Source organism: Streptomyces sp. NPDC037389, from assembly GCF_040636475.1.
Classification (GTDB): domain Bacteria; phylum Actinomycetota; class Actinomycetes; order Streptomycetales; family Streptomycetaceae; genus Streptomyces; species Streptomyces hesseae.
On the sequence record NZ_JBEZUS010000022.1, the window covers coordinates 1 to 48033 of the forward strand.

General features: G+C 70.4%; 55 protein-coding genes and 1 pseudogene. 22 read left to right on the forward strand and 34 right to left on the reverse strand.

Translation table 11 applies throughout. From position 1 onward, the window contains the following. From AB0E98_RS31305 to AB0E98_RS31335, 7 genes and pseudogenes are all read right to left on the reverse strand, one after another. Positions 1-295: pseudogene (locus AB0E98_RS31305) on the reverse strand (hypothetical protein); the annotation flags it as partial. Then, positions 259-624 carry a DUF3846 domain-containing protein gene (locus tag AB0E98_RS31310; RefSeq protein ID WP_361709246.1) on the reverse strand — a complete coding sequence of 122 codons (366 nt, stop codon included), beginning with the start codon at positions 622-624 and terminating at the stop codon, positions 259-261. The pseudogene AB0E98_RS31305 and the gene AB0E98_RS31310, both read right to left, overlap by 37 nt. A 328-nt stretch (positions 625-952) precedes the next feature. Beyond that, positions 953-1327 (reverse strand): hypothetical protein, encoded by a 375-nt coding sequence (locus AB0E98_RS31315; RefSeq protein ID WP_361709248.1) that lies wholly within the window; start codon positions 1325-1327, stop codon positions 953-955. A gap of 91 nt (positions 1328-1418) precedes the next feature. Then, entirely contained in the window at positions 1419-1799 is a 381-nt protein-coding gene (locus AB0E98_RS31320; RefSeq protein ID WP_361709250.1) for a hypothetical protein, read from the reverse strand. 482 nt (positions 1800-2281) lie between these two features. Next, positions 2282-2590: a hypothetical protein gene (locus tag AB0E98_RS31325; RefSeq protein WP_361709253.1), complete on the reverse strand. Its 309-nt coding sequence runs from the start codon at positions 2588-2590 to the stop codon at positions 2282-2284. Positions 2591-2594: 4 nt separating this feature from the next. Next, entirely contained in the window at positions 2595-3671 is a 1077-nt protein-coding gene (locus tag AB0E98_RS31330) for a hypothetical protein (RefSeq protein ID WP_361709254.1), read from the reverse strand. A gap of 20 nt (positions 3672-3691) precedes the next feature. Beyond that, the gene (locus AB0E98_RS31335; RefSeq protein WP_361709257.1) at positions 3692-3907 is read right to left on the reverse strand and encodes a hypothetical protein; all 216 of its coding nucleotides are present in this window, start codon (positions 3905-3907) and stop codon (positions 3692-3694) included. 238 nt (positions 3908-4145) lie between these two features. On the opposite strand from AB0E98_RS31335, the gene AB0E98_RS31340 reads away from it, so the two are divergent. Further along, positions 4146-4586 carry a hypothetical protein gene (locus AB0E98_RS31340; RefSeq protein WP_361709258.1) on the forward strand — a complete coding sequence of 147 codons (441 nt, stop codon included), beginning with the start codon at positions 4146-4148 and terminating at the stop codon, positions 4584-4586. Positions 4587-4643: 57 nt separating this feature from the next. Here AB0E98_RS31340 and AB0E98_RS31345 read toward each other — a convergent pair whose 3' ends face one another. The 6 genes from AB0E98_RS31345 to AB0E98_RS31370 all read right to left on the reverse strand — a co-directional run bounded on the left by AB0E98_RS31345 (position 4644) and on the right by AB0E98_RS31370 (position 13042). After that, positions 4644-5606: a hypothetical protein gene (locus tag AB0E98_RS31345; RefSeq protein ID WP_361709261.1), complete on the reverse strand. Its 963-nt coding sequence runs from the start codon at positions 5604-5606 to the stop codon at positions 4644-4646. Continuing rightward, entirely contained in the window at positions 5603-6148 is a 546-nt protein-coding gene (locus AB0E98_RS31350; protein ID WP_361709264.1) for a hypothetical protein, read from the reverse strand. Before AB0E98_RS31350 ends, AB0E98_RS31345 begins: the two co-directional genes overlap by 4 nt. Before the next feature lie 241 nt (positions 6149-6389). Continuing rightward, complete coding sequence (locus AB0E98_RS31355; protein ID WP_361709267.1) at positions 6390-6746, reverse strand: GNAT family N-acetyltransferase; 357 nt, start codon at positions 6744-6746, stop codon at positions 6390-6392. A gap of 277 nt (positions 6747-7023) precedes the next feature. Continuing rightward, positions 7024-7761 (reverse strand): hypothetical protein, encoded by a 738-nt coding sequence (locus AB0E98_RS31360; RefSeq protein ID WP_361709268.1) that lies wholly within the window; start codon positions 7759-7761, stop codon positions 7024-7026. Beyond that, positions 7761-12512: a hypothetical protein gene (locus tag AB0E98_RS31365; protein WP_361709271.1), complete on the reverse strand. Its 4752-nt coding sequence runs from the start codon at positions 12510-12512 to the stop codon at positions 7761-7763. Before AB0E98_RS31365 ends, AB0E98_RS31360 begins: the two co-directional genes overlap by 1 nt. 284 nt (positions 12513-12796) lie before the next feature. Further along, positions 12797-13042, reverse strand: coding sequence for a hypothetical protein (locus tag AB0E98_RS31370; protein ID WP_361709274.1), 246 nt, complete (start codon positions 13040-13042; stop codon positions 12797-12799). A gap of 216 nt (positions 13043-13258) precedes the next feature. On the opposite strand from AB0E98_RS31370, the gene AB0E98_RS31375 reads away from it, so the two are divergent. Together AB0E98_RS31375 and AB0E98_RS31380 are read left to right on the forward strand one after the other, a co-directional pair. Then, positions 13259-13591, forward strand: a complete 333-nt coding sequence (locus AB0E98_RS31375) for a hypothetical protein (RefSeq protein ID WP_361709275.1) — start codon at positions 13259-13261, stop codon at positions 13589-13591. Between the two features lie 173 nt (positions 13592-13764). Next, a complete protein-coding gene (locus tag AB0E98_RS31380) occupies positions 13765-14454 on the forward strand; it encodes a hypothetical protein (RefSeq protein ID WP_361709277.1) in 690 nt (229 codons plus the stop codon). Positions 14455-14500: 46 nt separating this feature from the next. Here the strand turns inward: AB0E98_RS31380 and AB0E98_RS31385 are convergent, their stop codons facing one another. Both AB0E98_RS31385 and AB0E98_RS31390 read right to left on the reverse strand, forming a co-directional pair. Continuing rightward, a complete protein-coding gene (locus tag AB0E98_RS31385; RefSeq protein WP_361709438.1) occupies positions 14501-15031 on the reverse strand; it encodes a GNAT family N-acetyltransferase in 531 nt (176 codons plus the stop codon). Between the two features lie 23 nt (positions 15032-15054). Then, the gene (locus AB0E98_RS31390) at positions 15055-16305 is read right to left on the reverse strand and encodes an XRE family transcriptional regulator (protein WP_361709279.1); all 1251 of its coding nucleotides are present in this window, start codon (positions 16303-16305) and stop codon (positions 15055-15057) included. A gap of 210 nt (positions 16306-16515) precedes the next feature. Between AB0E98_RS31390 and AB0E98_RS31395 the strand changes: the two genes are divergently transcribed. The 8 genes from AB0E98_RS31395 (at position 16516) to AB0E98_RS31430 (ending at position 21161) form a co-directional block, all read left to right on the forward strand. Then, positions 16516-16695, forward strand: a complete 180-nt coding sequence (locus tag AB0E98_RS31395) for a hypothetical protein (protein ID WP_361709281.1) — start codon at positions 16516-16518, stop codon at positions 16693-16695. Then, positions 16692-16931: a hypothetical protein gene (locus tag AB0E98_RS31400; RefSeq protein WP_361709283.1), complete on the forward strand. Its 240-nt coding sequence runs from the start codon at positions 16692-16694 to the stop codon at positions 16929-16931. Before AB0E98_RS31395 ends, AB0E98_RS31400 begins: the two co-directional genes overlap by 4 nt. Positions 16932-17030: 99 nt before the next feature. After that, positions 17031-17165 (forward strand): hypothetical protein, encoded by a 135-nt coding sequence (locus AB0E98_RS31405; protein WP_361709286.1) that lies wholly within the window; start codon positions 17031-17033, stop codon positions 17163-17165. A 14-nt stretch (positions 17166-17179) separates the two neighbouring features. Next, entirely contained in the window at positions 17180-18355 is a 1176-nt protein-coding gene (locus tag AB0E98_RS31410) for a cupin domain-containing protein (protein ID WP_361709289.1), read from the forward strand. Next, positions 18352-19248, forward strand: coding sequence for an aldo/keto reductase (locus AB0E98_RS31415; RefSeq protein ID WP_361709292.1), 897 nt, complete (start codon positions 18352-18354; stop codon positions 19246-19248). Before AB0E98_RS31410 ends, AB0E98_RS31415 begins: the two co-directional genes overlap by 4 nt. Continuing rightward, positions 19232-20077, forward strand: a complete 846-nt coding sequence (locus tag AB0E98_RS31420; RefSeq protein ID WP_361709294.1) for a hypothetical protein — start codon at positions 19232-19234, stop codon at positions 20075-20077. Before AB0E98_RS31415 ends, AB0E98_RS31420 begins: the two co-directional genes overlap by 17 nt. Positions 20078-20229: 152 nt before the next feature. Beyond that, the gene (locus AB0E98_RS31425; protein ID WP_361709297.1) at positions 20230-20664 is read left to right on the forward strand and encodes a nucleotide pyrophosphohydrolase; all 435 of its coding nucleotides are present in this window, start codon (positions 20230-20232) and stop codon (positions 20662-20664) included. A 14-nt stretch (positions 20665-20678) separates the two neighbouring features. Next, positions 20679-21161 carry an HIT family protein gene (locus tag AB0E98_RS31430; protein ID WP_361709299.1) on the forward strand — a complete coding sequence of 161 codons (483 nt, stop codon included), beginning with the start codon at positions 20679-20681 and terminating at the stop codon, positions 21159-21161. A gap of 36 nt (positions 21162-21197) precedes the next feature. On the opposite strand, the gene AB0E98_RS31435 is transcribed toward AB0E98_RS31430, so the two are convergent. After that, positions 21198-22433, reverse strand: a complete 1236-nt coding sequence (locus tag AB0E98_RS31435) for a helix-turn-helix transcriptional regulator (protein ID WP_361709301.1) — start codon at positions 22431-22433, stop codon at positions 21198-21200. A 244-nt stretch (positions 22434-22677) separates the two neighbouring features. On the opposite strand from AB0E98_RS31435, the gene AB0E98_RS31440 reads away from it, so the two are divergent. The 9 genes from AB0E98_RS31440 (at position 22678) to AB0E98_RS31480 (ending at position 30294) form a co-directional block, all read left to right on the forward strand. After that, the gene (locus tag AB0E98_RS31440) at positions 22678-23262 is read left to right on the forward strand and encodes an ATP-binding protein (protein WP_361709304.1); all 585 of its coding nucleotides are present in this window, start codon (positions 22678-22680) and stop codon (positions 23260-23262) included. Further along, positions 23259-23783, forward strand: a complete 525-nt coding sequence (locus AB0E98_RS31445) for a deoxycytidine deaminase (RefSeq protein ID WP_361709305.1) — start codon at positions 23259-23261, stop codon at positions 23781-23783. Before AB0E98_RS31440 ends, AB0E98_RS31445 begins: the two co-directional genes overlap by 4 nt. Before the next feature lie 44 nt (positions 23784-23827). Then, a complete protein-coding gene (locus tag AB0E98_RS31450) occupies positions 23828-24358 on the forward strand; it encodes a dCTP deaminase (RefSeq protein WP_361709308.1) in 531 nt (176 codons plus the stop codon). Continuing rightward, positions 24355-24816, forward strand: a complete 462-nt coding sequence (locus tag AB0E98_RS31455; RefSeq protein ID WP_361709310.1) for a hypothetical protein — start codon at positions 24355-24357, stop codon at positions 24814-24816. Before AB0E98_RS31450 ends, AB0E98_RS31455 begins: the two co-directional genes overlap by 4 nt. 73 nt (positions 24817-24889) lie before the next feature. Next, positions 24890-25801 carry a class I SAM-dependent methyltransferase gene (locus tag AB0E98_RS31460; RefSeq protein WP_361709313.1) on the forward strand — a complete coding sequence of 304 codons (912 nt, stop codon included), beginning with the start codon at positions 24890-24892 and terminating at the stop codon, positions 25799-25801. 123 nt (positions 25802-25924) lie between these two features. After that, positions 25925-26836: a UTP--glucose-1-phosphate uridylyltransferase gene (locus tag AB0E98_RS31465; RefSeq protein ID WP_361709316.1), complete on the forward strand. Its 912-nt coding sequence runs from the start codon at positions 25925-25927 to the stop codon at positions 26834-26836. Between the two features lie 68 nt (positions 26837-26904). Then, on the forward strand, positions 26905-28041 hold the full coding sequence (locus AB0E98_RS31470) for a radical SAM protein (RefSeq protein ID WP_361709319.1): 1137 nt from the start codon (positions 26905-26907) through the stop codon (positions 28039-28041). 47 nt (positions 28042-28088) lie between these two features. Beyond that, on the forward strand, positions 28089-29633 hold the full coding sequence (locus AB0E98_RS31475; protein WP_361709321.1) for a glycosyltransferase family 4 protein: 1545 nt from the start codon (positions 28089-28091) through the stop codon (positions 29631-29633). A 31-nt stretch (positions 29634-29664) separates the two neighbouring features. Beyond that, on the forward strand, positions 29665-30294 hold the full coding sequence (locus tag AB0E98_RS31480) for an HAD-IA family hydrolase (RefSeq protein WP_361709323.1): 630 nt from the start codon (positions 29665-29667) through the stop codon (positions 30292-30294). Between the two features lie 353 nt (positions 30295-30647). Here the strand turns inward: AB0E98_RS31480 and AB0E98_RS31485 are convergent, their stop codons facing one another. The 3 genes from AB0E98_RS31485 to AB0E98_RS31495 form a co-directional block, all read right to left on the reverse strand. Beyond that, a complete protein-coding gene (locus AB0E98_RS31485; RefSeq protein WP_361709324.1) occupies positions 30648-30872 on the reverse strand; it encodes a hypothetical protein in 225 nt (74 codons plus the stop codon). 663 nt (positions 30873-31535) lie between these two features. Next, positions 31536-32516: a hypothetical protein gene (locus AB0E98_RS31490; RefSeq protein WP_361709326.1), complete on the reverse strand. Its 981-nt coding sequence runs from the start codon at positions 32514-32516 to the stop codon at positions 31536-31538. Next, positions 32509-33222 (reverse strand): plasmid partition protein, encoded by a 714-nt coding sequence (locus tag AB0E98_RS31495; protein WP_361709328.1) that lies wholly within the window; start codon positions 33220-33222, stop codon positions 32509-32511. Before AB0E98_RS31495 ends, AB0E98_RS31490 begins: the two co-directional genes overlap by 8 nt. Before the next feature lie 152 nt (positions 33223-33374). Between AB0E98_RS31495 and AB0E98_RS31500 the strand changes: the two genes are divergently transcribed. Next, positions 33375-34064, forward strand: a complete 690-nt coding sequence (locus AB0E98_RS31500) for a hypothetical protein (protein ID WP_361709331.1) — start codon at positions 33375-33377, stop codon at positions 34062-34064. 24 nt (positions 34065-34088) lie between these two features. On the opposite strand, the gene AB0E98_RS31505 is transcribed toward AB0E98_RS31500, so the two are convergent. The 15 genes from AB0E98_RS31505 to AB0E98_RS31575 form a co-directional block, all read right to left on the reverse strand. Continuing rightward, the gene (locus AB0E98_RS31505) at positions 34089-34727 is read right to left on the reverse strand and encodes a hypothetical protein (protein ID WP_361709332.1); all 639 of its coding nucleotides are present in this window, start codon (positions 34725-34727) and stop codon (positions 34089-34091) included. A 142-nt stretch (positions 34728-34869) separates the two neighbouring features. After that, complete coding sequence (locus AB0E98_RS31510) at positions 34870-35469, reverse strand: hypothetical protein (RefSeq protein ID WP_361709335.1); 600 nt, start codon at positions 35467-35469, stop codon at positions 34870-34872. Between the two features lie 23 nt (positions 35470-35492). Next, complete coding sequence (locus AB0E98_RS31515) at positions 35493-36281, reverse strand: nuclease-related domain-containing protein (protein WP_361709337.1); 789 nt, start codon at positions 36279-36281, stop codon at positions 35493-35495. Between the two features lie 81 nt (positions 36282-36362). After that, positions 36363-36713, reverse strand: coding sequence for a hypothetical protein (locus AB0E98_RS31520; RefSeq protein ID WP_361709340.1), 351 nt, complete (start codon positions 36711-36713; stop codon positions 36363-36365). 78 nt (positions 36714-36791) lie between these two features. Further along, positions 36792-37154: a hypothetical protein gene (locus AB0E98_RS31525; protein ID WP_361709342.1), complete on the reverse strand. Its 363-nt coding sequence runs from the start codon at positions 37152-37154 to the stop codon at positions 36792-36794. 5 nt (positions 37155-37159) lie between these two features. Continuing rightward, the gene (locus AB0E98_RS31530) at positions 37160-37741 is read right to left on the reverse strand and encodes a hypothetical protein (RefSeq protein WP_361709345.1); all 582 of its coding nucleotides are present in this window, start codon (positions 37739-37741) and stop codon (positions 37160-37162) included. A 107-nt stretch (positions 37742-37848) separates the two neighbouring features. After that, positions 37849-38265, reverse strand: coding sequence for a hypothetical protein (locus tag AB0E98_RS31535; RefSeq protein ID WP_361709346.1), 417 nt, complete (start codon positions 38263-38265; stop codon positions 37849-37851). A gap of 4 nt (positions 38266-38269) precedes the next feature. Further along, positions 38270-38524 carry a hypothetical protein gene (locus AB0E98_RS31540; protein WP_361709349.1) on the reverse strand — a complete coding sequence of 85 codons (255 nt, stop codon included), beginning with the start codon at positions 38522-38524 and terminating at the stop codon, positions 38270-38272. Positions 38525-38775: 251 nt separating this feature from the next. Next, positions 38776-38982, reverse strand: coding sequence for a hypothetical protein (locus AB0E98_RS31545; protein ID WP_361709350.1), 207 nt, complete (start codon positions 38980-38982; stop codon positions 38776-38778). An 80-nt stretch (positions 38983-39062) separates the two neighbouring features. Continuing rightward, positions 39063-40085: an NlpC/P60 family protein gene (locus AB0E98_RS31550; protein ID WP_361709352.1), complete on the reverse strand. Its 1023-nt coding sequence runs from the start codon at positions 40083-40085 to the stop codon at positions 39063-39065. Continuing rightward, positions 40082-40603, reverse strand: coding sequence for a hypothetical protein (locus AB0E98_RS31555; RefSeq protein WP_361709354.1), 522 nt, complete (start codon positions 40601-40603; stop codon positions 40082-40084). The genes AB0E98_RS31550 and AB0E98_RS31555 overlap by 4 nt, the downstream gene beginning before the upstream one ends. After that, the gene (locus tag AB0E98_RS31560) at positions 40596-43193 is read right to left on the reverse strand and encodes a hypothetical protein (protein ID WP_361709355.1); all 2598 of its coding nucleotides are present in this window, start codon (positions 43191-43193) and stop codon (positions 40596-40598) included. Before AB0E98_RS31560 ends, AB0E98_RS31555 begins: the two co-directional genes overlap by 8 nt. Beyond that, entirely contained in the window at positions 43190-45883 is a 2694-nt protein-coding gene (locus AB0E98_RS31565; RefSeq protein WP_361709358.1) for an ATP-binding protein, read from the reverse strand. Before AB0E98_RS31565 ends, AB0E98_RS31560 begins: the two co-directional genes overlap by 4 nt. Positions 45884-45960: 77 nt before the next feature. Further along, positions 45961-46323, reverse strand: coding sequence for a hypothetical protein (locus AB0E98_RS31570; RefSeq protein ID WP_361709361.1), 363 nt, complete (start codon positions 46321-46323; stop codon positions 45961-45963). 12 nt (positions 46324-46335) lie between these two features. After that, entirely contained in the window at positions 46336-46710 is a 375-nt protein-coding gene (locus AB0E98_RS31575) for a hypothetical protein (protein ID WP_361709364.1), read from the reverse strand. A gap of 211 nt (positions 46711-46921) precedes the next feature. On the opposite strand from AB0E98_RS31575, the gene AB0E98_RS31580 reads away from it, so the two are divergent. Continuing rightward, positions 46922-47704 carry a ParA family protein gene (locus AB0E98_RS31580; RefSeq protein WP_361709365.1) on the forward strand — a complete coding sequence of 261 codons (783 nt, stop codon included), beginning with the start codon at positions 46922-46924 and terminating at the stop codon, positions 47702-47704. The last annotated feature ends 329 nt before the right edge of the window (positions 47705-48033 follow it).

Genomic DNA, 48033 nt, shown 5'->3' on the forward strand with positions numbered 1-48033 from the left:
CCCCCATGGAGATCACCCACTTGGGGTTGGGCATCTGGTCGTAGACCTGCCGCAGCACGGGGGGGCTTATGTTCTGCGCTTCGCGCAGAACGCCATAGCGGAATTCCGCTAAAGCGGAATTCGCTCCTGTTTGTTGAGGCTGTTTCAGCTTTTCCAATCCGCTTCGCGGATTGGAAAAGCGCTCCCCGCCGAGAATTCGGCGGGGAGCGCTTTTCCGTTTTTTCAATTCTTTTGGGGTCGACTGCTGGTGACGTGAAGTCAGTTGAGCAGTAGTTCTTCGACGGTGCTCATCCACCTGCCGATTACGATCTTGATTTGCTCCGGAGTGAGGGGCTGGGTGGTGCCCTCTGTGTCCATGCCGCCGGTGATGACGGCGGTGCCGTGGTAGACCTGCTCGGCCGGTCGGAAGGCCTCGACCAGCAGCGTGCTCATGAGGTTGTCGGGCTGGGTGGAGAGCCCCTCTTCGTCCACCCACATTGTGAGCCGGTCGGTGATCTCGACGCGCTGGACGAGCGTGCAGCCGATGGCGGTGTGCAGGGTGTCGAGGTATGAGGTGGGGCTGTCTGGCCATTCGATGGCGCTGAGGTGGCCGGTGGGGGTGAGGACGAGTGCGTATCGGTCCATGAGTGCTCCCTGTTGACGTGGTTTCCGGTTGTCGGTTGCCTGCCACCGGCTTCCGACATAGAAAACAGTATCTGGGTTTACTCATACAGTGAGGGTGCGACACGCGTTGTACGTGTGGGTTTTTTCTGGGGTGGTAGGCCGGTAGGCCATGGGGGGTGTGGGGGTGTGTTTGTGCTGGTCAGGGGCGTGTTTTGGGGGTGGCCTACTGGCCTACCGGGTGTAGGCCTGAGCAGGTTGGTGCGTTGCGGCAGGCCTCAGGGCGAGGCCGGAACGAGTCGTGCCCCAGCTGGCGGGGCCAGCCGGGGCACGACAAGGTCGTACGAGCGTGTCAGCTGTCGGGCGGCTCGTAGGCGATGGTGAAGGAGCGGCAAGCGGCGCCTTGGGTGTTGGTGTGATCGGCGTGGGGTTGGCTGCAGCGAGTGCAAATGGCGTCCGGCCGATGAGGGAATTCGCATTTGTTGTCCGGGCCGCAAATGGTGCAGGCTCCATCGCGCCGTACGTGGATTACGAATTCATTCTCGACGGCCAGGGGCTCGTCGAGGATATCGAGGAACAGGTGAGTCCATCCGAGGTCGGCAGCGCTGGAGTTGAGGACGATAGCGAGGGCGCCCGCGTACGAGAGCTTGTCGCCGGGTTTGACGTCGTGGGCACGGATGCTGATCTCGTTGGGGAAGTGGTCTTGGGGTTTATGGCTGCAGAGCATGCTTCCTCGCTTGGTGTGGTGGTGGCCGGCGGATCCGGACAGGCCGGGCTGCGCTGTTCCGCCTGGAAGGGCGCGGCCCGGCCTGCTGGACCTACTCGTTGCGGTGGTCGCGTTGGAAGGGGATACGTCCGCTGAGGGCGATCGCGTCGAGGGCGCCGAGGACTTCGCTGCGGGCTTCGGCCGTGAGGCCCTGGGCCTGGCCGTGGAGGTCTGTGGGGCCGCTGACCAGTACCATGCCGCGCTGCCGGTGCAAGGGCCTGCCGTAGTGCGCGCTGAGCCCTTGTGCGAGCGGGTTCGGTAGAGGGTCGCCGAAGAGGGCGCAGTGCAAGGTGATCTGCGGGGTTAGGGGGAGGGACAGTGCGGGGGCCAGTGATCGGAAGACGACGGCGATCCGGATGACCTCCTCGGCGGGTGCGGCGAATTCGCGGTAGTGGCCTTCGGGGCAGAGGGCGAGGAAGTGCATGTCGGGCATGTGAATTCCCTTTCGGTTCGTGGTTTCCGGTTGTCGGTTGCCTGCCACCGGCTTCCGACATGGAAAACAGTATCTGGGTTTACTCATACAGTGAGGGTGCGACACGCGTTGTACGTGTGGGTTTTTTCTGGGGTGGTAGGCCGGTAGGCCATGGGGGGTGTGGGGGTGTGTTTGTGCTGGTCAGGGGCGTGTTTTGGGGGTGGCCTACTGGCCTACCATGTGTAGGCCAGTAGGCGTGGCGGCTTCGCTGCCGGGCGGCGTCTGTGCAGTGGCGGGTGCAGAGGAACGCGTGAGCGGCCCGCAGCTGGCACGCGGCAGGGCGTCAGTTCCTGGGCAAGTGTCAGATACCCGCGCTCGAGGGGCAGGTGGCGGCCGCCAGGGCGGGGACGGCGGCGTGCTGGGGGAAGCAGCGCTGCGCCTCCCGGGCTGTGGATGCCTGGGAGGCGCAGGGGATAGGTGAGGAGAGGGCCGGAACGGGGTCGTCAGTGGTTGGGCGGGGCGACCTTCGGGGCGGTTCTCATGGCGTCCTCAATCCCGCTGATCGTGGCGGTCGCGGCCTCGCGGATTGCGGGGTCGGTATTGCTCTTGAGCTCCTCGAGCAGCACGACGACGGCCTGGAGAACGCCGGCGGGCACGGGGACGGTGCGGGCGGCGGCGAGGAGGGTGGAGACCTGCTCGGCCGCTGAGCGGGCTATGAGGGTGTTGACGCCGCCGCGTATGGGGGCGCTGACGCCGCTGCGGTCGGTGCCGTGGCCGAAAGGGCGTGAGTTCTGGGGCTGCTGGGTTGTCACTGCGTCAGTTTCCCGCATGGGATGGGCTCTGGGCTGCTGTGTTCGTTCGTGGTCTGCGGGCCCAAGTGCGCCGGTCTCGCAGCGCGCTGATGAGTGTGTCCGGGGCGGGGGTGATGCTGTGGGTGAGGTAGCCGATCCTGTTTCCGGTGGGGGGTGTGGCCTCTCCGCGTACGGTGCTGGGGCGCGCCGTGGCCGTTCGCCATCCGTAGCGCTCGTCCCAGACCAGGAGGCCGGTCGGTGCCCCGGTGGCCAGGGTGAGGATGGCAGCGCAGACGGCGCCGGGGCGTACCAGGATGCCGGGGAAGTCGGTGACGCCGAAGGCGTCGTCCAGGGCCTCGGCGACGGGCTCGACATAGTGTGCGGCGGCGGCTGCGCGTTGCTGGGCCTGTGCGGTGGCCAGGGCGGTGCGGGCGGTGCGCAGGGGGAAGCCGAGGCGCCTGCTGATCTCCTCGGGGGTGGGGTCGGGTTCGTCGGCGAGGAGGAGGTCGCGTACGCGGTCGGCGCGGGCGGAGACCAGCGCGCGCGTGGCGGTGTCGGGGTGGACGCCGAGCTCGTCGGCGACGGCCTCGGCTGTGACGGCGGGGTCGTGGTCCAGGAGGGCCGCGGTGCGGGGGTGGATGAGCTCGCGTGGGATCAGGTCGCCGGTGCGCGGGGGGCGGCCGCCGCCGCTGCCTGGCCCTGGCCGGGCGGCGTCCCAGGCCAGGACGATGTGGCGTGGCCAGTGCTCGATGCCGCCGATGACCTGGACGTGGCTGGTCAGGAGGGGGTCGCGCTTGTAGCTGTCCCAGGATGTGGGCGAGACCGGGCGCTTGAGGATTGTGGGGGCCTCGGTGCGGTCGAGCAGGTCGTCGTCCTGGTCGCTGTCCGGCAGGGGCGGGACGGGGGCGTTGGCGCGGTAGGCCTCGACCTGCTCGGCATCGTAGATCTGCTTGGTGGTGGCGCCTGCTGAGCCGTTGATCGGGAGGGGGTGGCCGGGGCGCTTGTGTAGCTTTTTGGTCAGGTACCTCCCTTTTGAGATTCCTTCGAGCTTGGCGAGGTCGTCCAGCGTGCGCACGAGGTGCCGCCGTCCGGCGCGGATCATGAGGACAGGGGTCCTTCCGGTCAGGGCTGTCCGTCGGGCAGGACGGTGGCCTCGTCCGTCCGCGGATGCTGGATACGGCCGTCGTCCATCTGGACGGTGAGGTAGCGGTGTTCTTTGCCGGTCTCGGGGTCCACATCGGGGGTGTGGAGCTCGATGACGGTTCCTTGGTCGCCGGGGTGAGCAGTGACGCCGAGGGATTCGATCTCGGCCGTGAGCTGCACGCGTTGTCCGCGCATCGTGTCCTCCGGGTGAGGGATGGGCTGTTCCGGTCGGGGCTGTCACTGGCCCACAGGAGGTAAAACAGTATCCGCTTCTGGTGTCACCAGGAAGGGTGGCGCGCGATGGAGGGGCGCTGGTGCCGGGAGGAAGGCGCGAGATGTCGTGTACGGGACGGGCGTCGGCCCTTTACCCTCGGCCGGGGCCGCTCGACCCGCAGCGGCCTGAGACCTGTCCGTGAACGGAGATGGAATTCCCTTGACCGCCGCAGAACCCGGGAACAGCAAGAGCAGTGAGGCGGGCGCCGCCCTCGCATCGCTGAACGGCATGGCGTTCATCGCACTGATCGGCTGCGCCAGCGCAGTGCTGTCGGCCTTCATATTCATGGGCTCGATGACCTACACCCTTGCCCACTACCGGTCGTGGGACGGCATGGTGGCCTTCGTGGTCTCCCTCATTTTCGCCGTGCTCGCCCTGCTGTCGGCCATACCGCTGCTCATCGCCGAGAACAACGTGACCCTGGCGCTGCTCCCCCGCGTGATCATGTGGGGCACGGCAGCCGTCCTCACCGGCCTTCAGCTCACGGCGGCGACCCTCGGGGACGCTCACATCTCCCTGTCGGCCATCATCGGAGTTACCACGGTCCTGGCCGTACCGTGCTTCGGCGAACTGGCGGCCCACGGCATCGCCGAGTCCTGAGCCGAGGCCGCAGCCCCGGTGTGCCGGGGCTGCGGCCTCAAGGGCGGGCATGGGCAGCTACCAGCGGCGAAGAGCCCTGGTCAGCTCCTTGTGCCACGCGGTCCGGCGCGCCGCGTATTCGGCAAGCTCCGGCCCGAGCGCGACGACCTGGTCGGTGACCTCGTAGGTGACGCGGTAGAGCATCACCTGGGTGGCCAGGTCCATCCACTCCTGCGTCTTGTCCGCCGGGGGCACTGGGCCGAGGACGGTGACGAACCACATGGGCAGCAGGGCCCGGCGACTGACCGCCTCGGCCAGACGGCCGCGCAGCAGCCACTCCAGTTTCTTCTGCGCCTTGTCTCCCTGGTCGATCAGCGATGTCTTCGCCTGCCGGAGCACGTCGTCCTGGGCGAGGGCGGCCTGTGCGGTCTTGGCCGGGCCGGCCAGGTGCCGGGCCCGCTGTTCATGGCTCTCCGCGAGGCTGCGGGAGGTGCCGAAGTCCATGACGGCCTGCTTGAACTCGGGTGCCCCGTGCGGTGTGCTGGCCAGGATCCCGGCGGCTTCGATCACCTTGCTGCGGTGCTCGTCGCGCTCTTCGAGGGCGCCTTCGTAGTGGAGGACCTGGCGGCGGTGGGCGTCGCGCTGGTGGTCGCTGAGCAGGCCGGAGCGTACGTGCCAGCCGTGGGTGGCGGTCCTGGCGAGCTTCTTCCACTCGGGGTCGATGGTGTCGAGGTCGGCCTGGGGAGCGCCCTGGGCGGCGAGGAGGTGGGCTTCGAGGGCCTGGACGCGGCCGGTCAGCCGTTTGAGGGCTTGCTCGGTGTCGTGGATGTGGCCGCGTACGTCGTCGTCCAGCTCGGAGAGGTCGCTGCGGACGCTGCTGACGTCGTCCTCGACGCTGCCGATTTCGCTGCGGATGCGGCGCAGCTCGTCGTCGAGGTCGTCGACGTCGCCGAGTTTGGAGCGCAGGGAGAAGAGTTCGTTCTCCACCGAGCCGGTCCGGCTCTCCAGGCGGGTGACCTGGTAGCTGTAGTCGTCGCTCACCGCCGCGCCCCCTTCTCGGCCGTGTCCTGGGTGTCCATGGAGGCGCCGGCGGCGACCATCCAGCCCAGGGCGACGGCGATCAGGAACCACCGGCTGAGCACGCTCAGGCTGATGAGCGCGACCAGGGCCCCGGTCACGTGCAGGGCGATGGCCCCGGCGCGGCGGTCGCGGTGCCGGTCCGCGTCGATCGTCTGGAAGCAGCCGGCCACCGTGCCCCCGAAGTGCGGAAGCAGCAGGGCCAGCCACCACCAGGAGCGGTCGAGGACGAAGACGAGCGCGATCAGCGCCGCGCCGAGGACCGCCTGCCCGCGCCAGGCCCACGCCACGATGCGTTCGCTGCGCCTGCGCTCCGGCTCGGCCAGCCGCTCGGGGATGGTCTTCTCGAACTCCACCAGGTCGCCGGTGGCGTACACCAGCAGGGCGTACTCCGCTGCGAACTGGTCGTCGTCGGCGGAGTGCTTGAGCACCTCGGCCCGGCGGGCCTCGACCTTCCGCTGGATCTGCGCGAACTGTTCTTCTATCTCCTGCTCGGTGCTGCCCACCGAATCACCCCCACCCGCGATACGGCGCGACGCCGATCGGACACTTCCCACCGACGGCCGTCGTCGACCGTCAAACTGATCGACCGTACCCACAGCCGTCCGGGATCCGTCGGGCAATCACGCGCAGTGGCCGAATCCATGCCGATCGACTGCCCACCTCGGCTGTCACGCCCGCGTGGCCGCGGCCCGTTCGACGTGTCGGACGACACGAGAGTGTCAGTGGTAGGCGGCACCAGTCGTGTCAGCAGCTGCGCGGCACGAGGCGGACCATGCTCTCCCTAGCGGAGTTGATCTCACCGCGCCGGGTGTTCGTGATGAAGCCGAGGCGTCGGTAGAACGCGTGCAGCCGCTCCGGGTCCCCACCGAAATTCCCGCTTGGGCTGAGTGTCACTGGTACACCACGTAGGTCGGCCGCGGCGGTGATGTGCTCCATGACGCGAGTCCCGAGCCCTTTCTCCCGCTCGCTCTCCGGAAGGAGGATCCAGAACAGCACGAGATACGGACCGGGATCGATTCCGAGTTCAAGGCGCACGCCGGGATAGCTGGTCCGTATCTCTTCGGCCAGGGCATCGGCCCATGACATCGGTGCTTGGTCCATGAACGCTCTTTTCAATTCGACTGGGGGCGATGGGTGGTGTCATGGGCTTGCCGTACTCGTGCGGCCCGCACACATCTACCGGCTAGATAACCCAGGCACCAAGGGCGACGTCCATGGACGGTCTCCGCCGCACCGGGCGCCCGCAGCCGGGGAGGGGCTGCCCAGCCGCTACGCTGGAGGCGAATCCTGCTCCCTTTCGGGATGGGTTTCCGGTTGGCCGGCACCCCTGCCACCCGCTTCGGCGGATCGGGTGCCGGCCCCTTCTCGTCCCCGGCCGTTACCCGAAGGTCTGGCCGTGGCCCGCGCCGAATTCTCGGATGCGCATGGACCGGATCTCGCGGAAGTGCCAGCCGGTGCCCACGGCGTAGTGGCTGCCGAAGGCGTCGGAGAGCTTGTCGATGGCTTCCTTGTCGCGGCCCTTGAGGAACTCCTGGGTCGGCGCCTGCATGATGTTGCCGCGGAAGTTCAGGTCGATCTCGCGCCAGCGCACGTCCTGACGCCGGCCGGTGTCGACCGCGACCTGTGCGGAGATCGACAGGTGCGCGCCGCTGGTGGACATACGGGCGGCGCGGCGCGTGCTCATGGCCTGCTGGCGCGCCCGGGGCGACGTCATGACGGCCTTGTGGAGCGTTTGCTGGTTGCCCTGGGGCTTGCGGGCGGCGAGGTACTTGTCGGTGGCGGCGGTGGTCAGCTTGGCCATGTGCTTGGCCTGGCGCTTTCCGACCTCGGCGCCCCGCCGCTCCTTGCGCAGCCACTCCTTGACGGTGCGCGGCCGGACCCCGGCCGCGCGCGCGGCCTCCTCCACCCCGCCCATGGTCTCGATGGCCATGGCCATGGTGGTGGGTATCGCGCGCTCTTCCTCGCGAACCCAGCGGCGGACGGTGCCGGGCGACACGCCTGCCGCCCGGGCGGCTTCCGTGCTGCCGCCGAGGAGTTCGACGCGCTCGCGGACGGTGCGGGGGAGCTTGCCGATCCACGCGGCCCACAGGACCTCGGCCTGATCCTTGATGGCCATCAGGCGACCTTCCAGTCTTCAGGCGCGGTGAACGCGTCGTGGGCGGGGAACCAGCGGCCGGGCCGCAGGTGGGCGAAGATCTCGTCCGCGAGGGCCGCGCCCTCGGGCTTGAAGTTGCCCAGCGCGGATTCCATCTTCAGCCCCGGTACGGCGGTGGCGAAGTCGGGGTCGTCGACCACGTAGAAGAGACAGTCGGTCTTGACCGCGATCGGCCACAGCCCGCTCAGCTCGCCCACGCGCGCGATGGCCCGGGTCAAATTCGCCTGCTGCGCCGCCATGACGGCCTGCTGGACGTACGGGTGGAAGGTGTCCGCGTCGGGGATGCCTCGGCGCGGATCGCCGCGCAAGTGGTCGCTGTTGAACAGGCCGATGGCGTTGGTGTAGCAGTCCTTGAGCGTGGCGGCCACGGTGGCGTCGGTGCCGGGCGCCAGCTGCTTGCGGGCGGCCGAGAGCTGCTTGTACCAGGGCTCCAGCAGCCGGTAGTGGTCCGGCCACACCCACGCCTCGGCGATCTCCAGGTCCGCCATGAGGTCCTTTTGCGCGTAGGCGAGGGTCGGCGTCGCGTACCAGCGCATGCCGCCGTCCTCGGGGCGCGGCCCGAAGGGGTCGGCCGTGCCCCAGTGTTCGAAGGCGGGCGGTCGAGCCAGCCACAGGCCCGGCACCTTCGGGTCGAACTCGACGGCTTCGGTGCGGTGCTCGCACTCGCCGCGGCCGACGGCCAGGGAGCCGCACACCGACAGGTACGAGGCCCGCGCGTCGTAGGAGAGCACGTAGCGCCGCTTGAGCTCCTCGGCGGTGGGCTGGCGGTCCCAGACCTGCGCCACGTACCGGTTGCGGTGCTCCATCAGCACCGTCGGCATCTCGGCGCGGGCCAGCGGGTCGGCCCGGCGGCCGTTCTTGGGGCGGGTGGCGCGCAGCAGCTCGTGGCCAGTGGTCGCGGCGCTGCGCCGGTAGGTGATGCCGATGGTGTCGGCCAACTGCTGGACGCGCTGGGCGAGCAGCGCGGGAGCGGGGTCGTCCTCCAGGAACCGGTCGCCGTGCAGCACGGCGTGCGGGACGAGCACGAGCTGCGCGGACAGGTTCCGTCCGCCGCCTTCGCGCTCGCGCCAGATGCGCGTGGGGGAGCCCCAGCTCTTGACGTTCCAGCCCTCGGCGCGGGCGCGGGCCAGGAAGGGGTGGTCGGCCTGCTCGGCGAGGAAGGCGCGGCGCTCCGAGGGCGGCCCGTCCTCGGGGATGGGCAGGTCGAGGGCGTGGCACAGGGCGGTGGTCAGGTAGATCTGGCCGTCGTCCGGGCGCCACCGGGCCGAGGGGCCCGTGCCACGGGCTCCTCCGCCGTGGCCGAGGTCCAGCTCGTCGGTGAGAGCGGCGAGACGGCCGGCGTGCAGCTCGTCCAGGGGCGGAAGGGGCACGGTGGTGCCGTCGGGCAGGTAGACGCCGTCCACGTCGGCCACGGCCACCGCAGCACGCCATGGACGCCGCTCAGGGGCCACCTGGGCGTCCTCCTCCGGGTCCTGGGGCTCGGGAGTCTGGTCCTCCTCGTAGTACGGCGTCAGGGCCTCGACGGACTCTGTGGCGGACTGCGGTGCCGGGGCTTCGGCCTCGTGCTGCTTCTGCTGCGCCGCCGGAGGCGTCGCGGGTACAGACCCGGCTGCGGCAGGCGTCTCATCGAGGGGCAGCTGCGGCTGCTCCTCCCCTGCCGCCCCCACCGGCTGGGCGGGCAGGGTCGGCTTCGCGGTCGCGACCGGGGCCTTGGTGGCCGGGGCGGGCGTGGAGGTGTTGGTGTCGGGTACGGGCGGTGCGGGGGGCCAGTCGAAGAGCGCGTCGGGCTGCGGGGCGGGCGGAGCGGGCGGCCGCGCGGCTCCGTTGCCGCCGTCCGGGCCTTCGCCGTCCTCGTGGTCGGTGACGGCCGAGGCGGGCATGTCCCACACCCGGCGGCGGCCGCCGGGCATCGGGCGGCGTGCCTTGACCCACCGTCCATTCTTCGTCGACTCGTGCTCGACCTCGATGACCTTGGCCTGGCGCAGCGCCTCGGTCAGGACGTTCGAGGTGACGGTGAAGGACTCCTGCAGCTCGGCGGCGACGCGCAGGGCGATGCGGGTGGCCTGCTGGTGGTCCAGCCACAGCCGTTCAGTCAGCAGCCCGTCCTCACCGCGGACCGTGGTGACCACGCCGATCTGCGTGCCTCCCGCCCGGAGCACGGGTGTGCCGGAGGGAACGGCGCCTTCGGCGGAGTTGTCGGTAGTCATCCAGCCGTAGCGCAGGGCGGTGGCGTGGTCGGAGGGGCATTTGCCGTCCGGGCCCACCAGGTGGGCCATCTTTCCGTTGAAGGCGGTGGCCAGATAGCCGAGCAGGCGTCGGTGCATGGTCTGGTTCTCCAGCAGGAGTCGCTCGCGGTCGGCCGCGACCAGCAGGGCGGACCAGGCGGTCTCCCACCAGGCCGAGGTCTCCTGCACGGTCGCGGCACCGGACTCGGTCAGGAAGCGCAGCATCATGTGCCAGCCGGTCGCGAACTGACCCAGGTGCTCGGCGGGGCGGTCGCCGCAGTAGGCGCGCAGGTGTGAGGCGTAGGTGTCGGCCAGGCGGCGGACCTGTCGGTGGAGGTTCTCGTAGTCGGTGGCGATCCACCGGATGTAGGAGGAGATCAGCAGCGCGCACGCCCGGGCGGTCTCGGGCCCGGACAGCCGGGCCAGGGCGTCGATGTCGATCTCGGCGCGCGCCATCTGGATGGTGAACATCCGCTCCTGGGCGGACTGGGTGCTCGCCAGGACCTCGGCGGTCTGGATGAAGCTGCCGCGCGGGCCGCGCTGCTCGTCGAGCTCCAGCTCGCCGTCCACCGACTTCAACCTGAGCCGGCCCTCGCCGTTGTACTGGGTGCGGCCCAGGCGGGAGGTGCGCACGGCGGCGTCCCGGACGGAGCGGTCGGGGGCGCTGTCGTCGCCCATGACCAGGGCGTCGCGCATGCGGTAGAGCACTTCGGTGGCGCCCAGCTGGGTCGAGCCGGTGTCGCTGATGGACAGCAGCGACTCGGTACGGTCCAGATCGGGCGCGAAGTGGTGCAGGACCACGGTGCCCACGCCGGTCTTGCCGGAGCCGGGAAGGCCGGTCAGGCACACCGAGGACGGGCAGCGGCCGAAGGGAGCCCGGTAGGCCAGGCCGAGCATCGCCACGAGGGCGTACTCGGGCAGGTGACCGGGCAGCGACAGGGAGGCGAGAGCCGCCTCGCGCAACGTTGCCGGGTCGGCGGCCGGTTCGGGCAGCGCCATCAGGGCCAGCCGGCCCGGGAAGCGGGTGTGCAGGGGCACGAACCCGTCCGCGGTGATGCCGCCGCCGGCGTGCACGTACATCCAGCGGTCGTCGTCCAGCCGCCGCCAGCCGGTCGCGGCGTAGACCGGGACGCGGACCGCGTCCTCGCTCAGGGAGCGGATGGCGCTGCAGATCTGGGCGATGGCGGTGCGGTTGCCGCGGTAGTAGACGTTGGGCCAGGGCAGGTCGTGCAGCCACCGGCCGTCCTCGAAGTCCTTACGCGCCACCCGCATGAGCACGGGCTGGTCGAGGTGCTTGGGGTGGGTCAGCTCCAGGACGTAGCCGGTGGTGGGGGTCTCCGGCAGGACGTCGTCGTGGTCGGCTTGGGTCGTCGTGCGGTTGGGCTGGTCCTTGGCGCTGGTGCCCAGGTCCCGGTTCTCCACCCGTACGATCCGGGCCACGCAGCCGAGGATCACATCGAAGCTGGTGTCGTAGAGCAGCTGGTGGTCGTCATCGGTGCCGATGACCTTCCGGGAGACCTTGACGATCTCCCCATGCCGTACGGCGTACTCGTCGCGCCGGTTGGGCCGCCCGTCATCCCCGGGGATCGGCTCGCCCGGGCCCGGGGGCGCGGGGACCTCGGAGGCCTGGGCGGTGGGGTGGGTGAGCACCTGGGCGTCGTCCAGGCCGGGAACGGCCACGAGGTCGTCGACGCCGAGGTCGGCGGCGACGTGGTCGTCCATGTCCGCGCCCTTGGCCTCCAGAGGGGTCTGGAGCACGGTCACCGTCAGCACCTCGGCCAGCAGCGCGTCCCGGGCCTCGCGGGCGGACTTGTAGCCGGGCTCGTCCCGGTCGGCGAGGATCACCACGTGCTGGCCCGCGAGCACCGGCGTGTGGTCGGGGTTCCACTTGCTGGAGGCGCTGCCGGGCTTCGTCGTGGCGAGCAGGCCCAGCGTCTCGCACGCCTTGACGACCTTCTCGCCTTCGCCCAGGTAGACCGTGGAGCCCCTTGGCGCGGCGAGCAGCGCGGGCAGGCGGTAGAGCGGGGCGTTCTCCGGCATCTTCCGCTCGACGCCCGCGCCGTCGGCGGCTGGGCGCTCCCAGGAGATCCGCTTGCCCGGCTTGCCGCCGTCCTTCTGGCAGACCGGGCAGCCGGTGCACTCGCGGCGGATCTTCTCCCCCACGATCACCGCGTCCGCGTCCACGTAGGGGTAGCGCTCGGTCTCGGTGAACCGGCCCTCGCAGGACGGCTTCGTGTCCTTCTTCTGGGTGACCTTCGCCCCGGCCTTGCGCTTGACGCTGGTGCCCCGGGCGCGGGGAATCGACCGCTGGGTTTTCTTCTCCTCCGGCATCGGGTCGTCGTACAGGTCGGACAGCTTCAGGCCGACCGCGGCCACGACGTCCTCGGTGTGGCACCCGGCGTGGCACCAGACGACGGTCTTGCGGTCCGCGCTCTTGTAGTCGACGGACAGCGACGGCTGGGAGTCGTCGTGCGCCGGGCACTGCATCTGTGCTTTGTGCTGCCGGACGTATGCGATCCGTGATCCAGTCGCCTCTGCGGCTGAAACAAATCGGTCGAAAGACGCCGCGCTCTCGGCGGAGGGGGCGAGCATTGGTACCCTTCGAAACTGTTGGGCGGACAGCAACGCACTCAGGGGCCGTTGGTAGCGGCCTTTTGCGTCACACGTTGGAAGCGTGCCGACAGCTGGGAACAGCTGTGCGGAGGGGTGTTGCGGTCAGCTTGCGCGGGGTCTCCGGGTGGTGCCGGGGGCCCCGCGACGTTTTTAGGGGCTCATGCGGCCGACAGCTTTCCGGACAGGCGGGCCCTGCGGGTCTCGCGACGGATCGCTCGCATGTCCCGGACCTTCTTGGCCGTGCGATCGGCCAGGTCCTGGTCCTGCTCGTGCAGCTCGATGAGCGCTCGCATGTAGTCCGCCATCGAACCGCCAGCCTCATCTATCGCCGTGGTCATGGCCTCGAACTGTTCGACGGTCAGATCCAGCGTGACCCGGTGAGGAAAGCCAGGGCGCTTACTCATGAACCCCTCCCTTCATGCGTACAGACATTTCCAGACCCTACCGTGATCTTCGGTGGAACTGGAACTCCCCATACGCGAGTCTCTGAGTTTCCTGACACTCTGCCACCGCCCGCTCCAGCAGCACCGCCGGGACCCTGGAAGCCCCGACATCTGGACGCCGTGCCGATGCCGAGCAGCAGGCGTTGCTCCAGGTGCCGAACGCTTCCTGGAGGTCTCGTGGTCTCGCCGATCCGCCGCCGCACCGCCATGACGGTCCTGAGCTGCGCCGCATTCGCCGCCCTCATCCTGGCCCTGAACGGCCCGTACGCGACCGGTGATGCCGACCGTGGGGTCGAGGGCTGCTTCTCCTGGGCAACGGTTCCGGGCTTCTTCTACACCAACCTGAACTACAGGAATCAATGCAAATCGTCACATCACCTGCGCATCGTCTGGTCCAGCAGCGGGGAGGTAGACGAGGAGATCTTCGTGCGCGGCCACACCAGCGGGTCGGTATGGAGCGCGCTCAGCGCCGGCATCTCATTTGTGGAAGACGAAGGCACCTCCCCATGAGTGCATCCGGCCACCGGCAACCCAACTAGTGTTTGGCTATTCGACCATCGAATACAGCCGCCTACGACGATGGCGCGCCCAGCGCCCGACAGGAGAGCAGGGCCCAGGGTCCCGCTGCCACGCGTAGTCGGCGGCCAGTGCGAGGGGGTACAGCGGTGACACGAACTGCGCAGGTGGTGCAGGTACTCCTCGCTGAAGACGGACGAGCCTGGGTCGCTGGCACAGAGGTGGCCGAGCAAGGCACGGCACTGGACACCGCCCGAGCCGCGGCGCTCCTGCACCTCACGCGCCTGGCCGCCCATCAAGCACGCACAGTCCACGTCGAAGCCACCGACCCCGACGGCAAGGTATGGCGGCTCCTGGTGCACCCCTCCGGCACCATCGAAGAGGCCACGAAGGGCGTCTTCGACACCGACCCCGAAGGGGAGCGCCCCCCCGCCGCTTTCCGCGAGCGCGTGACGGCCATCGTCACCGACATCGAAGCCGGCCGCGAACACATTGCGATGGGAGCAGCAGGCCAGCTCGAAGCCGACATCGTTGCCGCGTACGGAGAGCGCCACCCGTACAGCTGGCGCGCCGTCGAGCTCCGAGCGCACGCTACGTTCGTCGCGGGCCTGCCCGGAGCCGCGTGCGAGCTCTACCTGAAAGCCGCTCAGGGATGGGCCGGGCTGCACAGCTCCGCCTACTGGGGCGCCGCCCAGCGCGCCTACGCCTGCTGGCACCGGATAGGAGCGCCTGACCAGGCCGTCTGGGTCGGACAGGAGCTCATCGAGGTGCTGCGCACCGGGGGAGAGTCGGCTCAAAGCGCCTTGCGCACGGTCTTGGGCCGTATGGACGCCCTGCAGGGTGGACTCGTGTCCTGACGGGGCGGGGACGACCTCGCGGTCGAGTTCAGCCATGTGAGGACGTTTATGAGAGGGGTCGGATCATGACGGTGAAGACGGGGGAGTCGGGGAAGGGCTGGCTGGTGCCGACGGGTTTGTAGCCCCAGTCCTCGTAGAGGGCGCGGACCTTGGGGTGGGTGCTGTCGACGAGGAGGGTGGCGCGTTCTTCGGGGCGGGTGTGGAGGAGTTCGTCGTGGAGGCGGGCGGCGGTGCCGGTCTTGCGCCACTGGGGGCGGACCATCACCTCAGAAACGGCGAAGGTGCGAGTGCCGGTCTCACGGGTGAAGGTGGGGTCCAGGCCAGCGACCTTCGTCCACCACGGGGTGCCGGGGGTGAGGGGGGCGCCGTAGGCGAAGCCGACGGCCTGGTCGCCGTCGTACCCGACGATGCAGTCCCAGCCGGACCGCTGAGACCAGCCGTCGACGAACTGGGCGAACCGCTCACGGCTGTCGAAGCCGTCGCGGTTCTCCGATTCCGCGTAGCACTGGTCATGGACGTCCAGGAGCACCTCGCGGAGCTCGGTGGCGTGGGTGTGGTCGTAGCGGCGCAGGATCACGGTCAACGCTCGATGTCCTTTTCTCAGACGGTGGCGGTGCGGGTGTGGTCGGCCCAGGTCCGGGCGGCGTCCGATCCGCGTGCGGCGGTGGTGAGAGTTGTAGTGAGGATGGTGAGGAGCTGGGCCGTGCGTCCGGTGGCGGCGGTGGGCATGTCGGCGACCTTGAGCGCGGTGTCGACGGCCGCGTCGGCGTCGCCCTGGGCGAGCTGCTCGAGGGCGATGTAGGCGCTGTAGAGGGCGCGGTTGCGGTGCTGGTCGGGGCGGAGTGCGGCCAGGCACTTGTAGAGGCGGGCTTCGGCTTCCTGGTGGTTGCCGGCCTGGGCGAGGGTGACGCCAGCCAGCCCGTCGAGTTCGCCTTCGGTATAGAAGGCAAGCCAGTCGGGGCGGGGGAGGTCTTGGGCTTTGGCGAGGGCGGTCTCGGCGTAGCCGGCGCTGCGGCGGGCGGCCTGGTGGTCGCCGAGTCGGGCATGGGCGAGTGCAGTGCGGGCGTGAGCCAGGGAGGCGAGCAGGTGGTCGCGGCGGGCGACGCCGGTAGCCCGGCTGGCCTGTGCGGCGGCGAGGGCATGGGCGTGCTCGCCGCGCTGGGTGGAGAGCATGCTCATGAAGTGCCAGATGCGGAACTGCGCGGTGGAGTCCTGGGCGAGGCCGGCGAGGGTCATCGCGCGCTCCAGGTGGCGGGCAGCGCGGTCGGGAGCGCAGGCGTCGATGCTGCACCAGGCGGCGAGGCCGACATAGTCGGCGGCCACGGCGTACAGGCGGCGGCGGATGCGGTCGGTGGCGGGCTTTTGCTGGAGTTCCAGAGCCTTCTGGGCTCCGGCGAGTGAGGCGGCCTCGATGGCCTGCTGGCCGCCGCGCTGGTCATCGAGCACGGTCAGCTGGGCGATCTGGCCCTTCAGCCGTAGGACGTCGCTGCTGCCTACGGCAGGGCGGGGGGCGATCAGAGGGACGGCGGCCGCCGCGACGGCGCCGGTGGAAGCGGTGAAGAACGTACGGCGCAGCACGGCATCCTCCCCCGAGTGTGCGGACGGGTGGACGAACCCCAGGTCGGCGGCAGGGCGGCCGCTGATTTGGGTGAGGGCCATGCGCTGGACGGCCCGGGGCCACCGGATCTCCCCGGAGCGCCACTTGCGGACGGTCCCCTCGGTGAGCCTGCCCACCCGTCCGGTCACCGCACCAATCTGCGCGTTCAGTGCCTTGGCCAGACCGGCGGCGCTCAGCCCCTGCTCGGACATCCACTCGACCAGCAGCTCATTGCGCATCCGCTCGGTACTCACGGCGCCTCACGGTAGACCCGGGCACCTCCCCAGACGGGTAAAGGGAGCGTCAAGCCGATAGGGGCCGTGCGGGCAGAAAGCCGGTCTCCGATAGGGGCGCGACCCGCCCGTGAGCGGTTGCCTGTCTGTGCACCCCTTCGCATGGCGGGCCGCCGGTGACGGTCAATCCCCCGGCGGTCGGCCACGCCCTCATGATGTGGAGCCGAACCCATGATCGTCTTCCCCGGCACTGCCAGGTCCTACCCGTACTTGAACGCCGCGCAGGCCTCCCAGCCGCCCTCGGAGCCCGACCAGCCCGACCAGACGCCCGCGTCCGACGACGGCCAGGACTACGGAGACATCGCGCTGTCGCTCCCGCTGCCGGACTCCGGGCCCGGGGAGGTCCGATGACCACGCCGCCCGCCGCCGCTACCCGGGCCCCGGTGTTCGTCTCGCAGGTCGTCACCCGCCGGCGGGACGTGACCTACGACGCTCGGGCGGAGCAGGCCGCAGTCCCGGTCACCGTCTGTTTCCGCGACGGCACCCGCGCCGAGAGCCTCCTGGTCCTGGACCCCGACGCGATGGCGTCTCTGCTCACCCAGCTCGAGCGGGCCACCGACCAGCGCAAGAAGACGCGGAGCGCGTAGGTCGCTTCACCGACTCCCCTGCCCGTGGTCACGGGCAGGGCGAAACCCGAGGACGGACAGCGGATGTCCGTCCTGTGACCAGATGGAGGTTCAGTTCCCATGGCCGACACCAGCACCAGCACCGCCGTCTCCGGCGGACTGCTGCGCTCGAAGAAGCTGATCGCCACCGCCCGGCGGCAGGACACCATCCCGGGCGACGGCGGCGGCACCGGCAAGTCCGACGGCAACGACTAGGAGTCCCCGCCGCGATGACTCCTTTGCGCATCGCGGAGCGCCTGGGCGAGGACTTCCTCGCCCAGGCGTTACACCGCGACTACCACCACCAGCCCGGCGCCGTCGACGCCTCCGGGCTGCTGAGCTGGGACGACCTCAACCACATCCTGGCCACTCATCGTCTCCAGCCGCCCCGGCTGCGCCTGACGCGCGGAGGCGAGACCCTGCCGGCCCTGGCCATCAGCGCACCGGAGGTCACCCGGCGCCACGTCGTATGGGACCGGCTCCACCCCGCGGCCTTCCACGCCCGGCTCGCCGACGGGGCATCCATAGCCCTGGACTCCGCGGACGAACTCCACCGCCCGCTCGGCGAGGCCGCCGAAGAACTGGAGCGGGTCTTCCGCACCCGATGGCAGGCCAACGTGTACGCCTCATGGACGGCCACCGAGGGCTTCGGCTGCCACTGGGACACCCATGACGTCGTCGTGGTCCAGATCGACGGCGCCAAGCGGTGGCGGATCTACGGCCCGACCCGGCCGTACCCGCTGCACCGCGACACCGCCGCGCCCGAGCCGCCGACTGGCGAGCCGGTCGCCGACCTCGTGCTCCGCCCCGGGGATCTCCTCTATGTGCCGCGCGGCTGGTGGCACAGCGTCAGCGCCGACCAGGGCGTGCGCAGCCTCCACGTCACCTTCGGTGCCCAGCCCCACACCTCCACCGACCTGCTGCATTTCGTGTGCGACCAGCTGGTCGCACACGAGGCTTTCCGTGCCGATCTGCCCCTGCTGGGGCCGCCCGAGGAGCAGGCGGCGGTCGTGGCCGGGATCGGCATGCTGGTCGCCGAGCAGCTGGCCGACCCTGGCCTGATCGCCCGGTACCGCGCTCACCAGGACGGGCAGGCCCTGGGCCGGATGTCCCCAAGCCTCCCCTATCTGGACGGCGTCCCGGCCGATCCCCGGCTGCGGGTGCGGATGACGACTGCCCGCGCCGTGCTCACCCTCGACGACGACACCGCCCACCTGGCGGCGGCCAGCCATGTCTACGAGTTCGCTCCGGCCGCCGGCCCCGCCCTGCAGATGCTTGTCGGGGGCGGCGAGCACACCCTCGGAGAGCTCGCGGCCGCGGCGGGCGTGGGCGTGAACGACATCGCCGGCCTGGTCCAGGAGCTGGTTGAGGGCCAGGCCGTCGCCGTCACCGGGACCAGCCGGTGACCGCTGTCCTGGGCCTGGGGACCCATCGGGTGCGCGCCGTCGACCAGGCGGCGCGCACCGCCCTGGCGGGCGGCGCGGTGTGGGTGGACACCGCGCCGAACTACGCCGGTGGCAGGGCCCACGGCCTGCTCGCGCCCGTCCTCGCCGACCACCCGGGCGTGCACGTGGCGACGAAGACGGGATTCGTCATCCCGGCGCAGCGGCAAGCGGCGGTGAGGGAAGGGGTGCTCAGCTCGCGGCAGGCCGCCGCCGGGCACAGTCTCGATCCGGGCTTCGTGCGGTGGCAGACGCACAAGTCGCTGGCCGACCTGGGGCGCGCCGATGTGGTCTTCGTCCATAACCCCGAGCGGGCGGGCCGGGGCCGGGCGGCCATCCATGCCCGTATCCGGGACGCGTTCGCTGTGCTGGAGGAGGTCGCCGACGCCGGGCGGATCGACGGGTACGGGGTGGCGACCTGGTCGGGGTTCGACGCGGGGATGTTCACGGTGGGAGAGTTGGTCGGGCTCGCCCGGCAGGCCGCCGGCGGAGCGGATCACCATCTGATCGCGCTGCAGCAGCCGGTCAGTCTCGTCAGGGACACTCCGATCCGTCATGCCCTGGCCGGGCTCGGCTCGCTCGTCGAGGCCGACGCCGCGGGCCTGACGACGTTCGGCTCCGCGCCGCTGCACGGCGGCGAGCTGCCCGCCCTCGTGACACCGGACCTGGCCGACCTCATCCACCCCGGCCTCTCACCGGCCGCGGCCTGCCTCCTGGCCGCCGCGTCAACGCCCCGCCTCGACGTCGTCCTGCTCTCGGCCAGCACACCCGCCCACTGGGCCCAGGCCCAGGCAGCTCTCGACCTACCGTTGGAGGGCCACCGACTCAGGAAGATCACCGATGTACTCGCCTCCTGACCCCGCGACCACCGCCCGCATGCGCGCCCACCACGACCACGCTGCCGCCGCCCTGGACATCGCCCTGGGCGGCGGCGAGTTCTGGGGATGGGCCGGGCGCACCCTCGGCCGGGCCGGCGCCCTCACCGGTGGCCGCCGGGTGTGGCTGCGCCTGACCACCGCCCCTGAAGCGAAGGCGTCGGGCAAGCTCTGGGAAGGCAACGCCACGGCGGAGATGGCGTTCGGGGCTCTCGGCGGGCACCGGCCCAGGCTCCTGGCCCTCCACGACACCAACGCGGACGGCACCGTCTACCGGGCCGAACTGAGCGAACACATCGACGCGCCGGTTATCTCCCCCGACCCCATCCCGCGCACCACCGTCGACCCCCTCCCGGGATGGTGGACCGACCTGCGCGGCGCTCTGGACACCGTGGCAGGCGTGGCCACCACGCGGATCGCGGTTCGCGAGGAGTATCTCCACCGGGCCCTGCCCCAATTCCTCGGCGTCCGCGCACCGGACACCATCACCTGGACCACGGCCCACGGTGACCTGCACTGGGCCAACCTCACCGCCCCCGCCCTGCGAATCCTCGACTGGGAAGGCTGGGGCCGCGCCCCCTACGGCTACGACCAGGCCACCCTCTACGCCTACAGCCTCCACCAGCCCGACCTCGCCACCCGCGTCCGCACCGCCTTTCCCGAACTCGGCACACCCACTGCCTGGGCGGGCGAGGCAACGATCGCCGCCGAGCTCCTCCAGACGGTTGCCCGTGGCGACAACGCAGAGCTGGCCGAGCACCTGCACGCATGGGTCGAGCAGCTGCACGCCTGCGCCCGGGCCTCGGCATAGGCGATCTCTCGGTTCCCGGCCCAGGAACGAGCCCGACCACTTGAACCAGCGACGCCCAGCGTTCTGGGATCAGGGCTGCCTCACTGCGGTGGCTTTCACAGAGGAACTGATGTCCTGGGTGGAAGTTCACACGGACGAGGGTGTCAGCGTGGATGACCTCTTGGGGGAGTGGGGATCATCAGCTGCACGGACTGGAGCGGGAGGGCCTGTTGGATTTTGGCGCACTGCAAGAGCGGGCGATTCAGATTCATGATCTCTATGACCGGCTGAACCGGCGCGAGCGTGGCCGGGTCTGGCGGCGAGATGAGTTCATGCTGGGTTTTGTGGGGGATGTTGGTGATCTCGCCAAGCTCGTCATGGCCGAGGAGGGAGCGCGGGACGTGGCGGGCGGTCATGCGGCGCTCGAGCACGAGCTCGCCGACTGTCTGTGGTCGGTGCTGATCCTGGCGTACCGCTACGACGTCGATCTGTGCGGGGCCTTCCTTCGGACCATGTCGGACCTCGATACGGCGATCAGTGCCCAGCTCGCGCCGTCCGGTGCGCCGCCCCAGACAGGAGCGTCGTCTGACCGGGCGGACATGGGTTGATGGAGTTGCGGCCGATGGATCTTGACGCCTACGTGGTCCGGGCGCGGACGGGGCCCTGCTTCGTGTGCGCCTTCCTGGCGGGAGATCCTGACTACGTCCACGAGTTGGTGTTCGAGGATGATGAGCATGTGGCGTTCTTGGACCGGTGGCCCACGTTGCCGGGCAAGGTTCTCGTGGCGCCGAAGGCGCACATTGAGCATGCTGTCCGGGACCTTGACGAGGACGCCTACCTACGGCTGATGCGGGTCGTGCGCACCGTGGCGTGTGCCATGGAGCAGGTTTTCGCGCCGGAGCGGACCTATCTGCTGTCGTTGGGCAGTCAGCAAGGCAATGCTCATCTGCACTGGCACATTGCCGGGCTGCCGCCCGGTGTTCCGTATGAGCGGCAGCAGCACCACGCGTTGATGGCGGAGAACGGAGTGCTGACGTATGCCCCGGAGGAGCGTGGCGAAGCGGCGGCACGGCTTCGTCAGGCGCTTGCAGCGGCAAGACGATGATGCTCGTGGCGGCGGCCTTTCGGCCGGCGCCAGGGTTCATGCGGTGTGGGCGGCAACCTGGGCTTGGGCGGTGAGGGCGGCGCGCAGGTTCCTTGCTGATCCGGTGGCTGTGGCGATGGCGACGGAGCGGGATGCCAGGTCGGTCGCCTCGTCCTGGTCGCCGCGGGCGGCGTAGATGTGCGCGCTGGCGGTGAGCATCTCGGCGGAGCCGCGGACGATCGCGGCTGGCCAGGTGGCGCGGGCTTCGTCGAGCGCGGTCTTGCCCGTGGTGAGGAAGGACGGGGTGGTGCGGCTGAGGCGGACCATGGCGTGGCCGGTCCATTTTCCGAGCTCGGCGGCGCTGAGGTAGCCGATGTAGGGCGGCTTCTCGCCGTCTTCGGCGCGTTCGAGCAGCGCCCAGGAGCGGTTGAGGTCGCTCTGGGCGGCGCGTGCATCGTTCAGGCCGGCGTGGTGGTAGGCGCGTATGGCGTGCAGCCAGGACCGTACGGCGGGGTGGGCTTTGGTGCCGGAGAGCTGCAGGGCGCCGTCGGCGAGGTCGAGGGCGCGGCGGGTGTGGCCTTGGTCGCCCAGGATGCGGCTCATCTGCCCGATGAGGTTGGCGCAGGAGGACAGGTCGCCGGCGTAGCGGGCGTGGCCGGCGGCGTCGTGGTAGTAGGCGGCGGCGTTCTCGGCCATGCCGAGGTCGTAGGTGAGGAAGCCGACGAATCCGCCGGTGTCGGCCGCGAGGGCGGCGATCTGCCGCCGTTCCGCCACGGTGTGCGCGGCGGAGTGCCAGGTGAGGACCTGGTGGTGGTGTTCAACGGCCTGTGCGTACACGGTGGCCGCTCCGCGCAGGTTGTCCAGGCGGCCGTGGGCGGCGCGCAGGGCGTGGTGGGCGTCCATCAGCTCGTGGCTGCTGGCGGTCGTGGCGCTGATCCCGAGGTTCGTGACGGCGGCGGCGCCGACGGCGCCGGCGCTCTTCTTGAGGAAGTCCCTGCGCAACACGTCATCCCATTCCCGGAGGAGGTCGTACACGGCACTGCGGGGGGCCGTTGCTGTCTCCTCGCTCGAGCGCTGTCGTTGGGCTTCGGCCAGTAGGACCAGTTTGCCGCCCGCCCCGAGGACCTTGTCCAGGGCACGCGTGATCTGGGGTGTCGGGGGGCGCCTTCGGTGTTCGAGGTCGCAGATGAGGCTCTTGCTGCAGCACGCCCGGCGTGCGAGCTCCCGCAGGGTCATCTCTCCTCGGAGCCGCCGTAGCTCCGCGGCGAAGTCCTGCTGGCTGGTATCCGGCATCGCTACCTCCAAGGTCTGATCGTCCCTTGCGTACGCGCGATGCGGACCCTCCCGCGACGCTGCGACCAGCACACACCCATGGTGGCGGATGCCGACAGGTGTCCGAGCCGGGTTGCGGACAGGCGCGGACAACAGATCCCTGTCCGCAGGCCCCGTGGGCGGCCATCATCGTTGGCACGGGCCCCGAGCGGGATGCTCCGCAGGCCGGCCGATACGCCGGTCCGTGTGATTCCAGGGGTCCGGCATGCCCGAGCTGTTCGAAGGAGCCGCCATGCCCAAGGTCGCCCTGAACGGTCTTCCCGGCGCCGGGAAGACCACCCTCGTGAAACTGCTGGCACAGGAGGTGTCCCGGGCCGGCGCTGAGGTGCTGACGCTGAAGCTCGCCGCGCCCCTGTACGAGCTCCAGTCCGTGGTCTACGCGGTGGCCGGCCGGCCCCTGCTGGAGGGCCACGAGCAGGACGGGCAGTTGCTGAATTTCCTCGGCTCGCACCTGCGCCAGATCAACCCCCACGCTCTTACCGAAGCGTTCGGTCAGCGCGTTCGGCACGCCGAACGGGTCAAGCCGTCGGCCGTGCTGCTGTGCGACGACCTCCGCGCGCCGGACGCGGAGGCGGTAACGCGGCTGGGGTTCGCCCTCGTGGAGATCAGCGCGCCGGAGGAACTGCGCCGGGCCCGCAAGCAAGCGCGGGCCGACCTGACGCCCGGCGACGAGCAGCACCCCACCGAGGCGCCGCTGGAGGTGGCGCCCTGGCGGCGCGTCGAGAACGCCGGGTCCCTCCAGGAGCTGCGTGAGCAGGCGGCGCAGATCGCCAAGGAGCTGCTGCGGTGATCCTGACCGGGCCGGAGATCGCGCGTCAGCGTCGCAGGGGAGCGCTGACCATCGAGCCGTTCACCCTCGACCAGCTCAACCCCGTCTCCTACAACTACCGGCTCGGCGCCACGCTGCGTACGCACCGCTCTGCGGTGATCGACACGCACGCGGACCACGAGTTGGAAGAGGTCACCATCCCGGCCGGCGGCATGGTGCTCAAGCCCGGCCGGGTCTACCTGGGCACGACGGTCGAGGAGATCGGCAGCGAGGAGTTCGTGCCGTCGCTGATCGGCCGGTCCTCGCTGGGCCGTTTGGGGATGTTCCTCCAGTTCAGCGCCGACCTCGGCAATCTCGGGTCGTGCCACCGGTGGACTTTGGAGATCAAGGTCGTCCAGCCGCTTCGCGTCTACCCCGGCATGGTCACCGGACAGGTGACCTTCTGGAGCACGGTCGGTGTTCATCTGCCGTACGGCGGTCACTTCGGCCGGATCAGTGAAGCCACCGTCCCGCCCGCCGGCCTGCTGGCCGCCGTCCGCTGACCGCTGGCGGCGTCTTCCCACTCACCACAAAGGGGGTAGCTGCTGTGATCCTGACTGGACCGCAGATCGCGCGTGAGCGTGAGAATCAGCGGCTTGTCCTGGAGCCGTTCGACCCGGCGCGCGTGCAGCCGAATTCCTACGACCTCGCGCTCGGCCCGACCCTGGCCTACTACACCGGGGAGGTCCTGGACACCCGTCAGGCGAACGCCTTCGCGGAGGTCGAGATCCCGGACGAGGGGTTCGTCCTGGAGCCGGACCGGATCTACCTGGGCTCCAGCGTCGAGCGCCTGGGAAGCGAGCACCTCGTGCCCATCATCCGCTCACGCTCGGCGGCCGCGCGTCTGGGCCTGTTCGTCCACGTCACGGCGGACCTGATCGATATCGGGTCCATCGGGCAGACGACGTTCCAGTTCCACGCCGTACAGCCCGTCCGCGTGCACGCCGGCGACTGCCTGGCGCAGGTGACCTTCTGGCGGCCGCGCGGAAGGATCGTCTTGTACGACGGGAAGTACCAGAACTCGCGGGGTCCGCAGCCGTCGCAGATCCACCTCGATGCCGTGGGCGCGGGCCGGTGACCGGCCGCCGGGTCGAGGACCCCTCGCTGTCCTGCTCCGATCCCACGGCGCGCAAGCTGGTCGCGGCCGCCTTCGAGACGATCAGCGCCCGCTACGTGCTGGCGCGGCACCAGATCGCGGCGGCGCTCCTGGACGCCGACGGCGGCATCCATCTGGGGCTGCACGTGGACGCCATGGTCGGCCGGGCGGCGGTCTGCGCGGAGGCCGGCGCGCTGTCCGCCGCCCGGCTGGCCACCAGCGCCCAGCTCCTGGTGGTGGCCGCCGTCCGCTACCCCAAGCCCTCCGAGCCGCCGCTGGCGCGCATCGTGCCGCCCTGCGGCCTGTGCCGCGAGCTGCTGCTCGACCACGGCCCCGGCCTGCACGCCGTCATTGCCGACGGCGGCCAGGGCGTGCTGGCGCCGGTCACCGGCCTGCTCCCGCACAAGTACGTCGGCACCAAGTGGCCGCCCGTCTCCTGACGGGCCCAGAACCACTGCGCCTCGCCCCAAGCCCTCACACAGCTGATCTTCGACCCGAAAGGGAGATCTCACCATGGCTCAGACCGACTTCCGCACGCCGGCCCTGGACGCGCTGGCGGCCCGCATCATCCCGAGCGAGCACTTCGTCTTCTCCGCCGAGACGGCCCGGGACCGGTTCTTCGCCGACACCCGCATGCTGGACGTCAAGCAGTGGGTCCACAACGCGTTCCGCACCAGCCCCGAGTCGATGGTCGACCACATGATCGACAACCTCGCCCTCATCGGGAGCGAGGACCTGCTCGACCTCGGCTGCGGCAACGGCTTCGTCCTGGAGCACATCCGGCCCCACCTCGCCGACGGCAGCATCACCGGGCTCGACATCGCCCCGGCCGTGCTGGTCGCGGCGAAGGACCGCCTCAGCGGCACAGCCACGCCGTGCCGGTGGATCGAGGGCAGCGCGGATGACCTGTCCATGCTGGACGACAACAGCTTCGACCGGGCCATGGCCAACTACATGATCCACTACGTGCCGGACCTGAACCGCTGCTTCGCCGAGGTCCGGCGCGTCCTGCGCCCGGGCGGGCTGTTCATGCTCACCACCGACCGCCCCGACAGCATGCTGGAGATGTACGACGTGCACTTCACCGCCCTGGAGGCGATGGGCGCGCCGAAGGACCTGGTGAAGGCCACGCCCAAGGGGCGCCTGTCCCTGGAGAACGGCCGGGAGCAGCTGGAGCCGTACTTCGACGAGGTGCGCCTGGTCTCGTGGCAGGACCAGCTGCGCTTCACCGACCCGGCGCCGTTCATGCGCTTCTACGAGGTCGGTCACAACCACTGCTGCGTCTCTTCGCAGGAGCGCGAGGGCGTCGACGCCGCCTTCCTGAGCGAGTTGCGCGACCGCGTCCGCGCCCAGGTCCAGGAGGCAATCACGGCGAAGGGGCACTTCGCGGTCACGAAGTACACCGGCAGCTTCCTCTGCCGGTAGCCCGGCGGGACACGGCCGGGGCGGCGAAACGGTTTGGCCGCCCCGGCGTTGCGGGGGCGTTGGTAGCGTCGGGCCGCGCCGTGCCGGCCGGTGCGGTCCGCCGCCTGAACCGAGAGGGACGTGATGGCCACGACGATCCGCAGGGCAGTGATCCCGGCTGCCGGACTCGGCTCCCGCCTGCTGCCGCTGACGAAGGCGATCCCGAAGGAGATGCTGCCGGTCGGCGACCGGCCGGTCATCGAGCACACCGTGCGCGAGCTGGTCGCCTCCGGCATCACCGACATCACCATCGTCGTCTCCGGCGGCAAGAACCTCATCCAGGACCACTTCCGGCCCAACCCGGGCCTGGTCGCCCAGCTGCGGGCCGACGGCAAGACGGACTACGCCGACGCCGTCGAGGAAGTCGCCGAGCTCGCCCACCGCGGCCACATCACCTACCTCGACCAACACGGCCCCTACGGCAACGGCACCCCCGTCCTGAACGCGGCGCGGGGCGTGGACGAGCCCATGCTCGTGCTGTGGCCCGACGACGTCTTCGTCGCCGAGGTCCCCCGCGCCCAGCAGCTCATCCGCGCCTACGAAACCACCCACTGCCCGGTCCTGGCCCTGATGCCCATGGACCGCTCCGACTCCCGCCGCTACGGCGTCCCCGTGGTCAAGGAAGACCTCGACGACGGCCTCCTGCGCATCACCGGCCTGATCGAGAAGCCCGAACCCGAAGCCGCCCCGTCCACCTACGCCGCCATCGGCGGCTACGTCATCACCCCCGGCATCGTCGACGAGCTGCGCGAGCAGACCCGCCGCTGGCACGAACACCGCACCGGCGAGATCTACCTGACCGACGCCATCAACGCCTTCGCCTCCCGGCGGGCGGTGTACGGGCAGGTCATCCAGGGCCGCTGGTACGACACCGGCAACCCCGCCGACTACCTCGTCGCCCAGTTCGCCCACGCCCTCGCTCACCCCGACTACGGGCCCGTCCTGCGCCGCCTCGTCCACGACATCGACCAGCCCACCACCGGCACCACGACCTGATCCGCCGTTCCCCTTCGGGCCGACCGCCTGGCTGTCGGTGAGCGGCCGGCCCGAGAGGAGCACCCCGCATGCCGCGCGAGCGCGCCTTCGAACCGGTCATCGACCAGCACGACACCTGGATCGCCATCAACCCCGTCCAGGGCTGCCCCTGGGGCTGCCGCTACTGCTACCTGACGGACCTGGGCCTGACCCGCACCAAGCCCGCCGTCCTCGCCACCCCCGAGGAGACCCTCGACCAGCTCCTGACCAGCCCCTACTACCACCCGGGCCTGGTCCTGGCCCTCTACACCTGCACGGACGCCCTGGCCACCCCCGTCACCCGCGCCCACCTGACCGCCCTCCTCGACGTCCTGAGCGCCTCCCCCATCCGCAACCCCGTCTGCCTGATCACCAAGGGCCGGATGACCGACGACGCCGTGGACGCCATCACCCGCGCCCGCCGTGCCGGACTGCCAGTGATCGTCTACCTCAGCTACTCCGGCCTCGGCCCCGACATCGAACGCGGCATCAACCACCAGGCGCTCCGCGAGAACTTCCCCCGCCTGCACGCCGCCGGCATCCCGGTCATCCACTACTGGCGGCCCGCCCTCCCCCACAACTCCAGCGTCGAGGCCTGCGAGAGGGTGCTGGACTGGGCCTCCCGCTACGCCGTCTGCACCGTCGCGGTCGGCACCAAGGTCAAGCCGACCGCCCTGGAACAGATCACCGAGCTCTGGCCGGAGCTGGACGACCCCCACCTCGACCCGCAGGCCGCCGACTCCGTCTGGCCCCGCGCCACCTGGGACTGGCTCCGCCACCTGCCCGAGCGCTACCCGGGCTACCCCGTCTTCCAGACCAACAGCTGCGCCCTCGCCCACGTCCTCGGTCTCCCCGACCGCGACGGCGTGCTGAACACCCCCACCTGCCTGAGCGCCAACCACTGCCCCGACCGGCAGCGCACCCTGTGCCGTGCCGCACCCGCACGGCCGCCGGTCACGACGACGGACATCGACGGGCACCTCGCCCGGCTCGGGCACCCCGGCCTGCCCTACACGCTGGCCCCCGGCACCCGCACCGTGGTCCTCGGCCAGCCGCTGCCGCTGCGCGACCGCCACAGCCTCGCCCAAGTCCTCGGCGTGACCGTCCGCTCGCCCCAGCACCCCGACGAGCGCTACTGGCCCGGCCGGCTCTCCGGCGCCCAGCCCCTGATCATCGACCCCCACTAGCCCTGCCGCGTCCACAACCTCCTTCTCCCAGGACAAGGGAGTCCGCCATGCCCTCACTCGACACCGCCGTCCTGTTCTACCCACGCGGCGGCAGCGCCCAGGTCATCCGCTACCTCCTGCACGAACTCAACACCCGCGGATGGTCCACCCGCCTGCACGCCGGCTCCCTCGGCCACCCCGGCGACCCCTCCCACGGGCCGACGTTCTACCAGGGCCTCGACCTGTGCCCGTACGACTACAACGACGCCCAGGCCGTCTTCCGCAGCGGCGGCAACCCCCAGCACGCCCCGCTGCCCTTCCACCCCTCCTACGAAGACCGCGGCCACTGCCCCGACCCGCTCTTCAGCGCCGTTCCCTCCCTCGACGCCGACGGCCTCACCCACGCCTGGACCCGGCATCTGCGCGCCAACCGCAGCGCCGAGACCGACGTGCTGCACTTGCACCACCTCAGCCACCTGCAAACCGCCGCCCACATCGCCTACCGGGACATCCCCGTGGTCACCACCCTCCACGGCACCGAACTCAAGCTGATCGACGGCATGGCCCGGCGCCTCCACCTCGCCCAGTCCGTGGGCATCTCCCTGCGCGACCTCGGCCACCGCCTCCACACCAGCAACCCGCACCGCCGCACCGAAGCACAGCGGATCGCCCAGAGCGCCAGGCTCAATGACGCCGACGCCGACCTGCTGACGACCACCGCGTGGCAGAAGTGGGGCCACTCCCGGTACTGGCTGACCCGGCTACGCCAGTCCGTACCCCACGCCGGCCACCTCGTGGTCGTCTCCGACCACGACCGCGACCTGGCCCAGCGCCTGCTCGACCTCGACCACGAACTCCCCGTCATCCCCAACGGCGTCGACATCCGCCGCTTCCGCCCGCAACGCCTCACCGAGCACCAGCGCCTGGAACACCTGTGGCGCTGGCTCGTCACCGACCCGCACGGCTGGGGCCCCAGCGGCGAGCCGGGCTCCCTCCGCTACACCGACGCCGACCTGCGCCGCCTCCGCGACCGCGACGGAAGGCTCCGGCCGCTGCTGATGTGGGTGGGCCGGTTCCTCGACTTCAAGCGCCTCCCCGTCCTCCTACGCGCCTTCGCCACCGCCCGGGCCCGACTCGACCCCACCCCGCTCCTGCTCATGTGGGGCGGCTACCCCGGCGAGTGCGAAGGCCGGCACCCCGCCGAACTGGCGAGGGACCTGGGGGTGGAGCACGACGTCTTCTTCGCCGGGTGGCGCGGCCACGACGAGCTGCCGACCGGACTGGGCTGTGCCGACCTCATGGTCGCGCCGGCCGTGGGCGAGCCCTTCGGCATGGTCTACCTCGAAGCGATGGCCTGCGGTACCCCGCCCATCGCCACCGCCACCGGCGGCCCCCTCCACACCATCGTCTCCGGCGGCCCCCGCGCCACCGGCTGGTTGGTCAAGCCGGACGACCCCGACGACCTCGCCGACACCCTCGTCACCGCCCTGAGCGACCCCGACGAGCGCAAGCGGCGCGCCGCCAACGGCCGCTCCCGCATCGAGAGCACCTACAGCTGGAGCCGAACCGCAGACCGCTATATCGCCGCCTACCACCAGGCCGAAGCACACTGACGCGCCCGGCCCCGGCCCTCAAGGAGTCTCCATGCCCACCATCGACGGCCTGCTCCTCGACATGAACGGCCTCTTCCGGCACTGGCACAACACCGGCGCCCAGACCAGCGAGCAGCGCGCGGGCCTCCCGGCCGGCGCCATCGCGCGCTACGCGTACGACCACCCGTCCTACCGCCTCGCCCGTGTCGGCGTCATCACCGACCAGCAGTGGGCCGACGATGTCGCCGAGCGCTTGGCCAAGGACTACGGGCCAGCCGTCCGGGAGCACCTCGCTGCATGGCGATCCGACCGAGGCGAACCGGACTCCACGATGGTCGAGCTCCTGCGACAAATGCGGGAGCACGTGCCGGTCGGGGTCCTGTCTAACTGCACCGATGCGCTGCCCGCCGACCTGGACCACCACAACATCGAGTTCGACTTCGTCTTCGCCTCGGCCCACCTCGGCGTCGACAAGCCCTCACCCCTCGCCTTCCGAGCCGCCGCCGAACACATGGGGCTGCCGCCCACGAAGCTCGGCTACTTCGACGACGAACCGACCTTCGTCCGCGCCGCCAAGAGCGTCGGTATGCAGGCTCAGCTCTTCGAGACCGCCGAGACCTTCGCCTCTCACTTGCGCTCCTTCGGTCTGCCGGTGAAGTGCGAGAAGCACGGCAACCAGTAACCAGCCGAGTCGAAGGTCCGCGCCTTCCGGCGCCGCAAGATCGGCGCTTACGTCGAGGCCTTCGACGGCTGGCTCGCCCGCGAAGCCGAGGTCATCAACGCCACTCACCTCAGCCCAGAGCACGTGACCGAGAAGGCCCGCAAGCTCCTGGCTCTCTCATGACGCCGAGCCCCGGGGTCCTTTACGCCGTAAAGGACCCCGGGGCTCGGCGCGCCTTAGACCGCAGGGCCATCGCGTCGCGCGGCCGGTCCGCCTCGGTGCGCGGGGCCGCCGAGGTCGATGCTCGCCGTGCCGGGTAATGGGTGTGACTGCCCCGCCGGTCCCTACTGCGCGAGTCGAGAGCCCGATCTTGCTCAACTGGCCCGGATGTCCTCCCACGGGTATGGGAGTGTCCAGGTAGTCCGCCACAGCCCGTCGGTGTCATGGCGCTCGATTCGGGTTACGCAGCCGCCGTGCTCCCGGATCCGCGCGGCGACCTCCAGTGCATCATGGTCGTCGCCGAGCTCCCAGTCTTCGTCCAGCAGACTGGGCCCGTTCCAGAAGCGGTAGGGCCAGGTGCGGCCGAAGTCGGTAGGCATGAGGAACTCCCATCGTTGAGTAGCCGGACAGGGATGGCCGGTGCCTCGATGGTGAACCCGGAGCATTCCGGATCGTTAATGCCGTTAGGTGTTGGACGCGTTGATCCGATCCTGATCGGGGAGCGCCGACTTGGCCTGTGGCGAGTGCACCGCCGGGTGGATGACCAGAGGGCGGTCGCCGACGTTGCTGCGTCCTGCTGCGGAGGCGCTCGATACGGTTTCTTGTGTGGGGCACGTCCGTCGTAGGAGTGGAAGTGTCACGCGCCCACCGGAGGGCGGGTCCGGCGGGCGCGTCTGAGACAGCCACAACCTCGTTGACGACAAAGGAGATCACCTGTGGCCAAGTCCGACGTTACCGTTCCGAGGCAGCAGCCCCCACCCGGTCCGGAGGGCGACGACGGCGACGTGACCGTGATGGGCTGCCTTAAGGGCGGCTCCACCAAAACCACCACCACCAACTACCTTGCGTTCGTACGTGCTCTCAAGCGTCCACGGCGGGTCGGTAGGGGTAAGACCCTGCCGGTCAAGGTCCTCGATGCGGACACTCCGCGGTCGAGCGGTACCCGCTGGGGTGCTTCTGTGGCGCGGCGGCCACGTGCTCGGCGTGCACTCCCGCCTGCGGGGTAGGTGCCCTGGGAACCCGGCAAATTTGCCGGGTTCCCCTTAACCGTGGGCTTCGTCCTCGTCTTCCACTACATCCGCGTCGATGATGTCGTCGGCCGGTACCGTGACCTTCGCCAGAATGCGCCCCACCTTCCGGAGCCGCTGCTGCAGGTACTCGGCCTCAGCAGTTGAGCGTCGCTCGGTGGCACTCCCGTCCAGCAACGCGTCGTTCACGCGCTCCAGCGCACGTTCAGCGGCGGCGACAGCTTCGGCAAGAGGATCGGTGGCCTCCCTCGCCGTCGTGGTTGCCCCTGCGGCCTCCGGAGATTTCGAGGGGCCGGGGATCGACGGTTGAGGGGCGTGGATCTCACGCCAGCGGGTCCCGACCGCCTGGCGGCGCCTGTCAGGGTCTTTCTCGCTGGCGGCGGACTCCAGAGCTTTGACGACTCGGGCCCTGATCTGGTGGGCAACCAGGCGTACCTGCCCGGTCTCGAACGCCTTCCTGAGCATCACGTAGTCGAAGGCGGCCTGCTCGTCAGTGGTGCTGTCGGCGTAGTCGAGCATGGCCCGTACGTGGGATGCGGGCGCGGGCCTGCCCAGCGCGTCCTGGACGGCCTTGGCCAGTCGCCATTCCTCTTGCAGTCGGCGCGCTTCCCGCTCGGTCATGCCGTCGTGCTCGGCGACCAGGTACTGGAGCCAAGTCCGGGACCCGTCACCCCGGTACAGCCGTCGGCGGCGAACGATTTCCAGCGCACGACCGAGCAGCCACTGGGCGGACCGCGCGTTGTCGACGGCTCGGTGACACTCGGCCAGCTGCCGCTGCTCCTCGTCACTGAGCGGTCCGCTCGCATCCTCGGGCGTCAGGTCCCGGTCGGGCAGGGTGGCGCCCCAGTGCGCGAGGGTGAACGGCTGGTCACGCAGCTTGTCCGGCTCATCGGCGACGACTACGACGGTCCCGGTGGACCCTTGAGGGACTACGTTGGCCGGTGGCTGAGCGTTGGCCGTGGCCTGAGCTCCGGCCCGCAGATTGCGCCTACCCATGCTTGATGAGCCCCTTTGCCTCCATCTCGGTGACGAGCTCACCGAAGGGGCCGTTGGCGGCGCGCTCGACAGGGAACGCTGTCGCCTGCTTGATGTCGTCCCGAACCGGGATCATCACAGTGAACACGTTCCACCCTGTTTCACGCATCATGTCGCGGATCTCCCTCGCTGAGCGGACCCCGGTTCGCACGCGGTTGAACAGGACCCACAAAGGCGGTGCCTGGCGGCCGGGACGAGCGAAGGCTGACCGAGCAACAATGTCGGCCACCGGTGTGGAGGTACGCGGCTTGGTGACCCGCTGCCAGTCGGCCATGGACGGTTCCATGTGGAGGATGGCCAGGTCCGCGATCTTCAGCACGCTGTCCGCGATGTGGGGGTGGTTCTCGGTGTGACCCACGTCGACAATGTCGATGCCGCCCTTCAGCCGTTCGATGTCGGTGGCGAAGGTGGCGGTCGCGTTCTTGCCGACAGGGAAGGGGAAGCCGCCTGCGGCCTCTGACCACTGCGTGAGGTGCTGGGACTCGTCAGCGTCCCAAGCTCGTACGGGATAGCCGGCTTCGTGAAGCGCATGGGCCATGAACCCGGTGTCCGTGGTCTTGCCCATACTTCGTGGGCTGATGTTGGCGATGAGCACGGCGGGCTTCTCCCTCGGTTCGGCGTTGGCCCGCACGATGCTGCCATGCCGAGAACCGATCAGGGGCACCACGGCCGTGGTGCCCCTGAGAAGTCGTGCCAGCCCCCTTGGGTTCGAAGGTGATTGCGGCACGCTCAGAAGCTGTCCCGCATCCTCGGTGAGGCACCTCGACACGAGGCACACGTCCCCGGGGGCCGCTGCTGGAGCCACTAGTGTCCCGGGGCGTGACGGAGACGAGGGAAGGCTGGCGGCGCTGCTTCTGCGGGTGCGGCGAAGGCGTGATGGGCAGGTGGTTCGCGCAGGGCCACGATGTCACCGCAGCCGCCGCCCTGCGCGCTATCAAGGAATCGCGCCTGCCGCACCAGCTGGTTGCGGCGGGGTTCGGCCCGGAGTGCTCGGTGGTCGAGGCGGCTGTCCGGGAGGCGGGGTGGGTGCGCTGCCCCATGTGCGCGCACATCGGCGCGTCGGCCACCCACACCTGTGCCGCCGGCACTCCGGCTGACGACCGGTCCCCGACTGCTCCCGACCCCCTGGGCTCCGGCTCCGGCGCAGCGTCGCTGGCCGAGTCCGGGGCGGCCCAGGGCCGATTGCTGCCGAAAGCGGACGATCCGACGTGGGAGGCGGTGCCGCTGCATCTGCGCCAGGCGCTGCGGGGACACGCGCACGATCTGGTGTCGCCCGCACGAGGGCCGCTGGCGGCCCGGGAGAACCGGCCTCTGCTGAGCGCGGTCCGGGCGGCCAGCCGAATGCGGATGACCGGCGCCCATTGGCAGCTGCTGCTCACCGCCAGCCGAGAGGCTTTCGGCAGCCCGCGCAGCCAGCGCGCTCAGGCGCTGTACGCGGTGCTGGAGCAGGTGGCGGCCAAGCACGCAGTGCGCGCGACCGACACCTCTGCCGATCCCCCACATGGGTGACAAAGGCAGAAGCGAGACAGCTTCTTATTCGGTCCACAGCAGGTACAGGGGCAGTGGTATGGCCTCGGGGAGCGTGCCGGTGATGATCCATCGGTAGTAGTCGTTGGCGCTGGTGGCGTTGAGGGTGATCTCGCCTTCCTCGTTCTGGTATGGCTCGCTGACGGCGCGTAGGTCCCAGGCCCAGCCGGTGGGGGTGCTCTGGATGACGCGCCGTCCGTGGAGGTGGCCGACCGTCCGGGCTGGTACGGGGGTCCGGGCGCCCGGCTGGCTGGGTCCGGGCGCGATGCGGCGCAGCAGGGCTGCCGGGGCGCCGGCGGATGAGGGTGGTTCCTGGCCGGGTTCGGCGGGGCGCTGGTAGTCGAGGCGGTGCTCGACCCAGACCTGGTCGATGGGCAGGCGCCGGGCGGCGACGGGAGTTGCGGGGGAGAAGCGGGTGCGCCAGTAGTCGAGTTCGGGGACGACGTCGACGGATGTGCCGTGGGCTTCGTGGTGGGCGTCCCCGAGGATCCGCAGGTCGTGGAGCAGACCGACGCCGTCGAAGGCGGCGATGGCTCGTTGGCGGTGGAGGTCGGAGAGCATGGCGGCGGGCACGGGGACGGCGGACGGAGGGACGGCCCGGAACCAGTCGTCGCCCCCGCTGATTTCCAGGCTCGGCAAAGTCATGTTCCGCAGTATCCCGCGTGGGCAGGGCGAGCGGGGGCGCAGGAATCTGCCGATGGCGCAGGGACCGGTGCTTCAGGGGATCAGGAAGGGGCGCCGCCCTCGTGGGCGGCGCCTCGGTGTGTCGTGATGCGGGCGGTTGGGGTTATGCGGGGTGCTGCGGTCGTGAGGGTCGGGTGCGTGCCGCTTCGATCTCGGCCCTGCGGCGGTCCGGTTCGGTCCGGGCGACTTGGTGGGCGAGGGTGAGGGCGCCGTCCAGGTTGTAGCGGAAGGCCGCGGGACGGCCGATGCTGCTGATGTACTGCCAGCCGGTGTCGGTCCAGGCGCGGACGCCGAAGAGGCAGCCGGTGGTGACGGCCCACCTGGGCCGGTCCTGCGTGCTGTCGCGTAGGACGGTGATGCTGGCGTTCCTGTCCGGCCCGGGGACGGGGACGCGGAGCTCATGGACCAGGACCAGCGTGGCCGAGGCGCTCAGGGCGCTGGTGCGGGCGGTCGGGGCGAGGTCCGGGAGTTCCTGGGCGGCCAGGAGCAGCTGCCCGGCCTTCTCGTAGCACACCGCGGCATTCCCCGGGTTGGGTCCGTACACGGCCGTGGTCTTCAGAAGTGTCGCCATGTCGATCATTACCTCGGACATGACGGTCAGGGGCGGGGGCGTGTGACCCGCGCGTACGGCGGCGGTGGTGCGCCGCAGGACGGCGGCGGCAGCGGTCAGGTCTTTCTCGAGCGTGCGGGAGCGTGGCCACATCGAGGGCTCCTCGTGAGCGGTGGTCAGCGGGCGGTGTGCCGGGGGAGCAGGGCCTCGGCGCGGGCGGCGATCTGCTCGGCGGCGGCCCGGTTGGGGATGTAGCGGGAGCGGCGGAGCTCGCGGGTGAGCCGGGTGGCGGCGACGATGACGACTTTGCTGTCGTGCAGGACGTGGCCGGGGACTTCGGCGTCGTGGACGGCGATCAGCGGGGTGACGGGGACCCCGAGAGCGTCGGCGGCCTGGGCCGCCTCCCAGATCACGGTGTTGATGGCCGAGGGGTAGGGCCGGTGGCCGCAGTGCAGGATCCCGTCGCGGACGTGGATGCGGGCGCCGGGCCGCAGCGCCTTGCTGTCGCAGTAGAAAACGGCTCCGTCCGGGCGCACGAGCAGGTGGTCGAGGTTGGCCCGGCTGCGGGGGATGGCGCGGTCGTGGAGGATGATCCATCCCTGTTTGCCGCGGGTGAGGGGGTGCAGGAGCCGGGCGGTTCGGCGTTCGCCGGCCGCGCCGCGCCGCCATCGGCGGACGGCGTCGCTGGGCCGGTGGACGTGCCAGATCGCCCACAGCACCGGGAGTACGGCTCCGGCGATGGTCAGTGCGCTGGGCAGGGGCGGCAGCAGACGCGCGGGGATGCTGACCATGTAGGCGGCGAGTGCGGTTCCGGCGAGGAGGACGGCATGCTGCACGCTGTTCTGGCGCAGTTCGTCGCGGCGCAGTTGCCGGGCGCGGCGGGCGGCGGAGGCGCCGGCGTCCTGGGGCCGGTGACGGTGGTCATGCCGCTGGAGGGGACGGTGTGTGGTCGGGTTGGGTCTCACGAAGGCCTCCGTGAAAGGCCCCGGCCGGGCCGGTGGTGTTGGGCGACGGGCCCGGCCGGAGGCTGGTGGTGAGGGAACCGGTCAGGTGTGGGGGCGTGGTTCGTCGCAGGTGGACATGACCGCTCGGTAAAGGTCGGGCAGGGCGTCCATCAGTTGGCTGGAGGCGTCGCACAGGGCCTCGAGCTGGTCCTCGGGCGTGGGCTGCAGGCGGGCCGCCTCGATGAGCTGGCCGAGGTCGCGGAGGGTCACCAGGGTGTGGGTGATGCCGTCCAGCAGGGTCGCCTGCATCTGGCGGGGCGTCATGGGCTGAGGCGCGGGCCAGGAGGCCGGGTTGAGCCAGGTGATCCGCTGTTCCATGAGGTGATCGGCGAGTTCGTGATGGTCGTGGGTGGTGCGGTTGCGGGAGCGCAGGCGGCGCAGGTGGTGCAGCACGGCGGTGCCTCTCGATGGCGAGGAGACAGGGCCGGCCGCGCCGCGGGGGAGGGGGCGGCCGGCCCTGGGAGATGAGCGTCAGGAGCGCTCGGCATCGACGTCGGCGTCGTCGGTGGGCGGTAGGTGGCCCCACAGTTCGACGAGCCGCGATCGGTAGGTGAAGCGGGCGGCCAGCTCGAGGGCGCCGTCCGGGCGCCGGTGAGTGGCGGCGACGGCTCCCTGCCGCGACCGCTGCCGGTACAGCGCGCGGACCGCGTGCTTGAGGTGCTGGCTGTCGCTCGCCGGGAGGGCCAGGCACCCGCGGATGAGGCCGTCGGGCAGGATCTCCCAGCGGGTGACGGCGGGGATCTGCGCATCGCGCAGGAGCGCTTCGATGGTCCGGACGGCGCCGAGCTGGGTGGCGCGGTGGAGCTCGGCGGCGTCGTGGGTGCTGGTGTGCACCGGGATCACCGGGCCGTGGCGGTGGCCTTGACCTGCTGCCACAGCAGGCGCTCGGCCTGGTCGGCGAAGTCGTGCCACGCTGCGGCGCTGGTCGCCCAGGGGTCCGCGCCCTGGGATCCCCGGGTCATGGTCATGGCCGTGTGGGCGTCGAGCGCGGCCTGGTAGGTGCGCAGGACGTCCTGGTCCTTGGTGTTGGGCCGCTTCGGCAGGTCGGCGTAGCTCATTTCGGCGGTCGAGGGGTTCTTCCCCTGGGCGACTTCGCGCAGGGCGGTGCTGACGCCGTAGGCGTAGGGGTGCGCGGCCCGGCACCAGACCCGGGCCAGGCTCATGGTCAGGCCCAGGTGGGCGCCGCTGATCTCGTCGAGGACGCCGGCGTAGTGGCTGCGGGCGTATCCGTTGTACTGGACGGTGGCGGCGAAGAGGGCGATGTCCTGGGTCTCGTTGGCTCGCGAGGCCTCGCCGAGCGTCTGGATGGCGAGTGCGTCGGCGTGCTCGTAGGCCGTGCGGGCGCGGGCGGACGCTGCCTTGAGGCTGTGGATGCTGGTGAGGAGCTGGCTGACCCACATGGGCGTGCTGGACTGGGGCATGGAGAACTCCCTGGTGTTGGGCAGGGTGTGCGGTCAGGAGGTCCGGCGGGGCCGCCCGTTGGTGAGGCGGGCGGTGGTGTGTCCGGCGCGGACCGGGGGGCCTCGGATCAGTCGGTCTCGCTGGTGAGTGCGGAGACCAGTGCGGCACTGATGCCGAGGAGGGTGCCGGCGTCCCGAGTGGAGACGCCGGCGTCCACCAGGCGGCGGGCGAGCGGCTTGGCGGCCGTACGGGCCTGCTGGGCCAGTTCGTCGGCCTGGCGGCGTGTTTCACGGGCGGTGGCGAGGTCGTGGTCGAATTCCTGGTCGCCGGTGGTGGTGACCAGGTCCAGTTCGATGTCCTTGGGGTCGTGTGCCCCGGGGCCGTCGATCCTCGCGGCGATCTGTTTGCGGATCTGGCTCTCCAGGCGGGAGAGCGAGCGGTCCGCGGCTTGCACCTCGGGCACCTCGTCGACACAGGCTTTCCAGCGCCCGCCCGTGGTGAGGAGGGCGTGGGCCGTGTAGCTGCTCGGGGTGCTCTTGCTCATGGGGTCAGGGGGTCCTCTCGCGGATGATGCCGTACGGGCGCCACACGCTGAGCCAGTCCTCGTCGGTGTCGGTGTCGATCCCCGTGGCCTTGCGCAGCTGGGCCATCAGGGGCGGCAGTTGCTCGGCCGCGCGGCGCAGCAGTGCCGCGTCGTCCGGGATCGTGGACAGTTCGACGAGGGTGCAGGCGGCGTCGGAGACGTCGCCGGGGTCGACGGAGGCGGCGGGCCCGCTGGGCACGGCATGGGTGATCGTGGACAATGGCTTCCTCCACATCTGGAGGCGGGGCGCGGCGATCGTTGGCAAGCGGGAGCCGCGCCCCGCGTTTTGCGGTGGCCGGGCGGGTACCCGGCACCCCTCCATAGTGTTCAGGTGCTGAACAGTTGTCAATGACTTGAACGGAGTGTCGCGGCCGGGAAGTCGACATGCCGCGCTTCCTTCACCCACCGCTGACATGCCGGAAGGGGCGGGCCCTCGGCTGGGCCCGCCCCTTCCGGCATGAAGCTGTGTTCCTACCCCTGTGTCGGCTGACCCGGAGAGCAGTGGCTGGTTTCCGGTCCCGTGTCGGAGCCGGGCTCGGGAGCGAAGGCGCTCAGCACGGCCCTGGCCAACCGCTCGTAGTCGCCTGGACTGCGCGGCCGAGGGACGTTCTGATCCCACTGGGCGATGAATCGGGCGAGCGGCTCGAAATCCTCTGCGGGCACGTCGTAGTAGCGCATTCCCCCTCCTCACGGACGGTCTGCCGCAAGCATCCCACGCCTATGTCGCACTTATGGCGCACCGGTTGGGCGGGAGATCGTCAGGTGCTTGCCTTGAGGGCGGAGCTGGGGAGCCGGCCGAAGCGGGCGCCTTCCCGCTGCGCGTCGTATTGGCGGATGCGGACGGGGATGCGGGAGTTGGGGGCTTCCACGGCGGTGCCGGGGGTGACGACGATCAGGACGTGGGCGGGGCCGTCGGCTTGCATCTCGGTGAAGATCAGGTCGCCGGGCTGCTCCTGGCCGCTTGGGACGGGGGTGGCGATGGTGTACATCTCCTGGCTGGTGCGGACGGTGAGCTGGTAACCGGCCTGGCGCCAGCCGTAGACGATGAGCCCGGAGCAGTCGAAGGAGTCGGGCCCGGTGGCTCCCCAGACGTAGGGCTTGCCGACCTGCTGCATCATCACCTGCAGCGCCGTGGCCGTGGCGCCGGTGGCGGCGGTGGTGACGGCCGTGCATCCGGTGACGTCGACCTGGCCGTCGGTCCCGCCGCCGATCGAGGAGACGATCTGGACGGCGTGCTGTTCGTGTTTGGCGTAGGCGTCGGGGAAGCCGCTGCGCTCGACGGCCTGGGCCGCATTGTTGATGCTCATGGACTGCCAGTTGGGGACGTCGCTGTACAGGACGCTGAAGAACTTCCGGGCCGAGTACTCGGGGGTGAGGATCTGCTCGCGGGTGCCCCAGCCCTGCGAGGGCCGCATCTGGAACAGGCCGAGCGAGTCGAGATCGCCGTAGGGCAGGTTCCGGAGGCCGGATTCCTGCAGGGCGGCGGTGATGGCGACGACCAGGCCGCGCGTGGGGACCTGGAGCTGTTTGCCGACTCCGATGATGACCTGGGCCATCTTGATCTGCTCGGTGTCGAGCTGGGTCGATCCGTCGCCTTTGCCGATGGGGACGCCCGCGACGGGGCAGCTGACGCCGGTCATCGTGGTGGCGCTGGCGCCCGTGGTGGTCAGGGCGGAGAGGGAGAGGGCGGCGATGGTGCCGAGTCCGACGGTGGCCGCCGCGAGGGCAGCGGCCACCCGCCGGCCGGCCCGGGGGGCGGCCGGCGCGAGGAGCATGGTCATGATCCCGCCTGGGCTCCGGGCTTGATTTCCCCGACGAGCCACCGGTCGCCCGCCCACAGCATGCCGATGGTGACGGGGCCCCGGTCGGTGGAGACGGCGGCGGAGGTGATCGGGCCGCCGCCGGTGTCGGTGAGCTTGGCGTCCCCGACGCGGGTGGCCGGTACGCGCGAGGGGTCGGTGGAGCGCAGCATGGTCAGCAGCCGGTCGGTGGTGTAGGGCTCGAGCTGCTTGAGCCAGGCCCCGGGGTCGGGGTTGTGGGAGGCCCAGGCCTCGACGAAGGTGTGTGCGGTCTTGAGGGCCGCTGTGCTGTCGGGCCGGGCGGAGGCGGCTGCGGAGGGCGCCGCTTTCGAGGGCCGCGTGCCTTCTGGCGCGACGGTGGTCGCTGCCGTGTTGCTGTGGTGCTCGTCCTGGCAGGAGTTGGCCAGCACCAGTAGAGCGATGACGGCTGCGACGACGGCCAGGAGGCGCTTGGGGGAGTACAGAGGCCAGCGCAGGGCATCGCGGAGCTGGTCACGCATCGGGGTCCTCCTCGCGCTGGGGCGTGCTGGTGTCTGAGTCGGTGGTGTGGGTGGTGTAGCCGCCACCGTTGGTCGGGCTGTAGACGACGAACACGCGCTGGCCGTCGTTGTCGATCACCTCGGGCGCACGGGGAGGCTGGGGCCGGCTGCCCTCGTGCTCGGCCGCACCCGGCCCGGGCGCGACGCCGGAAGGGGGCGGGGACGGCGGGTTCGGCTGGCCCTGTGCGGAGCGGGAGAGTACCGCCAGCAGGGGCAGGAGATTGGCGTCGGGGGGCAGAATGGGCACGCTCGGCGTCGGGGCGCGACGGGGGCTGGCGGCTGTCGTTGTGCCGCCGGAAGCCGGCGGGGGCGAGGTGGGCCGGGCGGGCGGTACGAAGGTGTAGAAGCCGCCGTCATCCGGCTCGTGGACGTACGGGCGCGTCGGGCGCTCTCCGCGGGCATACGCTGCGGCCGCTTCCTGCTGCTTGGCCTCGGCTTTGCGCCCGGCGAGCACGTGGTGGGGTTCCGCGCCGTCGGCGGGCCAGGGGCTCTTGGGGGCGTGAGCCGGTTTCGGGGGAGGCCCGGCGGGCACATCGGGCTGGGGAACGTCCCAGGTGTCGTTGTGTTCGTCCCAGCTGCGGCCCGGGCCCCAGTACCCGGGGTGGTCCAGGTTGTCGGCGGGCTGTTCGGGCTCGTACGTGCCCACCTCGGCCCAGGGCTCGTCGGGGCCGCGCCGGGTGAAGCGGCGGGTGGTGTCCTCGTCGTCCGGGATCTGGTCGGCGTTGGCGGTCTCGTCGGGCTCCTCGACGCGCCGTCCTTGGCCGAAGCCGCCCTTGCCGTTGATCATCTTGCCGATCTGGTGCGCGCTCCAGCGTCCCTTGGCGTAGCCGAGGACGGCGCCGCCGGCGAAGGTCTTGGCCCGGCCGAGCACGCCCCAGCCGCGGCCGAACCAGTCCGTGTTCGGGCCGACCATGGCGTTCAGGCGCCGGAAGGGCTTGCTGATCGACCACAGCATCATCGTCAGGATCCAGATCAGGACCACGGCGAACCAGGTGGGCAGGCCGGAGCTCGGGTCGAGGACGGTGTCGATGAAGACGGCGTCCAACCCCGCGGCGAGGACGAAGAGGGGCGCGTTGATCATTGCCGCCGCGCCGGAGCGGCCCAGGGTGCGCAGGGTGCCGGCCATCTGGCGGTGCAGGGCGATCGGCGCGATCGCGGGCAGGAAGACCACGATGAGCTTGAGGATGAAGCGGGCGCAGATGATGACGATCGAGGCCATGAAAGAGTACAAATTGGAGGGAATGGCACCCATCGCCGTGTCGAAGGATGCGCCGAGCCGCCCGTCCGCCGTGCCCTTGACGTGCTCGTAGGCCTCGGCGTCCTCCTTCTTGATCTTGGCGGCGATGTCCTCGAAGGCCTTCTGCTTCTTCTCGATGACCTTCTGGCGCTCCTCGGGGGGCAGCTTGGCCTCGGCCCAGGTCAGGGCCTGGGCGTCGTAGAGCTGCATGCCGTACTTCTTGGCGACGGGGCTGTCGGCGCTGCCGAACTCGCCGCGCAGCCAGCCGTTGAAGAGCACGGCGGAGCCGAGGAGGTTGCCCTGGCTGGTGGAGGGGTCGGCGCCTTTGGAGACGTCGCCAGCGAGGCCCTGCTGGACCTGGCCGACGGTCTGGGTGATGGCGGTGTCGGCCAGGGAGCCGGCCTCGGCGGGGTAGGAGAAGGCGATGGTGGCGGTGGTCATCACCACGGCCGCCCAGATCAGCGACTTCGCGGTGGCGGGCAGATCCTTGCGGGTGGCCTGGTAGACGGTGATCACGCCCAGCAGCAGCAGGGAGATGCCGATCCACGGGGTGTAGACGGCGTCCCGGGCGGCCTTTGTGGCCTTGGCGAAGGCGGTGTTGAGCTTGGTCATGTAGCCGTCGCCGGACGCCTCCTGCTGGAGGTTGACGGCCAGGGTGGTCCACCATTTCGAGCCGCCGAAGAGCAAGTTGGCCCAGGTGGTGCCCATGGCGGCGTTCGCGCTGGAGACGAATCCGGCGGTGCTGGAGCACGAGAGGTCGTAGGTGTGCCACTTCAGGCCGGCGAAGCCGTACTGCTCGTAGATGTGCGCGGAGGCCCGGGGATCTGACGGGTCGATCGGCGCCGGGATGGTCTTGGGCTCGTGCTGGGCCCAGGAGTCGTCGCCCCGGCCGGGCATGGCCGGGACCGGGGGCTTCTTGCAGTCCGGTGCCGCGCCGAAGGGGTCCGGGACGAGGGGTTTGGGCTTGTCCGCCTTGTCGCCGGGCTTGAGGCAGTAGTCGTAGGCCGGGGTCCCCTTGAGCTTGTCGCACGCGTCATCGGCGGGCTTCTCCGCGGGCTTCTCCGCCGGCTTCTCCGCCGGCTTCTCCGCCGGCTGGTCGGTCTTGCCCTTGTCTTTGTCCTTGTCGCCGGCCTTGACGCAGAAGTCGTAGGCGGGGCTGCCCTTGAGCTTGTCGCAGGGGTCGGGATCAGCGTGGGAGATGCCGGCCTGGGGGCCGATGAGGAAGCCGCCGACGATGGTCAGCAGCAACGCCAGCAGCCACAGGCGCCGGGCGCGGTGGCTGGCGAGCCTCCGCTGCCGGGGGAGTCCGGTCATCGCAGGGCTCCCTCGTCCTTGACCAGGGAGAGCACGCTCTGGTCGGTCCACGGGTTGGTGGCGGCGGGGCGCTGCGCTGCGCGGGGGTTGGCGGTGGTGTTGAGGACGGCGAGCAGGTCGGGCCGGTGCTGGAGGTCGACGGTGATGCGCTCGATGCCGCCGTCGCCGTCGTCGAAGATGAACTCGCGGTTGGGCCGCTTGCCGTCCGATCCGCGGGTGCGCTGGGACAGGCCGGCGAGGACCTCTTCGTAGCCGTTGCCGGGCTCGATGTTGATCAGGCGCAGGGCGGCGCGCTGGGCTTCCAGGCCGGTGGTCTGCCCGATGAACGCGCTGTCGATCCAGTTGCCGAGGTCGGCCGCGAGGAGCTCCTGGGCGTCCTGCGAGGCGACCAGCGCGCGGACGTTGTGCTTGCGGGAGTCGCGGCCGGTCTTCTTGATCAGGGTCCGGCCGGACGCCACGCTCATCAGTGCCCAGCTCTCGTCGAGGAAGAGGCCCTTGCGGGCGTGCATCTCGCGGTCGTAGATCGAGCGCTGCGCGTACCAGCCGGCCAGGTACAGCAGCGGCATGGAGTATTGCTCGTCGAGCGTCCATTCCGAGGCGGCGACGCCGGCGGTGGGCAGGGTCAGGCCCTTGAGCGACATGACGACCAGGCGGTGGTGTTCGGTGAGGTAGGCGTCGTCGCCGCCGTCGACGGAGGGGAAGATCAGCTGTCCCTGGGGCAGCTCGGCCGCGCCCTGGAGCAGCTCGGCCAGGTGCCGGGCGTGTTCCTCCAGGGAGCCGTCGAGGTCCCGCAGGGCGTTGACGACGGCGTACGGGGAGCTACGCATCGAGGTGTCGGCGCGCATCGCTGCCATCATCAGCGCCTTGTTGGTCATCTCGCTGGTGCGCAGCGACTCGGGGAGCAGTCCGCGCAGGACGTCCACGGCGAGGGTGCGGCGCTGGGCGTGCGCGGCCTGCTCGGCGGCGCGGAAGGCCCGCTCGGCGGCGCCGGCCGGGTCGGGCTTGTCCTGGTACTCCTCGGGCGCGTAGTGGTCGCGCCTGGGGTCGGGGATGACGCGGTAGGGGTTGAGGGTGCCGGCCTCGGCGCTCATCAGGTCGATCTCGCGGGCGAACGGGCGCAGTTCGGGGAGCTGGCACAGGCGGGTGAGCGGGCCGGAGGGGTCCAGGCACACGAATCTCTCGCCCATGCGCGACGCGTCGTACATGATCTTGCCCGCGAGGGTGGACTTGCCGCCGCCGAGGGTGCTGACGATCGGGGTGAGCCCGGAGCGCTCGCGGACCTCGGTGCTGCGCCAGGGGTGCCACATGACGGCGCGGCGGGAGACGCCGCTGGTGTAGCCGAGGTTGATGCCGGAGCGGTCGCCGACCAGGGCGGAGGCGGCGGGCAGCGCCCCCGCGACCGTGGTCACCGGCAGGCGCCGCTTGTAGGCGTCGTTCGCGAGCGGCTCGCAGGGGATGAACTCCCTGGCCAGCCGGTACTGGTCGGCGGGGTGCTGGACGAGGATCTGCGGCTTGTAGAGGGTCTGGACGCGCTTGACGCGGTCGAGGACCTGCTCGGGGGTGGTCCCGGAGACCGCGACGCGGTACCAGCCGGCGGTGCGGGTCGAGATACCGGCGAATCCCTCGGACTTGATCTCGTCCTCGGTCTGCAGGCCCTGGTCGCGCTGGCGGGCCAGCTGCTGGGGGATGTCGACGTCGTGCTCGACGTGGTGCTTGACCTGGTAGTGGATGCGGGCGAGCTGGTCGCGCATCTCCTTGTTGACCTCCGCGCTGGGGCGGACGTCGAAGGTGGCCGAGACCTCGTAGGGGAAGGGCAGGCGGTCCAGGCGCTGGAGCCAGGGCCCGTAGCCGGACTCGGGGATGGCGGGCAGGGCCATGCGGCCAAGGGTGAGGACGGAGACGTAGCGCTGGATGGTGCGGCCGTCGCGGTGCCCGGTGACGGTCAGGTGCGGGGCGTACGGCTCGGGGGAAGCCCACTCGACGGCGTCGGTGTAGGCGGCGAGGTCCTCTTCGTGCCACTGGTCGTCCGGCTGTGCGGGGACGTCGAGGGGTGCGGGCAGGCCGAGGCCCAGGGACCGGCTGAGCAGCCAGTCCATGTCGGCGGCGGAGGCGGGCCGGGCGGACATGCCGGCCGAGCGCATGGTGGAGTCGACCTCTTGCACGTCGCGGGCCAGGGCGTCGAGCTCGCGCTGGCCGGAGGAGAGCAGGCGGTGGGTCTGGCGCCCGAGGCCGGACAGTCGGCCGATGTGCACGCCGTAGTAGACGACCTTGTCGTCCAGCGGCAGGTTGCCGACCTTGATCTGCTCCTCGTGCAGGTAGCGGTCCCAGCCCGGCAGCGGGTCGATGACGGTGGAGTGCAGGGCCTGGGCCCAGCGGGCCACGGGGTAGGGACGGTGAGTGACGCGCAGGTGCACGCGGCGGCCGGCGAGTTCGGCCAGGCGCTGGGCATGGGCGCCCAGCAGCGCGTTGCGGTCGGTGTCGGTCAGGAAGGACCAGCGCTGGGGCGCGGCGACGTACCAGGCGGTGACGGTGCCGGTGCGGCCGATGGCGAGGTGGCCGGTGATGCCGGTGAGCTGCAGGCCGCTGCGGTGGGCGGTGTCCTGCTTGGCTGCGGGGCGCCTGGTGGTGAACAGGCGGGCCGTCAGACCCTGCCTTTCGGCGCGGGGTTTGCGGGTGTGGTGCTGGGACACGGACTCTCCCCTTGGTGTTGGGCAGGCGGCTCTTCCGCGTGGTAGGCGCGGGCCGCGCAGGGGTGGGGTGGTGCGGTTCAGCTGGTGCGAGTGCGGCGGCGGAGGCCGCGGAGGGTCAGGCGGGTGTGCTTCGCCTCGTGCTTGGCCGTGCGAGGGGCGCTGACCTCGTGCCAGAAGGTCACGGCAACGGCCCGGGCCGTGTGCTCGTGGTCGACCCGGTCCATGATCTTCATCGTGGACCAGATGGTGATCAGCAGTCCGTAGACGGCGTTCCAGGGGCTGATCAGGCCGGTCCAGATCTCCAGGAGGAGGATCACGGCGTAGATGAGGATGCCGATGCCGTAGGCGCGGTAGCGCACGCGCCAGGGCAGGGTCTGGCGGGGCGGGCCGAGGAAGTAGTCGTCCACGGCATACACCTCGTCGTCGGTGTGCATGCGCATGACAGTCCTCGCCTACTTCCAGATCCAGCCGCTCAGGAATTCGCCCACGGCCGTGCCCTTGCTGGACAGGCCGATGATCGCCAGGCCGACCAGGGCGATGCCGCCGACGGTCATGGAACCGGCCCAGTCCTTGCGGCGCGCGCCGAAGATGATGACCAGGCCCGCGATGAGGATGCCGACCTGCAGGGCATCGGCCTTGAGGAACTCCTGCAGGCCGCCGGTGGTGAACGCGGCCAGGACCACCGGGGCGCCGGCGGCCTGCAGACGGCCCGGCTCCGGCAGCCCCCGCAGCGCCGCCCGCAGCTGCCGCCGCCGGCACCAGGAGCGAAGACGCCCGGCGCGCGGGGAGTCCGCGGGCACGGTTGGCGTGACGTCAGGGTCGTGCATGGTGGTTTGCCCTTCCGCTGAGGGTCACATGCCGTCAAATCACATGTGACTTACGGGACATGGAGAGCCAGCATAGGCTCTGAGGCCCTTGTTGCGTAGGCCAATTACCTAATTGCCCAGACGTTCTCTGCAGGTCAGAGCGGCCCCCCTAGCATGTCTAACGAGACTTGGCGGAGGGCCGGTTACGGGGCGGACAGAGTGGGGCGATGCGATGTGGGTGGCCGTAGGCAGGGGCAAGGGCGGCGCGGGCTGCAGCACGTCGGTGCTGGAGCTGGCCTACGCCGCCACCCGGCGCCGGCGAGGGCGCCGCGGCCGCAGAGTGGCGGTCCTCGACCTTGACCCCCAGGGGGACGCCACCGACGTCCTGGAGCCCGCCTCACGGCGCCTGGGAATGAAGGACGCCCTTTCCTCCCGGCCCTTTCCGCTGCGCGAAGTCCTCGTGCCCACAGCCTGGCCCCATGTCCTCGTCGCACCAGCCGACCGATTTCTCGCCAACAGGGAAATCGACATGACCGGAGATGCCGTTACGGCATTGCGCCGGACCCGCCTTTCCGGCGAGCTCGACGACCTCGTGGACGACGTCATCCTCGATTTACCGAAGGGCGTCGGACGGCTCACCACCGCCGGGCTCCTCGCGGCGCAGCACCTGCTCATCACAGCCCCTGCCACCGTCTGGGGGGCACAGGGCGCAGAAGAAATGCGATACACCGCAGAGCGCATCGCCAGGCAAAGAAACCAGGAACTGGACATTGCCGGGGTAATTGTCACCGAATTCGACAATTCCAAGGATTCGCAGCGCGTCCTCAACAACATGCGCGAGAAATTCGGAAGAAAAATGATCGGTCCGCCGATTCCCCGCCGGGTGCGTGTCCGCGAGGCAATCGAGAGCTATCACACAGCATGCAGAGAATTCGGCGGCGAGGATCTTTCCGAGGTGGCCGACATCTACCAGAGCATTTATGACCAGATGCTCTCAAGGGGGACTGTCACGTGACAGGCCAGAAAAGCGACCGCACTCGTGGGCGACGCCACAGGAAAAGGGTCCGGCAGGACCCCGCAGAAATCGTCGAACGAAAGGAGCCCGACCCTGTCGATCTCATTCTCGCCACCATGTCGCCCCCCGCGACAGCCGGCGGCGACACGGCGACAGCCCGGGCGACAGGCGACAGCGACACGGCGACACCGTCGGCGACAAGCGACAGGCGAGGCGACAACCCAGGCGACAGGCGACAGGCGACAGCGACAGTGTCGGCGACAAGCGACAGCGACAGGCGACACGAGGTCGGCGACACCGCGACACGGCGACAGGCGACAGCGACAGTG

What these genes read in the sequence shown, in the direction of transcription:
- AB0E98_RS31370 (WP_361709274.1), bottom strand. Translation starts at nt 13,042, where the DNA reads ATGAGTAAGCGCCCTGGCTTTCCTCACCGGGTCACGCTGGATCTGACC.
- AB0E98_RS31425 (WP_361709297.1), top strand. Translation starts at nt 20,230, where the DNA reads ATGACCTCTTGGGGGAGTGGGGATCATCAGCTGCACGGACTGGAGCGG.
- AB0E98_RS31530 (WP_361709345.1), bottom strand. Translation starts at nt 37,741, where the DNA reads ATGCCCCAGTCCAGCACGCCCATGTGGGTCAGCCAGCTCCTCACCAGC.
- AB0E98_RS31330 (WP_361709254.1), bottom strand. Translation starts at nt 3,671, where the DNA reads ATGATCCGCGCCGGACGGCGGCACCTCGTGCGCACGCTGGACGACCTC.
- AB0E98_RS31405 (WP_361709286.1), top strand. Translation starts at nt 17,031, where the DNA reads ATGGCCGACACCAGCACCAGCACCGCCGTCTCCGGCGGACTGCTGCGC.
- AB0E98_RS31460 (WP_361709313.1), top strand. Translation starts at nt 24,890, where the DNA reads ATGGCTCAGACCGACTTCCGCACGCCGGCCCTGGACGCGCTGGCGGCC.
- AB0E98_RS31535 (WP_361709346.1), bottom strand. Translation starts at nt 38,265, where the DNA reads ATGAGCAAGAGCACCCCGAGCAGCTACACGGCCCACGCCCTCCTCACC.
- AB0E98_RS31435 (WP_361709301.1), bottom strand. Translation starts at nt 22,433, where the DNA reads ATGCCGGATACCAGCCAGCAGGACTTCGCCGCGGAGCTACGGCGGCTC.
- AB0E98_RS31470 (WP_361709319.1), top strand. Translation starts at nt 26,905, where the DNA reads ATGCCGCGCGAGCGCGCCTTCGAACCGGTCATCGACCAGCACGACACC.
- AB0E98_RS31480 (WP_361709323.1), top strand. Translation starts at nt 29,665, where the DNA reads ATGCCCACCATCGACGGCCTGCTCCTCGACATGAACGGCCTCTTCCGG.
- AB0E98_RS31360 (WP_361709268.1), bottom strand. Translation starts at nt 7,761, where the DNA reads ATGGCCATCAAGGATCAGGCCGAGGTCCTGTGGGCCGCGTGGATCGGC.
- AB0E98_RS31430 (WP_361709299.1), top strand. Translation starts at nt 20,679, where the DNA reads ATGGATCTTGACGCCTACGTGGTCCGGGCGCGGACGGGGCCCTGCTTC.
- AB0E98_RS31550 (WP_361709352.1), bottom strand. Translation starts at nt 40,085, where the DNA reads ATGACCATGCTCCTCGCGCCGGCCGCCCCCCGGGCCGGCCGGCGGGTG.
- AB0E98_RS31400 (WP_361709283.1), top strand. Translation starts at nt 16,692, where the DNA reads ATGACCACGCCGCCCGCCGCCGCTACCCGGGCCCCGGTGTTCGTCTCG.
- AB0E98_RS31545 (WP_361709350.1), bottom strand. Translation starts at nt 38,982, where the DNA reads ATGCGCTACTACGACGTGCCCGCAGAGGATTTCGAGCCGCTCGCCCGA.
- AB0E98_RS31485 (WP_361709324.1), bottom strand. Translation starts at nt 30,872, where the DNA reads ATGCCTACCGACTTCGGCCGCACCTGGCCCTACCGCTTCTGGAACGGG.
- AB0E98_RS31355 (WP_361709267.1), bottom strand. Translation starts at nt 6,746, where the DNA reads ATGGACCAAGCACCGATGTCATGGGCCGATGCCCTGGCCGAAGAGATA.
- AB0E98_RS31510 (WP_361709335.1), bottom strand. Translation starts at nt 35,469, where the DNA reads ATGTGGCCACGCTCCCGCACGCTCGAGAAAGACCTGACCGCTGCCGCC.
- AB0E98_RS31465 (WP_361709316.1), top strand. Translation starts at nt 25,925, where the DNA reads ATGGCCACGACGATCCGCAGGGCAGTGATCCCGGCTGCCGGACTCGGC.
- AB0E98_RS31395 (WP_361709281.1), top strand. Translation starts at nt 16,516, where the DNA reads ATGATCGTCTTCCCCGGCACTGCCAGGTCCTACCCGTACTTGAACGCC.
- AB0E98_RS31410 (WP_361709289.1), top strand. Translation starts at nt 17,180, where the DNA reads ATGACTCCTTTGCGCATCGCGGAGCGCCTGGGCGAGGACTTCCTCGCC.
- AB0E98_RS31420 (WP_361709294.1), top strand. Translation starts at nt 19,232, where the DNA reads ATGTACTCGCCTCCTGACCCCGCGACCACCGCCCGCATGCGCGCCCAC.
- AB0E98_RS31365 (WP_361709271.1), bottom strand. Translation starts at nt 12,512, where the DNA reads ATGCAGTGCCCGGCGCACGACGACTCCCAGCCGTCGCTGTCCGTCGAC.
- AB0E98_RS31310 (WP_361709246.1), bottom strand. Translation starts at nt 624, where the DNA reads ATGGACCGATACGCACTCGTCCTCACCCCCACCGGCCACCTCAGCGCC.
- AB0E98_RS31315 (WP_361709248.1), bottom strand. Translation starts at nt 1,327, where the DNA reads ATGCTCTGCAGCCATAAACCCCAAGACCACTTCCCCAACGAGATCAGC.
- AB0E98_RS31555 (WP_361709354.1), bottom strand. Translation starts at nt 40,603, where the DNA reads ATGCGTGACCAGCTCCGCGATGCCCTGCGCTGGCCTCTGTACTCCCCC.
- AB0E98_RS31575 (WP_361709364.1), bottom strand. Translation starts at nt 46,710, where the DNA reads ATGCACGACCCTGACGTCACGCCAACCGTGCCCGCGGACTCCCCGCGC.
- AB0E98_RS31475 (WP_361709321.1), top strand. Translation starts at nt 28,089, where the DNA reads ATGCCCTCACTCGACACCGCCGTCCTGTTCTACCCACGCGGCGGCAGC.
- AB0E98_RS31570 (WP_361709361.1), bottom strand. Translation starts at nt 46,323, where the DNA reads ATGCGCATGCACACCGACGACGAGGTGTATGCCGTGGACGACTACTTC.
- AB0E98_RS31440 (WP_361709304.1), top strand. Translation starts at nt 22,678, where the DNA reads ATGCCCGAGCTGTTCGAAGGAGCCGCCATGCCCAAGGTCGCCCTGAAC.
- AB0E98_RS31580 (WP_361709365.1), top strand. Translation starts at nt 46,922, where the DNA reads ATGTGGGTGGCCGTAGGCAGGGGCAAGGGCGGCGCGGGCTGCAGCACG.
- AB0E98_RS31320 (WP_361709250.1), bottom strand. Translation starts at nt 1,799, where the DNA reads ATGCCCGACATGCACTTCCTCGCCCTCTGCCCCGAAGGCCACTACCGC.
- AB0E98_RS31560 (WP_361709355.1), bottom strand. Translation starts at nt 43,193, where the DNA reads ATGACCGGACTCCCCCGGCAGCGGAGGCTCGCCAGCCACCGCGCCCGG.
- AB0E98_RS31335 (WP_361709257.1), bottom strand. Translation starts at nt 3,907, where the DNA reads ATGCGCGGACAACGCGTGCAGCTCACGGCCGAGATCGAATCCCTCGGC.
- AB0E98_RS31490 (WP_361709326.1), bottom strand. Translation starts at nt 32,516, where the DNA reads ATGGGTAGGCGCAATCTGCGGGCCGGAGCTCAGGCCACGGCCAACGCT.
- AB0E98_RS31505 (WP_361709332.1), bottom strand. Translation starts at nt 34,727, where the DNA reads ATGACTTTGCCGAGCCTGGAAATCAGCGGGGGCGACGACTGGTTCCGG.